Annotated in this window: 49 protein-coding genes (2 of these 49 running past the window's edge); 24 read left to right on the top strand and 25 right to left on the bottom strand. The window is 70.6% G+C overall.

Annotated elements, in window-relative coordinates; genetic code table 11:
• The 14 genes in view from pyrH to LOC65_RS12435 are tightly spaced (at most 29 nt apart) and all read left to right on the top strand, a layout consistent with a single transcriptional unit that may run on beyond the window.
• On the top strand, positions 1–662 hold the 3' portion of the coding sequence (gene pyrH, locus LOC65_RS12500) for a UMP kinase (protein ID WP_009858807.1). 49 nt of this gene lie to the left of the window's left edge; only the last 662 of its 711 coding nucleotides appear in the window; the start codon falls outside the window, past its left edge; the stop codon is at positions 660–662.
• A 15-nt stretch (positions 663–677) separates the two neighbouring features.
• The gene (gene frr / locus LOC65_RS12495) at positions 678–1,238 is read left to right on the top strand and encodes a ribosome recycling factor (RefSeq protein WP_009858808.1); all 561 of its coding nucleotides are present in this window, start codon (positions 678–680) and stop codon (positions 1,236–1,238) included.
• A gap of 16 nt (positions 1,239–1,254) precedes the next feature.
• Positions 1,255–2,025: a polyprenyl diphosphate synthase gene (gene uppS / locus LOC65_RS12490; RefSeq protein ID WP_009858809.1), complete on the top strand. Its 771-nt coding sequence runs from the start codon at positions 1,255–1,257 to the stop codon at positions 2,023–2,025.
• A gap of 6 nt (positions 2,026–2,031) precedes the next feature.
• Positions 2,032–2,868 (top strand): phosphatidate cytidylyltransferase, encoded by an 837-nt coding sequence (locus tag LOC65_RS12485; RefSeq protein ID WP_009858810.1) that lies wholly within the window; start codon positions 2,032–2,034, stop codon positions 2,866–2,868.
• A gap of 29 nt (positions 2,869–2,897) precedes the next feature.
• Positions 2,898–4,082: a 1-deoxy-D-xylulose-5-phosphate reductoisomerase gene (gene ispC / locus LOC65_RS12480; protein WP_230247705.1), complete on the top strand. Its 1,185-nt coding sequence runs from the start codon at positions 2,898–2,900 to the stop codon at positions 4,080–4,082.
• Positions 4,079–5,449, top strand: a complete 1,371-nt coding sequence (gene rseP, locus LOC65_RS12475; RefSeq protein ID WP_230247694.1) for an RIP metalloprotease RseP — start codon at positions 4,079–4,081, stop codon at positions 5,447–5,449. The genes ispC and rseP overlap by 4 nt, the downstream gene beginning before the upstream one ends.
• A gap of 5 nt (positions 5,450–5,454) precedes the next feature.
• Positions 5,455–7,758: an outer membrane protein assembly factor BamA gene (bamA, locus tag LOC65_RS12470; protein WP_230247691.1), complete on the top strand. Its 2,304-nt coding sequence runs from the start codon at positions 5,455–5,457 to the stop codon at positions 7,756–7,758.
• A gap of 14 nt (positions 7,759–7,772) precedes the next feature.
• Positions 7,773–8,279, top strand: coding sequence for an OmpH family outer membrane protein (locus tag LOC65_RS12465; RefSeq protein WP_085977013.1), 507 nt, complete (start codon positions 7,773–7,775; stop codon positions 8,277–8,279).
• A gap of 16 nt (positions 8,280–8,295) precedes the next feature.
• Positions 8,296–9,321 (top strand): UDP-3-O-(3-hydroxymyristoyl)glucosamine N-acyltransferase, encoded by a 1,026-nt coding sequence (gene lpxD, locus LOC65_RS12460; RefSeq protein ID WP_230247688.1) that lies wholly within the window; start codon positions 8,296–8,298, stop codon positions 9,319–9,321.
• An 8-nt stretch (positions 9,322–9,329) separates the two neighbouring features.
• The gene (gene fabZ, locus LOC65_RS12455; protein ID WP_029718335.1) at positions 9,330–9,770 is read left to right on the top strand and encodes a 3-hydroxyacyl-ACP dehydratase FabZ; all 441 of its coding nucleotides are present in this window, start codon (positions 9,330–9,332) and stop codon (positions 9,768–9,770) included.
• Positions 9,771–9,777: 7 nt separating this feature from the next.
• Positions 9,778–10,566, top strand: a complete 789-nt coding sequence (gene lpxA / locus LOC65_RS12450; RefSeq protein ID WP_230247685.1) for an acyl-ACP--UDP-N-acetylglucosamine O-acyltransferase — start codon at positions 9,778–9,780, stop codon at positions 10,564–10,566.
• Between the two features lie 5 nt (positions 10,567–10,571).
• The gene (gene lpxB, locus LOC65_RS12445) at positions 10,572–11,708 is read left to right on the top strand and encodes a lipid-A-disaccharide synthase (protein ID WP_230247683.1); all 1,137 of its coding nucleotides are present in this window, start codon (positions 10,572–10,574) and stop codon (positions 11,706–11,708) included.
• On the top strand, positions 11,674–12,318 hold the full coding sequence (rnhB, locus tag LOC65_RS12440; protein ID WP_009858819.1) for a ribonuclease HII: 645 nt from the start codon (positions 11,674–11,676) through the stop codon (positions 12,316–12,318). The genes lpxB and rnhB overlap by 35 nt, the downstream gene beginning before the upstream one ends.
• Entirely contained in the window at positions 12,315–13,094 is a 780-nt protein-coding gene (locus LOC65_RS12435) for an RNA methyltransferase (protein ID WP_029718337.1), read from the top strand. Before rnhB ends, LOC65_RS12435 begins: the two co-directional genes overlap by 4 nt.
• Position 13,095: 1 nt before the next feature.
• Here LOC65_RS12435 and LOC65_RS12430 read toward each other — a convergent pair whose 3' ends face one another.
• Entirely contained in the window at positions 13,096–13,920 is an 825-nt protein-coding gene (locus LOC65_RS12430) for a pyruvate, water dikinase regulatory protein (RefSeq protein WP_230247681.1), read from the bottom strand.
• Between the two features lie 196 nt (positions 13,921–14,116).
• Between LOC65_RS12430 and ppsA the strand changes: the two genes are divergently transcribed.
• From ppsA to LOC65_RS12390, 8 genes are all read left to right on the top strand, one after another.
• Complete coding sequence (gene ppsA, locus LOC65_RS12425) at positions 14,117–16,513, top strand: phosphoenolpyruvate synthase (protein WP_230247677.1); 2,397 nt, start codon at positions 14,117–14,119, stop codon at positions 16,511–16,513.
• A 16-nt stretch (positions 16,514–16,529) separates the two neighbouring features.
• Positions 16,530–18,644, top strand: a complete 2,115-nt coding sequence (locus tag LOC65_RS12420; protein ID WP_230247676.1) for a sodium:solute symporter family protein — start codon at positions 16,530–16,532, stop codon at positions 18,642–18,644.
• Positions 18,645–18,761: 117 nt separating this feature from the next.
• Positions 18,762–19,127: a 30S ribosomal protein S6 gene (gene rpsF, locus LOC65_RS12415; protein WP_009858824.1), complete on the top strand. Its 366-nt coding sequence runs from the start codon at positions 18,762–18,764 to the stop codon at positions 19,125–19,127.
• Between the two features lie 34 nt (positions 19,128–19,161).
• Positions 19,162–19,455 carry a primosomal replication protein N gene (gene priB / locus LOC65_RS12410; protein ID WP_029718340.1) on the top strand — a complete coding sequence of 98 codons (294 nt, stop codon included), beginning with the start codon at positions 19,162–19,164 and terminating at the stop codon, positions 19,453–19,455.
• A gap of 45 nt (positions 19,456–19,500) precedes the next feature.
• Positions 19,501–19,791 carry a 30S ribosomal protein S18 gene (gene rpsR / locus LOC65_RS12405; RefSeq protein ID WP_029718341.1) on the top strand — a complete coding sequence of 97 codons (291 nt, stop codon included), beginning with the start codon at positions 19,501–19,503 and terminating at the stop codon, positions 19,789–19,791.
• Between the two features lie 11 nt (positions 19,792–19,802).
• The gene (gene rplI / locus LOC65_RS12400) at positions 19,803–20,255 is read left to right on the top strand and encodes a 50S ribosomal protein L9 (protein ID WP_009858826.1); all 453 of its coding nucleotides are present in this window, start codon (positions 19,803–19,805) and stop codon (positions 20,253–20,255) included.
• 133 nt (positions 20,256–20,388) lie between these two features.
• Positions 20,389–21,795, top strand: a complete 1,407-nt coding sequence (gene dnaB, locus LOC65_RS12395; protein WP_009858827.1) for a replicative DNA helicase — start codon at positions 20,389–20,391, stop codon at positions 21,793–21,795.
• Positions 21,796–21,833: 38 nt separating this feature from the next.
• The gene (locus LOC65_RS12390; protein WP_230247675.1) at positions 21,834–22,955 is read left to right on the top strand and encodes a PA0069 family radical SAM protein; all 1,122 of its coding nucleotides are present in this window, start codon (positions 21,834–21,836) and stop codon (positions 22,953–22,955) included.
• Positions 22,956–22,965: 10 nt separating this feature from the next.
• Here LOC65_RS12390 and LOC65_RS12385 read toward each other — a convergent pair whose 3' ends face one another.
• From LOC65_RS12385 to argA, 15 genes are all read right to left on the bottom strand, one after another.
• Positions 22,966–24,645, bottom strand: a complete 1,680-nt coding sequence (locus LOC65_RS12385) for a response regulator (RefSeq protein WP_230247674.1) — start codon at positions 24,643–24,645, stop codon at positions 22,966–22,968.
• Positions 24,646–24,804: 159 nt separating this feature from the next.
• Positions 24,805–25,947 carry a molecular chaperone DnaJ gene (gene dnaJ, locus LOC65_RS12380; protein WP_230247673.1) on the bottom strand — a complete coding sequence of 381 codons (1,143 nt, stop codon included), beginning with the start codon at positions 25,945–25,947 and terminating at the stop codon, positions 24,805–24,807.
• A gap of 121 nt (positions 25,948–26,068) precedes the next feature.
• Positions 26,069–28,009: a molecular chaperone DnaK gene (dnaK, locus tag LOC65_RS12375; protein ID WP_230247672.1), complete on the bottom strand. Its 1,941-nt coding sequence runs from the start codon at positions 28,007–28,009 to the stop codon at positions 26,069–26,071.
• A gap of 85 nt (positions 28,010–28,094) precedes the next feature.
• Positions 28,095–28,625: a nucleotide exchange factor GrpE gene (gene grpE / locus LOC65_RS12370; protein WP_230247671.1), complete on the bottom strand. Its 531-nt coding sequence runs from the start codon at positions 28,623–28,625 to the stop codon at positions 28,095–28,097.
• Positions 28,626–28,675: 50 nt separating this feature from the next.
• Entirely contained in the window at positions 28,676–29,089 is a 414-nt protein-coding gene (locus tag LOC65_RS12365) for an RNA-binding S4 domain-containing protein (protein WP_009858833.1), read from the bottom strand.
• A 68-nt stretch (positions 29,090–29,157) separates the two neighbouring features.
• Positions 29,158–30,249 (bottom strand): ferrochelatase, encoded by a 1,092-nt coding sequence (gene hemH / locus LOC65_RS12360; protein WP_009858834.1) that lies wholly within the window; start codon positions 30,247–30,249, stop codon positions 29,158–29,160.
• On the bottom strand, positions 30,246–30,620 hold the full coding sequence (locus tag LOC65_RS12355) for a response regulator (RefSeq protein ID WP_009858835.1): 375 nt from the start codon (positions 30,618–30,620) through the stop codon (positions 30,246–30,248). Before LOC65_RS12355 ends, hemH begins: the two co-directional genes overlap by 4 nt.
• Before the next feature lie 14 nt (positions 30,621–30,634).
• Complete coding sequence (locus tag LOC65_RS12350) at positions 30,635–31,591, bottom strand: adenylate/guanylate cyclase domain-containing protein (RefSeq protein ID WP_009858836.1); 957 nt, start codon at positions 31,589–31,591, stop codon at positions 30,635–30,637.
• 312 nt (positions 31,592–31,903) lie between these two features.
• Positions 31,904–34,108 (bottom strand): RNA polymerase sigma factor RpoD, encoded by a 2,205-nt coding sequence (gene rpoD / locus LOC65_RS12345; RefSeq protein WP_230247670.1) that lies wholly within the window; start codon positions 34,106–34,108, stop codon positions 31,904–31,906.
• A gap of 344 nt (positions 34,109–34,452) precedes the next feature.
• Entirely contained in the window at positions 34,453–36,216 is a 1,764-nt protein-coding gene (gene dnaG, locus LOC65_RS12340) for a DNA primase (protein ID WP_164962345.1), read from the bottom strand.
• On the bottom strand, positions 36,213–39,251 hold the full coding sequence (locus LOC65_RS12335; RefSeq protein WP_230247669.1) for a GGDEF domain-containing phosphodiesterase: 3,039 nt from the start codon (positions 39,249–39,251) through the stop codon (positions 36,213–36,215). Before LOC65_RS12335 ends, dnaG begins: the two co-directional genes overlap by 4 nt.
• A 94-nt stretch (positions 39,252–39,345) precedes the next feature.
• Positions 39,346–39,654 carry an H-NS family nucleoid-associated regulatory protein gene (locus LOC65_RS12330; RefSeq protein ID WP_009855520.1) on the bottom strand — a complete coding sequence of 103 codons (309 nt, stop codon included), beginning with the start codon at positions 39,652–39,654 and terminating at the stop codon, positions 39,346–39,348.
• Positions 39,655–39,740: 86 nt separating this feature from the next.
• Positions 39,741–40,784: an extracellular solute-binding protein gene (locus tag LOC65_RS12325; RefSeq protein WP_164962346.1), complete on the bottom strand. Its 1,044-nt coding sequence runs from the start codon at positions 40,782–40,784 to the stop codon at positions 39,741–39,743.
• Positions 40,785–41,138: 354 nt separating this feature from the next.
• Positions 41,139–41,411 carry an oxidative damage protection protein gene (locus LOC65_RS12320; protein WP_009855522.1) on the bottom strand — a complete coding sequence of 91 codons (273 nt, stop codon included), beginning with the start codon at positions 41,409–41,411 and terminating at the stop codon, positions 41,139–41,141.
• A gap of 16 nt (positions 41,412–41,427) precedes the next feature.
• Positions 41,428–42,768, bottom strand: coding sequence for an amino-acid N-acetyltransferase (gene argA, locus LOC65_RS12315; RefSeq protein WP_009855523.1), 1,341 nt, complete (start codon positions 42,766–42,768; stop codon positions 41,428–41,430).
• Positions 42,769–42,823: 55 nt separating this feature from the next.
• Here argA and LOC65_RS12310 point away from each other — a divergent pair, with 55 nt between their 5' ends.
• On the top strand, positions 42,824–43,213 hold the full coding sequence (locus LOC65_RS12310; protein ID WP_164964133.1) for a VOC family protein: 390 nt from the start codon (positions 42,824–42,826) through the stop codon (positions 43,211–43,213).
• A 30-nt stretch (positions 43,214–43,243) separates the two neighbouring features.
• Positions 43,244–47,230 carry an ATP-dependent RNA helicase HrpA gene (gene hrpA, locus LOC65_RS12305; RefSeq protein WP_230247668.1) on the top strand — a complete coding sequence of 1,329 codons (3,987 nt, stop codon included), beginning with the start codon at positions 43,244–43,246 and terminating at the stop codon, positions 47,228–47,230.
• A 186-nt stretch (positions 47,231–47,416) separates the two neighbouring features.
• On the opposite strand, the gene LOC65_RS12300 is transcribed toward hrpA, so the two are convergent.
• From LOC65_RS12300 to LOC65_RS12260, 9 genes are all read right to left on the bottom strand, one after another.
• Positions 47,417–48,775, bottom strand: coding sequence for a TrpB-like pyridoxal phosphate-dependent enzyme (locus LOC65_RS12300; RefSeq protein WP_230247667.1), 1,359 nt, complete (start codon positions 48,773–48,775; stop codon positions 47,417–47,419).
• Between the two features lie 130 nt (positions 48,776–48,905).
• The gene (locus LOC65_RS12295) at positions 48,906–49,325 is read right to left on the bottom strand and encodes a response regulator (protein ID WP_164964136.1); all 420 of its coding nucleotides are present in this window, start codon (positions 49,323–49,325) and stop codon (positions 48,906–48,908) included.
• Complete coding sequence (locus tag LOC65_RS12290) at positions 49,300–50,526, bottom strand: methyl-accepting chemotaxis protein (RefSeq protein WP_230247666.1); 1,227 nt, start codon at positions 50,524–50,526, stop codon at positions 49,300–49,302. Before LOC65_RS12290 ends, LOC65_RS12295 begins: the two co-directional genes overlap by 26 nt.
• Before the next feature lie 43 nt (positions 50,527–50,569).
• On the bottom strand, positions 50,570–50,935 hold the full coding sequence (locus LOC65_RS12285; protein ID WP_009857440.1) for a response regulator: 366 nt from the start codon (positions 50,933–50,935) through the stop codon (positions 50,570–50,572).
• A gap of 113 nt (positions 50,936–51,048) precedes the next feature.
• Complete coding sequence (locus LOC65_RS12280; protein ID WP_164964138.1) at positions 51,049–52,131, bottom strand: methyl-accepting chemotaxis protein; 1,083 nt, start codon at positions 52,129–52,131, stop codon at positions 51,049–51,051.
• Complete coding sequence (locus LOC65_RS12275) at positions 52,128–52,520, bottom strand: response regulator transcription factor (RefSeq protein ID WP_164964139.1); 393 nt, start codon at positions 52,518–52,520, stop codon at positions 52,128–52,130. The genes LOC65_RS12280 and LOC65_RS12275 overlap by 4 nt, the downstream gene beginning before the upstream one ends.
• Positions 52,521–52,532: 12 nt before the next feature.
• Positions 52,533–54,572, bottom strand: a complete 2,040-nt coding sequence (locus LOC65_RS12270) for an ATP-binding protein (protein ID WP_230247664.1) — start codon at positions 54,570–54,572, stop codon at positions 52,533–52,535.
• Between the two features lie 20 nt (positions 54,573–54,592).
• Positions 54,593–54,817 (bottom strand): hypothetical protein, encoded by a 225-nt coding sequence (locus LOC65_RS12265; RefSeq protein ID WP_009857444.1) that lies wholly within the window; start codon positions 54,815–54,817, stop codon positions 54,593–54,595.
• Positions 54,817–56,752: the 3' portion of a chemotaxis protein CheA gene (locus LOC65_RS12260; protein ID WP_230247663.1), read on the bottom strand. Its footprint extends 377 nt past the window's final position; 1,936 of the gene's 2,313 nt are visible here — the last part of the coding sequence; the start codon falls outside the window, past its right edge — the gene reads right to left on this strand; its stop codon occupies positions 54,817–54,819. Before LOC65_RS12260 ends, LOC65_RS12265 begins: the two co-directional genes overlap by 1 nt.

Below are 56,752 nucleotides of genomic sequence, written 5' to 3'. Positions count from 1 at the left end.
TGGGAGAGGACTCGTACGGCATCAACCGCGGCACCATCGTGCGCATGGTGCGCGAAGTCCAGGAGATCACCAGCCTGGGCTGCCAGGTCGCCGTCGTCATCGGCGGCGGCAACATCTTCCGCGGTGTCGCGGGCGGCTCGGTCGGCATGGACCGCGCCACCGCCGACTACATGGGCATGCTGGCCACCGTGATGAACTCGCTGGCGCTGGCCGACACGATGCGCCAGGAAGGCATGACCGCGCGTGTCATGTCGGCGATCTCGATCGAGCAGGTCGTCGAGCCGTACGTGCGTCCCAAGGCGCTGCAGTACCTCGAGGAAGACAAGATCGTCGTCTTCGCCGCCGGTACCGGCAACCCGTTCTTCACCACCGACACCGCCGCCGCGCTGCGCGGCGCCGAGATCGGCGCCGAGGTCGTGCTCAAGGCGACCAAGGTCGACGGTGTCTATTCCGCCGACCCCAACAAGGACCCGACCGCGACGCGCTACTCGACGATCGGCTTCGACGAAGCCATCGCGCGGAACCTGCAGGTGATGGACGCCACGGCGTTCGCGCTGTGCCGCGACCAGAAGCTGCCGATCCGGGTCTTCAGCATCAACAAGCCCGGCGCCCTCAAGCGCGTCGTGCTGGGCGAAGACGAAGGCACGCTCGTGCACGTTTGACGAGGCCTCACCTCCATGACCATCGCTGACATCCAGAAGACGGCCGCCGAGAAGATGGCGAAGTCCGTCGACGCGTTCAAGAACGAACTGCACAAGATCCGCACCGGCCGCGCCCACCCCGGCATCCTCGACCAGGTGCATGTCGAGTACTACGGCTCGATGCTGCCGATCAGCCAGGTCGCCAACGTCTCGCTGCTCGACGCCCGCACGATCAGCGTCCAGCCCTGGGAAAAGGGCATGGGCCCGAAGATCGAGAAGGCGATCCGCGAGTCCGACCTCGGCCTGAACCCCTCCGCCCAGGGCGACCTGCTGCGCGTGCCGATGCCCGCGCTGACCGAGGAGCGCCGCAAGGAGCTGACCAAGGTCGTGCGCCACACCGGCGAGGAAGCCAAGATCCACGTGCGCGCCGTCCGCCGCGACGCCAACGACCAGCTGAAGAAGCTGGTCAAGGACAAGCTCGTCTCCGAGGACGACGAGCGCCGCGGCCAGGACGAGGTCCAGCGCCTGACCGACCGCACCATCGCCGAGATCGACAAGCTCGTCCAGGCGAAGGAAGCGGAGGTCATGGCCGTCTGAGCCACCTGCGTCGCCGATGACCCATCTCCCGCTGACCGAGAACCTCGCGCCCGACGGCACGGCGCTCGATCGCGCGATTCCGCGTCATGTCGCCGTCGTGATGGACGGCAACGGCCGCTGGGCGCGCCAGCGCTACATGCCGCGTTTCTTCGGCCACAAGCAGGGGGTCGACGCGCTGGTGCGGGCGGTCAACGTCTTTGCCGAGCGCGGCGTCGAGTACCTCACGGTGTTCGCGTTCTCGTCCGAGAACTGGAAGCGGCCGTCCGACGAGGTCTCGGGCCTGATGGGGCTGGTGCTGGTCGCCGTGTCCAAGTACCTGGCCAAGATGGCCGGCGACGGGGTGCGCATCCGCATCATCGGTGACCGCTCCGCGGTCTCCGACAAGCTGCGCGAGGCCTGGGACCGCGCCGAGGCGCTGACCGCCGACAACCACCGCATCACGCTGTCGGTGGCCTTCAACTACGGCGGCCGCTGGGACGTCGTCCAGGCCTGCCGCCAGGCGATGGCCGACGGCATCCGGCCCGAGGACTTCGACGAGTCCTATCTGTCGCGGCACATGGCGCTGTCCTTCGCGCCCGACCCGGACCTCTTCATCCGCACCGGCGGCGAGATGCGCATGAGCAACTTCCTGCTTTGGCAGGCGGCGTACTCGGAGCTGTTCTTCACCGAGTGCCTGTGGCCCGATTTCGGCGAAGCCGAGATCGACGCCGCGCTGGCCGCCTTCGCGCAGCGTGACCGCCGGTTCGGCGGCATCCGTGCGCCGCAGGTGATGTCCGAAAGCTCCTGAGGTTCCATGCTGCGACAGCGGGTCATCACGGCCGTCGCCCTGCTTCTCGTTCTCATCGCGTCGCTGGCGGCCCCCGGGCCGGTCTGGTTCGCGCTGCTGACGCTCGTGCTGCTGGCCGCGGCCGGCTGGGAGTGGGCGCGGCTGAACCAGGCCGGGCAGGGCCTCGCGGTGGCGATGGGGGCGCTGCTCGCGGCGGCCTGCGCCGGCTCGCTGGCCGCTGGCTGGGTCGAGCAGCCGCCGTCCGGCGTCTGGTGGCTGGCCGTGGCGCTGTGGGTGCCCGGCAGCGTCGTCGCGCTGCACGGTGGCCCGGCGGCCTGGCCGCGCCTGCCGCGGCTCGCCCGCTGGGGCCTGGGCCTGGTGATGCTCTGGGTCGCCTGGCTGGCGATCGCGCATGCGCGTGCCGTCGGCCTGAACTTCATGTTCTCGGTGTTCTGCCTGGTGTGGGCGGCCGACATCTGCGCCTATTTCGGCGGCCGCGCCTTCGGCCGGCGCAAGCTCGCGCCGTCGATCAGCCCGGGCAAGAGCTGGGCCGGTGTCTGGAGCGGCCTGGCCGGCGTGCTGCTGCTGGCCGTCGCCTGGATGGCCGTCGACGGCCGCTGGAGTCTCGACGGCCCGGGTCTTTACACCCGCATGGCGGACTCCCTGGGTCCGGCGGTCGGCGTCGCGGCGCTGCTGGTGCTGGTCGCGATGAGCGTCGTCGGCGATCTCGTCGAGTCGCTCGTCAAGCGCGCCGCCGGCGCCAAGGACAGCAGCCGGCTGCTGCCCGGCCATGGCGGCGTGCTCGACCGGGTCGATGCGCTGCTGCCGGTCTTCCCGATCGCCCTGGCCTTCGCCGGGGTCTAAGCTATTTCTCGTTTCCTGGGTCAGGCATCGTGAGCACACCCCAACGTCTGGTCATCCTCGGCTCCACCGGCTCCATCGGCACCAGCACGCTGGACGTCGTGGCCCGCCATCCCGAGCGTTTTCAGGTCCACGGCCTGAGCGCCTTCCAGCGCGTGGAAGAACTCGCGGCCCAGTGCCGCCAGTTCCATCCGCGCGTGGCCGTCGTGCCGACCGAGGAACGGGCGGCGGCGCTGCGCGCGCTGCTCGGCGGCGTGCGCACCGAGGTCCGCGTCGGCGCCCAGGCGCTGTGCGAGCTGGTGGCCGAGCCCGAGGTCGACAGCGTGATGGCGGCCATCGTCGGCGCTGCCGGCCTGCCGTCGTGCATGGCCGCGGCGCGTGCCGGCAAGCGGCTGCTGCTGGCCAACAAGGAGGCGCTCGTCGTCGGCGGCGCGCTGTTCATGAAGGCGGTCGAGGACGGTGGCGCGACGCTGCTGCCGATCGACAGCGAACACTCGGCGATCTTCCAGTGCCTGCCCGAGGACCGCGGCGTCTGGGGCCAGCGCATCGACCACATCGTGCTGACGGCCAGCGGCGGCCCGTTCCGCCACCGCGACCCGGCGACGCTCGCCGACGTCACGCCCGAACAGGCCGTGGCCCACCCGAACTGGGTCATGGGCCGCAAGATCTCGGTCGACTCGGCGACGATGATGAACAAGGCGCTCGAGGTGATCGAGGCGCGCTGGCTGTTCGGCCTGGAGCCCGAGCAGGTGCGCGTCGTCATCCACCCGCAGAGCATCATCCACTCGATGGTCGTGTGCCGCGACGACTCGGTGCTGGCGCAGCTCGGCACGCCCGACATGCGCGTGCCGATCGCCTACGGCCTGGCGTTCCCCGAGCGCATCGAGTCCGGCGCCTCGCGCCTGGACTTCCTGCAGCTGCAGGCGCTGACCTTCGAGGAGCCCGACCTGCGCCGCTTCCCCGGCCTGGCGCTGGCCTGGGAGACGCTGCGCGGCCCGGTGGGCGCCACCGCGGTGATGAACGCCGCCAACGAGGAGGCCGTCGCGGCCTTCCTGGATCGCCGCATCGGCTTCACCGACATCCACGCCGTCAACGCCGGCACCGTCGAGCGTCTGGTGCCGGCGCTGGGCACGATCGCCTCGATCGACGAGCTGATCGCGCTCGACGAGCAGGCCCGCGCCGCCGCGCGCACGCTGATCGGGGCGCTGGCCGCGTGATCGCGACCGTCCTCGGCTTCGTGCTGACGCTCGGCGTGCTGATCGTCGTGCACGAGTACGGGCACTACCGTGTCGCCGTGGCCTGCGGCGTCAAGGTGCAGCGTTTTTCGGTCGGCTTCGGCCGCGTGCTGTTCAGCCGCGTGCGCGGTGCCGACCGCACCGAGTTCGTCGTCTGCGCGCTGCCGCTGGGCGGCTACGTGAAGATGCTCGACGAGCGCGAGGCGCCGGTGGCGCGTCACGAGCTCCACCGCGCCTTCAACCGCCAGCCGCTGTCGCGGCGCGCGGCCATCGTCGTCGCCGGGCCTGCCGCCAACCTGCTGCTGGCGGTGCTGCTGTATGCCGCGGCGCACTGGATCGGCATCGAGGAGCCCAAGGCCGTGCTCGGCACGCCGCCGGCGGGCAGCGCCGTCGAGGCCGCCGGCCTGCGTGCCGGCGACTGGGTGCGCGCCGTGTCGCGCGACGGCCAGTCCTGGGACGAGGTCGACTCGATGACCGACCTGCGCTGGCAGGTGACGCAGGCCGCGATGCAGGGCCGCTCGCTCGAGCTCGAGGTCAGCGACCGTGCCGGCCACGGCATGCGCAGCCTGCGGCTGGACCTGTCGGCCTATTCGGCGCGCGACGTCGACTCGCGGTTCGTCGGCCGGATGGGCTTCGGCGCGCCGTTCAGCGAGGCGCTGATCGGCGAGGTGCGCGCCGGCAGCCCGGGCGAGGCCGCCGGGCTGCGCGCGGGCGACCGCGTGCTGCTCGTCGACGGTCAGCCGGTGGCCGACGCCACCTCGCTCGTGCGCCGCGTGCGCTCGGCGGTGCGCGACGGCGAGGGCGTGCCGATGCGCTGGCGCGTCGAGCGCGGAGGCGCCGAGCGCGAGCTCGATGTCGTGCCGCGCGTCGTGCAGACCGCCGACGGCCCCGCCGGGCGCATCGACACCGTCGTCGGGTCCGCGCCCGAGACGGTCCTCGTGCGCCGCGGCCTGCTCGACGGCCTGCAGGAGGGTGCCGCGCGGACCTGGGAGGTGTCGACGCTGACGCTCGGCATGATCGGCAACATGCTGGTCGGCGACGCCTCGCTGAAGAACCTCAGCGGCCCGCTGACGATCGCCGACTACGCCGGCCAGTCGGTGCAGCGCGGCGCCGCGGTCTACCTCGGCTTCCTGGCGCTGGTCAGCGTCAGCCTCGGGGTGCTGAACCTGCTGCCGCTGCCGATGCTCGATGGCGGCCACCTCATGTATTACATTTTCGAGGCCGTCACCGGACGGCCTGTCTCCGAACTGTGGCTGGCGAGGCTGCAGCGCGGCGGGATCGCGGTGCTGCTGATGATGATGTCGCTCGCCCTCTTCAACGACGTGGCCCGGCTGCTGGGCCTGCACTGAACCCCATGCTCCCAGTCATTCCGACCACTCCGCAGCGCGTGGCCTGCGCCCTGTTTGCCAGCGCGGCCGTGCTGGCCACGCCGGCCGCCCATGCCGTCACGCCCTTCGTCCTGCAGGACATCCGCATCGAGGGCCTGCAGCGCACCGACCCCGGCACCGTGTTCGGCGCGCTGCCGTTCCGCATCGGCGACACCTACAACGACGAGAAGGGCGCCGCCGCGCTGCGTGCGCTCTTCGGCACCGGCCTGTTCAACGACGTGCGCCTGGAGGTCGACGGCAAGGACCTGGTGATCGTCGTCGACGAACGGGCCATCGTCGCCTCGGTCAACTTCGTCGGCTTGAGGGAGTTCGACTCCGAGCCGCTGATCAAGTCGCTGCGCGATTCCGGCATCGGCGAAGGCCTGCCCTTCGACAAGGCCCTGATCGACCGCGCCGAGCAGGAGATCAAGCGCCAGTACCTGACGCGCAGCCTGTACGGTGCCGAGGTCGTCACCACGGTGACGCCGCTGGAGCGCAACCGCGTCAACGTGACCTTCACGATGAACGAGGGCGATGCGGCCAAGATCACCGACATCCGCATCGTCGGTGCCCGGGCGTTCAAGGAGTCCACGCTGCTGGACCTGTTCGACCTGACCCCCGGCGGCTGGCTGACCTGGTACACGAAGAACGACCGTTATTCGCGCAGCAAGCTCAACGCCGACCTCGAGAAGCTGCGGGCCTGGTACGTCAACCGCGGCTACCTCGAGTTCAACGTCGACGCCACCCAGGTCACGATCTCGCCGGACAAGCAGTCGATCGCGATCACGATCTCGATCCGCGAAGGCCAGCCCTACACCGTCACCGCGGTGCGGCTGGAGGGCGACTACCTCGGCAAGGACGACGAGTTCCGCGCCCTGGTCGGCATCCGGCCCGGCACGCCCTACAACGGCGACGCGGTGGCCGAGACCACGCGCCGCATCACCGAGCGTTTCGGCCTCTACGGCTACGCCTTCGCGCGCGTCGAGCCTCGGCCGGAGATCGACCGCGAGAAGGGCCAGGTCGTGCTCGTGCTCGGCGCCGAGCCGCAGCGCCGCGTCTACGTGCGCCGCGTCGACGTCGCCGGCAACGCGCGCACCCGCGACGAGATCATCCGCCGCGAGTTCCGCCAGCTGGAGTCGTCGTGGTACGACGGCGACCGCATCAAGCTGTCGCGCGACCGTGTCGACCGTCTGGGCTACTTCAGCGACGTCGCCGTCGACACCACCGAGGTGCCCGGTGCGCCCGACCAGGTGGACCTGACGGTCAAGGTCGAGGAGAAGGCCACCGGCAACCTGATGCTGGGTGCCGGCTACTCCAACGCCGAGCGGCTGTCGCTGACGGCGTCGATCCAGCAGGACAACGTCTTCGGCTCGGGCAACTACCTCGGCTTCCAGATCAACACCAGCAAGTCGCAGCGCACGCTGGTGCTGAGCACGACCGACCCGTACTTCACCCAGGACGGGATCTCGCGCGCGCTGGACATCTACTACCGCACGACCCGCCCCTACAACAGCCTGGGCGACAGCTACGACCTGGCGACGCAGGGCGCCTCGGTGCGTTTCGGCGTGCCGTTCTCCGAGTACGACACGGTCTTCTTCGGCATCGGCGCGGAGACGACCAAGATCGGCACCTCGGCCGGCATTCCGCTGACCTACCTGAACTACCGCGTCGCCTATGGCGAGAGCAGCTATTCGGTGCCGCTGACGCTGGGCTGGCAGCGTGACCGCCGCGACAGCGCGCTGGTGCCCTCGCGCGGGCGCTACACGCGTGTCAACGCCGAGATGAGCCTGGTCGGCGACGTGCGCTACGTGCGCACCAACCTGCAGTACCAGGAGTTCTGGCCGATGCCCTGGCGCACGACGCTGGGCGCCAACGCCGAGCTCGGCTGGGGCGAGGGCATCGGCGGGCGTCCGTACCCGATCTTCAAGAACTTCTACGGCGGCGGCCTGGGCACGGTGCGCGGCTTCGAGCAGAACTCGCTGGGCGTCGTCGACCCGACCGGTGCCTACATCGGCGGCTCCAAGCGCCTGAACCTCAACACTTCGCTGTACTTCCCGGTGCCGGGGACGGGCAACGACAAGACGCTGCGCATCTTCGCCTTCGGTGACGCGGGCAACGTCTGGCGCGACGGCGAGACCGTCGACCTCGGCACGCTGCGCGCGTCCGCGGGTCTGGGCCTGAGCTGGATCTCCCCGGTCGGCCCGCTGCAGTTGAGCTATGCGGTGCCGCTGCGTGTCGAGCGCACCGATAAAATCCAACGTTTCCAATTCCAGATCGGGACCTCGTTCTGATGAAGGTGCAGCCCATGAAATCCCTCCTTGCTGCCGTCGCCCTCGTGGCGCTGGTGCCGCTGGCCGGCGCGCAGGAGCTGAAGATCGGCTACGTCAACAGCGAGCGTGTGCTGCGCGAGGCGGCGCCCGCCAAGGCGGCGCAGGCCAAGCTCGAGACCGAGTTCAGCAAGCGCGAGCGCGAGCTGTCCGACCAGGCCGCCCGGCTCAAGGCCGCGGCCGACAAGCTCGAGAAGGACGGCCCGACGCTCGGCGAGAGCGAGCGCAGCCGCCGCCAGCGCGAGCTCGTCGACCAGGACCGCGAGTTCCAGCGCAAGCGCCGCGAGTTCCAGGAAGACCTGAACCAGCGCCGCAACGAGGAACTGGCCAGCGTCGTCGAACGCGCCAACCGCGTCATCAAGCAGATCTTCGACCAGGAGAAGTACGACCTGATCCTGCAGGAGGTCGTCTTCGCGGGTCCGCGCGTGGACATCACCGACAAGGTGCTGAAGGTCCTGAACGCGCCGGCCGGCGCGGGCAAGTGAAGACGGTCTGCCGCTCGTGCAAGCGCGCATCGGCGACCTGGCCGCGCTGCTCGGCGGCGAACTGATCGGAGACCCGGAACACACGGTCGTCCGCCTCGGCACGCTCGAGCGTGCCGAGGCCGACACCGTCAGCTTCCTGTCCAACCCCCGCTACCAGGCCCAGCTGGCGACGACACGTGCCGGCTGCGTGATCGTGTCGGCGGCGATGCGCGAGGCGGCTGCCGCGCGCGGCGCCGCGATCGTCGTCGCCGACCCCTACCTGGCCTACGCGCGCCTGTCCCAGTGGTGGGCCGCCCGGCTGCGCGAGCGGCCGGCCGCCGGCATCCACCCGAGCGCCGTCGTCGAGGAGGGCGCGATCGTCGCGCCAGGTGCCTCGATCGGGGCGCTGGCCTTCGTCGGTGCCGGCGCGGTCGTCGAGGCCGGCGCCATCGTCTCGGCCCAGGCCCACGTCGGCGAGGGCGCCTTCGTCGGCGAGGGCACGGTGCTCAAGCCGCGGGCGATGCTCGCCTTCGGCTGCCGCATCGGCGCCCGCGGCATCGTGCACGGCGGCGCGGTGATCGGCGCCGACGGCTTCGGCTTCGCGCCGGAGGCCGGGCGCTGGACCAAGATCGAGCAGCTCGGCGCGGTGCGCCTGGGTGACGACGTCGAGATCGGCGCCAACACCTGCATCGACCGCGGCGCGCTCGACGACACCGTCGTCGATGACGGCGTGAAGATCGACAACCTGGTGCAGATCGCGCACAACGTGCGCATCGGCGCCCACACCGCGTTCGCGGGCTGCTCGGCCGTGGCGGGCAGCACGCGCATCGGCCGCCACTGCACGATCGGCGGCGCGGCCAACATCGTCGGCCACCTGGAGATCTGCGACGGCGTGCACATCAGCGCGGCGACGCTGGTCACGGCCTCGATCCGCAAGCCCGGCCACTACACCGGCGTCTTCCCCTGCGACGACCACGCGTCCTGGGAGAAGAACGCCGCGACCCTGAAGAACCTGCATTCCCTGCGTGAGCGCCTGCGGGCGCTGGAGAAGAAGACATCATGAGCGAGCCGGTGCTGGACATCCACAAGATCCTGAAGAAGCTGCCGCACCGCTATCCGATCCTGCTCGTCGACCGCGTCGTCGAGTTCGAGAAGAACGTGCGCATCAAGGCGATCAAGAACGTCACGATCAACGAGCCGTTCTTCATGGGCCACTTCCCGGCGCGCCCGGTGATGCCGGGCGTGATGATGCTCGAGGCCCTGGCGCAGAGCGCCGCGCTGCTGTCCTTCGAGTCGATGGGCACCGAGCCCGGCGACGACACCGTCGTCTACTTCGTCGGCATCGACGGCGCGCGTTTCAAGCGGGTCGTCGAGCCGGGCGACCAACTCGTGCTGGAGGCCTGGATCGACCGCGCCAAGGGCGGCATCTACAAGTACAAGACGCGCGCCAGCGTCGACGGCGAGACCGCCGTCGAGGCCGAGCTGATGTGCACGATGCGCAAAGTCGCCTGAGGCCGAGATGACCCGGATCCACCCGACGGCCATCGTCGACCCGAAGGCCGAGCTCGACGCGTCGGTCAGCGTCGGCCCGTACACGATCATCGGCGCCGGCGTGCGCATCGCCGCCGGCAGCTCGATCGGCCCGCACTGCATCATCGAGGGCCCGACGACGATCGGCCGCGACAACACGTTCTACGGCCACGCCGCGATCGGCACCGCGCCGCAGGACATGAAGTACCGCGGCGAGCCGACCGAGCTCGTCATCGGCGATCGCAACACGATCCGCGAGTTCTGCCACTTCAACCGCGGCACGACCCAGGACGGCGGCGTCACGCGCATCGGCGACGACAACTGGATCATGGCCTACGTGCACATCGCGCACGACGTGCAGCTGGGCAGCCGCTGCATCCTGGCCAACAACGCCACGCTGGCCGGCCACGTGCACGTCGGCGACTGGGTCATCGTCGGCGGCCTGACCGGCATCCACCAGTTCTGCCACGTCGGCTCGCACGCGATGACCGGCTTCCAGAGCCATGTCTCGCAGGACGTGCCGCCGTTCATGATGGTCAGCGGCAACCCGCTGGGCGTGCACGGCTTCAACGTCGAGGGCCTGCGCCGGCGCGGCTTCTCGCGCGAGCGCATCGGCCAGGTCAAGCAGATGCACCGTCTGCTCTACCGCGACGGGCTGACGCTGGAGAAGGCGCGCGAGGCGATCGCCGCGCTCGCCGGCCAGGTTGACGGCGGCGATGCCGACGTCGCGCTGGTGCTGGACTTCCTCGCCGCGTCGACGCGGGGCATCGCGCGCTGACACCCATGCGACTGGCGATGGTCGCGGGCGAAGCCTCCGGCGACCTGCTCGCCGGATTGCTGCTGGGCGGGCTGCGCGAGCGCTGGCCGGCGCTGGCTGCCGCCGGCATCGGCGGCCCGAAGATGGCGGCGCGTGGCTTCGAGGCCTGGTGGCCCAGCGACAAGCTGGCCGTGCACGGCTATGCCGACGCGCTGCGCCACTACCGCGAGATCAAGGGCATCCGCGACCGCCTCGGCGACCGCCTGCTGGCCGAGCCGCCGGCGATCTTCGTTGGCGTCGACGCGCCCGACTTCAACCTCGGGCTGGAAAAGCGGCTGAAGGCCGCCGGCATCCCGTCGGTGCACTTCGTCTGCCCGTCGATCTGGGCCTGGCGCGGCGGCCGCGCGAAGAAGATGGCCGCCAGCTGCGACCACGTGCTGTGCCTGTTCCCGTTCGAGCCCGAGCTGCTGCAGCGCCACGGCGTCGCCGCGACCTACGTCGGCCACCCGCTGGCCGACGCGATCCCGGTCGAGCCGCCGCGCGCCACCGCGCGTGCGGCGCTGGGGCTGGGCGAGGCCGAGCCGGTGGTCGCGGTGCTGCCGGGCAGCCGGCGCGGCGAGATCGAGCACATCGCGCCGGCCTTTCTGCAGGCTGCGGCGCGTCTGCACCGCCAGCGGCCGGAACTTCGGTTCCTGCTGCCGGTGGCGCCGGGGCTGCGGGCGATGGTCGAGCCGCTGGTCGCCGCGCACGCCGGCGACGCGCCGATCCAGCTGCTCGACGGCCGCTCGCACGAGGTGCTGGCCGCCTGCGACGTGACGCTGATCGCCAGCGGCACGGCGACGCTGGAGGCGGCGCTGTTCAAGCGCCCGATGGTCATCGGCTACCGCATGGCCTGGCTGTCGTGGCAGCTGATGCGCCGCATGGGTTATCTGCCCTGGGTCGGCCTGCCCAACATCCTGGCGCGCGATTTCGTCGTGCCCGAACTGCTGCAGGACCGCTGCGAGCCCGAGGCCCTGGCCCGCGAGACGCTGGCCTGGCTCGACGACGCGCCGCGTGCGCGCGCCTTGCAGGCGCGTTTCGTCGAACTGCACCATCTGCTCAAGCGCGACACCGCGCGCCGTGCCACCGATGCCCTCGCGCAAGTTCTCGAAAGCCGCTCCTGAACAGCTCGACCTGGGCTGGCATCCGCCCGGTCTGGTGGCCGGCGTGGACGAAGCCGGCTGCGGGCCGCTGGCCGGGCCGGTGGTCGCTGCCGCGGTGATCCTCGACGACCAGGCGCCGATCGCCGGCCTGGCCGACTCCAAGGCGCTGAGCGCGCGCCAGCGTGAACGCCTGTTCGACGAGATCCACGCGCGTGCGCTGTGCGTCTCGATCGCGCTGGCCAGCGTCGAGGAGATCGACACGCTGAACATCCTGCACGCCCGGCTGCTGGCGATGAAGCGCGCCGTCGAGACGCTGCGCCTGCTGCCCAAGCGTGTGATGGTCGACGGCAACCGGCTGCCGGTGCTGCGTTTCCCCGCCGAGGCCGTGGTCGGTGGCGACGCCAAGGTGCCGGCGATCTCGGCCGCGTCCATCGTCGCCAAGGTGCACCGCGACCGGCTCTGCGCCGAGCTGCACGCGCGCTGGCCCGACTACGGCTTCGACGGCCACAAGGGCTATCCGACGCGGGTGCACCTGGACGCCCTGCGCCGCCTGGGCGCCTGCCCCGAGCACCGGCGCAGCTTCGCCCCGGTGCGTGCCGCGCTGGCGGCGGCCGAGAAGAGCACGGCATGACGAGCGTGCGCAGCATCACCTCGCGCGACAACCCGCTGCTGGCGCGCGTGCGCCGGCTGGCGCAGGACGGCAACGCCTACCGCCGTGTCGGCCAGGTCTGGCTCGAAGGCGACCACCTCTGCGCCGCGCTGCGCGCGCGCGGGCGGCCGGCGGCGCAGGCGCTCGTCGCCGTCAGCGCCTGGGAGCAGGGTGGGGCGCTGCGCGATCTCGCCGGCTGGGCGCAGGCGGTGGCCGTCGTCGACGACGCGCTGTTCGCCGCGGCCAGCGGCCTGGAGTCGCCGGCGAAGATCGGCTTCCTGATCGACGCGCCGGCCGGCGGCGCGGTGCTGCCCGACGCGCACGGCGTCGTGCTCGACCGCGTGCAGGACGCCGGCAACGTCGGCAGCATCCTGCGCAGCGCCGCGGCGCTGGGCGCCACGCAGGTGCTGGCGCTGAAGGGCACGGCCTCGCTGTGGTCGCCCAAGGTGCTGCGCGCCGGCATGGGCGCGCACTTCGCGCTGAACCTCGTCGAAGGGCTGGACGACGCGGCGCTCGATGCGCTGGCGGTGCCTCTGGTGGCGACGCTGCCGCATGCCGGCGCGACGCTGCGCGAGGCGGCGCTGCCGCCACGCTGCGCCTGGGTGCTGGGACACGAAGGGCAGGGCGTCTCGGCGGCGCTGCAGTCGCGCTGCACGCTGGCGGTGCGCATCCCGCAGCCGGGCGGCGAGGAGTCGCTGAACGTCGCCGCCGCGGCGGCGATCTGCCTGTACGAATCGGCGGCGCGCGGGCCTCGGTAGGTCAGTAGATCAGGCGGTCCGGGCGGATGTCGCGCAGGATCGTCGTCGCGATCTCCTCGATCGACTTGTGCGTCGACGACAGCCACTGGATGCCCTCGCGGCGCATCATCGTCTCGGCCTCGTTGACCTCGTAGCGGCAGTTCTCCAGCGCCGCGTAGCGGCTGCCCGGGCGTCGCTCGTTGCGGATCTGCGCCAGCCGCGTCGGCTCGATCGTCAGGCCGAAGCACTTCTTGCGGTGCGGCGCCAGCATCGACGGCAGCTTGCCGCGTTCGAAGTCTTCCGGGATCAGCGGGTAGTTGGCGGCCTTCACGCCGTGCTGCATCGCCAGGTACAGCGAGGTCGGCGTCTTGCCGCAGCGGCTGACGCCGACGAGGATCACGTCGGCCAGATCGAGGTTGCGCGAGCTCTGGCCGTCGTCGTGCGCGAGGCTGAAGTTGATCGCCTCGATGCGGTCGTTGTACTCCTGGCTCTGGCTGGCGTCGTTGAAGCGGCCGACGCGGTGGTTGGACTTGACGCCCAGCTCGTCCTCCAGCGGCTCGACGAAGGTGCGGAACATGTCCAGCACCAGTCCGTTGCAGCCCGGGCCCGTGACCTGCTGACGGATCTGCGGCTCGACCAGCGTGATGAACACGATGGGCTTGCGGCCTTCGCGCACCGCGACCTCGTTGATCTCGGAGACGACGGCGTCGGCCTTCTCGAGCGAGTCGATGAATGGCCGGCGCACGTGGCGCATCTTCACCGGGAACTGGTTGAGGATGGAGTTGCCGAAGGTCTCGGCGGTGATGCCGGTGCCGTCGGAGACGAAGAAGACGCTGCGTTCGGTCATGAGTTCACTTGGGGCGCCCGTGCCCCGTTTCTGGTCATCATAGGGAAAGACTTCCGTAGAATGCCTGCGAAGCATCCTGCCTTCACCTCGACGTGACCACCCCCGGCCGACAAACAGAATCCACAAGCGCTGGAGCGAGGGGTCAGAGCGTGCCTGCGGCAGCACCGGTTTTCTCACATCACGGAGCTTTCCCACCATGTCCCAGGCCAACTTGGCGACCGCCCTGGTCGTCCCGTTCGAACAACTTCGCATGACCGACGTCGAGGTCGTAGGCGGCAAGAACGCCTCCCTCGGCGAAATGATCAGTCAGCTGGCCGCCACCGGCGTGCGCGTTCCCGGCGGGTTCGCGACGACGGCACACGCCTTCCGCCTCTTCCTGCGCCACGGCGGCCTCGCCGAGCGCATCGAGGCGCGCCTGGCCGCGCTCGACACCGACGACGTGCGCGCGCTGGCCGAGGCCGGCGCCGAGATCCGCCGCTGGATCATCGAGACCCCGTTCCCGGCCGAGCTCGAGGCGGCCATCCGCTCGCAGTTCAAGCTGCTGGAAGGTGACAACCCCGGCGCGACCTACGCGGTTCGCTCGTCGGCCACCGCCGAAGACCTGCCCGACGCCTCGTTCGCCGGCCAGCAGGAGACCTTCCTGAACGTCAGCGGCATCGAGTCGGTGCTGCACCACATGAAGGAAGTCTTCGCGTCGCTCTACAACGACCGCGCGATCAGCTACCGCGTGCACAAGGGCTTCGCCCACGCCGACGTCGCGCTGTCGGCCGGCGTGCAGCGCATGGTGCGCTCGGACGTCGGTTCGGCCGGCGTGATGTTCACGATCGACACCGAGTCGGGCTTCGCCGACGTGGTCTTCATCACCGCGAGCTACGGCCTGGGCGAGACCGTCGTGCAGGGCTCGGTCAACCCCGACGAGTTCTACGTCTTCAAGCCGGCGCTGGCCGCGGGCAAGTTCCCGATCATCCGCCGCGTGCTCGGCAGCAAGCTGCAGCGCATGGAGTTCGCGACCGAGGCCGACCGCGCCGCCGGCAGCCGCCTGGTCAAGGTCGTCGACAACCCGCCCGAGATGCGCAACCGCTACTCGCTGGCCGATGCCGACGCCGTCGAGCTGGCCAAGTACGCGAAGATCATCGAAGCGCACTACGGCCGCCCGATGGACATCGAGTGGGGCAAGGACGGTGTCGACGGCCGCATCTACATCCTGCAGGCCCGTCCGGAGACCGTGAAGAGCCAGGCCGCCGGCAAGGTCGAGCACCGCTACAAGCTCAAGGGCCAGGGCACCGTGCTCGCCGAGGGCCGCGCGATCGGCCAGAAGATCGGCACCGGCCCGGTGCGTCTGGTGCACTCGATCGCCGAGATGGACCGCGTGCAGCCCGGCGACGTGCTCGTCACCGACATGACCGACCCGAACTGGGAGCCGGTGATGAAGCGTGCGTCGGCGATCGTCACCAACCGCGGCGGCCGCACCTGCCACGCGGCGATCATCGCGCGTGAACTCGGCATCCCGGCCGTCGTCGGCTGCGGCGACGCCACCGAGCGTGTGCAGGACGGCGCCCTGGTCACCGTCGCCTGCTCCGAGGGCGACACCGGCCGCGTCTACGACGGCCTGCTCGAGACCGAGGTCAGCGAGGTGCAGCGCGGCGAGATGCCTTACTGCCCGGTGAAGATCATGATGAACGTCGGCAACCCGCAGCTGGCCTTCGACTTCGCCCAGATGCCGAACTCCGGCGTCGGCCTGGCGCGCCTCGAGTTCATCATCAACAACAACATCGGCGTGCACCCGAAGGCGATCCTCGACTACCCGAACGTCGACGCCGACCTGAAGAAGGCCGTCGAGTCGGTGGCCCGCGGCCACGCCTCGCCGCGTGCGTTCTACGTCGACAAGCTGGTCGAGGGCATCGCGACGATTGCCGCCGCGTTCTTCCCGAAGCCGGTCATCGTGCGCCCTTCGGACTTCAAGTCCAACGAGTACCGCAAGCTGATCGGCGGCACGCGCTACGAGCCGGAGGAAGAGAACCCGATGCTGGGCTTCCGCGGTGCCAGCCGCTACATCAGCAGCGACTTCGCCGAAGCCTTCGCGATGGAGTGCGAGGCCCTGAAGCGCGTGCGCGGCGAGATGGGCCTGACCAACGTCGAGATCATGGTGCCGTTCGTGCGCACCGTGCGCCAGGCCGAGCGCGTGGCGCAGATGCTCGCCGACCACGGCCTGAAGCGCGGTGTCGACGGCCTGCGCCTGATCATGATGTGCGAGGTGCCGAGCAACGCCATCCTGGCCGACCAGTTCCTCGAGCACTTCGACGGCATGTCGATCGGCTCGAACGACCTGACGCAGCTGACGCTGGGCCTGGACCGCGACTCCGGCCTGGAGCTGCTGGCCAGCGACTTCGACGAGCGCGACCCGGCGGTCAAGGCGATGATCTCGCGCGCCATCGCCGCCTGCCGCGCCACCGGCAAGTACATCGGCATCTGCGGCCAGGGCCCCAGCGACCACCCGGACTTCGCCGAGTGGCTGGCCGCCGAAGGCATCGTGTCCATCTCGCTGAACCCGGACACGGTCGTCGACACCTGGCAGCGCCTGGCCCAGCGCTGAACCCGCGCCGGGCCGCATGTCCTCGGTCGGCAGCGGGGCGACGGCCAGCGGCGCGCGGGGTTTCCGCCGCCGCCTTCACGGCGCCTACCTGCTGTACACGCTGGCGCTGGCCGGCTTCATCGGGCTGATGGCGGCGGCCGAGCGCTTCGGGCTCGGCCGCAACCTCATCGGGCTGACGATGCTGCTGGGCACCGTCGTGCTCTACGCGGCCATCGGCCTGCGCTGCCGCACCTCGGACTCGGCCGAGTACTACGTCGCCGGCCGCCGCGTGCCGGCGTTCTACAACGGCATGGCCACCTCGGCCGACTGGATGAGCGCCGCCTCGTTCATCGGCCTGGCCGGCACGCTGTACCTGGGCGGCTACAACGGTCTGGCCTTCGTCATCGGCTGGACCGGCGGCTTCTGCCTCGTCGCGCTGCTGATCGCGCCGTACCTGCGCAAGTTCGCCGAGTACACGATCCCCGACTTCCTCGGTGCGCGCTACGGCGGCACGATGCCGCGGCTGGTGGGCATCGCCGCGGCGGTGGTCGTGTCCTTCGTCTACGTCGTCGCCCAGATCTACGGCGTCGGCCTGATCGTCGCGCGCTTCACCGGCTTCGGCTTCGAGATCGGCATCTTCGTCGGCCTCGGCGGCGTGCTCGTCTGCTCCTTCCTGGGCGGCATGCGGGCGGTGACCTGGACCCAGGTCGCGCAGTGCATCATCCTCGTCGTCGCCTACCTGGCCCCGGTGGCCTGGCTGTCGCTGAAGGTCACCGGCAACCCGGTGCCGCAGGTGGCGATGGGGCAGGTGCTGCAGTCGGTCACCGAGCGCGAGGCGCAGCTCGTCGCCGACATCGGCGAGCGCGACGTCATGGCCGCCTACGCCCAGCGTGCGGCGGTCGCCGGTGCCAAGCTGCTGGACGTGCCGGCGGCGATGGCCGACGACCGCGCCGCGGCGCAGCGCCGCGTCGAGCAGCTGATGGAAGCGGCGGCGCCGCTGGCCGAGGTGCAGGCCGCCCGGCGTGAACTCGCCGCGCTGCCGCGCACCGAGGACGAGGCCCGCCGGCGCTATGCCGACGAGCTGGCCGCGGCCGAAGCCTGGTCGCAGCCGCTGGGCGGCATGCCGCCGCACGCCCAGGCCTTCGCGGCCAACCCGCGCGGCGACGACCCGGCGGCGCGCATCAGCGACGAACACTCGCGGCGCAACTTCCTGGCGCTGGTCTTCTGCCTGATGCTGGGCACGGCCGGGCTGCCGCACATCCTGACGCGCTTCTACACGACGCCGTCGGTGCGCGAGTCGCGCCGGGCGGTCGGCTGGACGCTGCTGTTCATCTGCGCGCTCTACCTGACGGCACCGGCGCTGGCGCTGCTGGTCAAGCACGAGGTCTTCAACAGTCTGGTGGGCACGCCGTTCGACCGGCTGCCGGCATGGATCGCCAGCTGGGCCAAGGTCGATCCGTCGCTGGTGCAGGTCAGCGACGTCAACGGCGACGGCATCCTGCAGCTCGGCGAGCTGCACATCGGCGCCGACCTGGTGACGCTGGCCGCGCCCGAGATCGCCGGGCTGCCCTACGTGATCTCGGCGATGGTCGCCGTCGGCGGCCTGGCCGCGGCGCTGTCCACCGCCGACGGGCTGCTGCTGACGATCTCCAACGCGCTGTCGCACGACCTGTACTACCGCGTCATCGACCCCAACCGGCCGAGCTCGCGCCGGGTCGCGGTGTCCAAGGTGCTGCTGCTGGTCGTCGCACTGGCCGCGGCCTACGTCGCGTCGATGCGTGTCGCCGACATCCTGTTCCTCGTCGCCGCGGCGTTCTCGCTGGCGGCCTCGTCGATCTTCCCGGCGCTGGTGCTGGGCGTCTTCTGGAAGCGCGCCAACCGCTGGGGCTGCGTCAGCGGCATGCTCGCGGGGCTGGCCGTCACCAGCTACTACATGGCGACGACGCAGCCCTGGCTGCGCGGGTTGTTCGGCGTCTGGCGGCCGGTCGAGGACTGCATGTGGTTCGGCATCGCGCCGATCGCCGCCGGCGTCTTCGGCGAGCCGGTGGCGCTGGCGGCGATGGTCGTCGTCAGCCTGCTGACGCCGCGACCCGGCGCGGCCAGCGACGCGCTGGTCGACCGCATCCGCGACCCCCGCCCCGAGCGCGTGTGAGGCGGCCTCGGTGGGGCGCCGTTTCCGGGCTATAATCATCGGCTTTTCGCCTTGCCGCACCCGGGAATAGACGCTACGGGGCGGCTTTCCGCAACAGGAAACCCTCGAGGAGAATCAATGCGTCACTACGAGATCGTTCTGCTGATCCATCCGGATCAAAGCGAACAGGTTCCGGCGATGCTGGAACGCTACAAGACCCTGGTCACCGCCGGTGGCGGCAAGGTCCATCGGGTCGAGGACTGGGGCCGCCGTCAGCTGGCCTACATGATCCAGAAGCTCGCCAAGGCCCACTACCTGTGCCTGAACATCGAGTGCGACAAGCCCGTGCTCGAGGAGCTGGAGACCGGCTTCCGCTTCAACGACGCCGTCCTGCGCCACCTCACGGTGCGCAAGGAAAAGGCCGAGACGACGCCGTCGGTCATGATGAAGGCGGTCGAGCGCGAAGAGTCGCGCAAGGCCAGCCAGCAGGAGGCCTCGGCCTGACGCGCACGACTGCGCCTGCCACCGCGGGGTGCCGATGAACCGGCTGGTTCTTTCGGCGCAACTGGTGGAGCGGGGCGCGCTGCGGTACACCCCCGCCGGCCTTCCGGCCCTGGACCTGAGCTTGAAGCACGAGTCCGAGGTCGTCGAGAACGGCGCTCCGCGCAAGGTCTCCCTGGAGATCCGGGCGCTGGCGATCGGGGCGGACATCACCGCGGTGCTCACCACGCTGGCGCTGGGCAGCAACGCCGAATTCGGCGGCTTCCTGGCAGCCCTGCGCAACGGACGCGGCATGCGGTTCCACATCACGTCGGTCGCCCCGTTGGGCTGACCGGTCCACTGTTCCGGATAGTTTTCAGCATTCCCAGGAGGTCTTATGGCTCCCCCCCGTGGCAAGGGTCGCTTCTCGAAGGACAAGCGTCCGAAGCGCAACACCCAGTCTCTCCTGTTCCGCCGCAAGCGCTTCTGCCGCTTCACCGTCGCCGGCGTCGAACAGATCGACTACAAGGAAATCGACACGCTGCGTGACTTCATCAGCGAGAACGGCAAGATCACGCCGGCCCGTCTGACCGGCACGCGCGCCTACTACCAGCGCCAGCTGACCACGGCGATCAAGCGCGCCCGCTATCTGGCGCTGCTGCCGTACTCCGATCAGCACAAGGTCTGAGGAGCGACGACATGCAAGTGATCCTGCTGGAGAAGGTCGCCAAGCTCGGCAACCTCGGTGACATCGTCAAGGTCAAGGACGGCTACGCCCGCAACTTCCTGATCCCGACCAAGCTCGCGCGCCGCGCGACCGACGCCGCGATCAAGGAGTTTGCCGAGCGCCGTGCCGAACTCGAGAAGGCCGCCGCCGCCAAGCTCGCCGCCGCCCAGGCCCTGGGCGAGCAGCTCGCCGGCACCACCGTGCGCATCGTGCAGAAGGCCGGCGTCGACGGCCGCCTGTTCGGCTCGGTGACCAACGCCGACATCGCCGACGCGCTGACGCAAGCCGGCAAGGCGGTGCAGAAGTCGCAGGTGCGCATGCCCAACGGTCCGCTGAAGACCGTCGGCGAGCACCCGGTGTCGGTGGCCCCGCACGGCGACGTCGTCGTCGAGCTCACCGTCCAGGTGGTTGCGCAAGCCGACTGAAGCGCCTACGCTTCGTCCACCCTTCTGAAGAAGGCCGGCTCTTGCCGGCCTTCTTCGTTTTGGGTGTCAAGAGTTGTCCCCCGGCCGTCCCCCGACGACTCCCAGGCTGTCCACAGACTTGCCCACAGATCCGATGTCCGCGCTGTTCGAATCCCGAGGTTCCTCCGCTCCCGACGACGAAGTCGCCCGCCTGCGGGTGCCGCCGCACTCGAACGAGGCCGAGCAGAGCGTGCTCGGCGGCCTGCTGATCGACAACCTGTCCTGGGACCGCGCTGCGGACCTGCTGACCGACAGCGACTTCTACCGCTTCGAGCACAAGCTGATCTTCAGCGCGATCTCGACGCTGGTGAACCAGAGCAAGCCGGCCGACGTCATCACCGTCTTCGAGCAGCTGCAGAGCCTGGGCAAGGCCGAGGACTGCGGCGGCCTGGCCTACCTGAACGCGCTGGCGCAGAGCGTGCCGAGCGCGGCCAACATGCGCCGCTACGCGGAGATCGTGCGCGAGCGCGCGATCCTGCGAAAGCTCATCGCCGCCAGCGACGAGATCGCCACCAACGCCTTCAACCCGCAAGGACGCCCGGTGAGCAGCATCCTCGACGAGGCCGAAGGCAAGATCTTCAAGATCGGCGAGGAAGGCTCGCGCCAGAAGCAGGGTTTCCTGGGCATCGACAAGCTGGTCGTCGACCTGATCGACCGCGTGCAGGAACTGCACGACAACGGCGCCGAGGAAGTGACCGGCGTGCGCACCGGCTTCTACGACATGGACCGCATGACCGCGGGCCTGCAGAAGGGCGACCTGATCATCCTCGCGGCGCGGCCGTCGATGGGCAAGACCGCGTTCGCGCTGAACATCGCCGAGAACGTCGCCGTCGCCGAAGGGCTGCCGGTGCTCGTGTACTCGATGGAAATGGGCGCCTCGCAGCTGGCGCTGCGTCTGGTCGGCTCGCTCGGCCGCATCGACCAGCAGAACCTGCGCACCGGGCGCCTGCGCACCGAGGAATGGGAGCGCCTGACCGAGGCCGTCGACAAGCTCGGCCAGGTGCAGCTCTTCATCGACGAGACGCCGGCGCTGACCGCGCCCGAACTGCGCGCCCGCGCACGGCGCATGGCGCGCCAGTACGGCCAGCTCGGCCTGATCGTCATCGACTACCTGCAGCTGATGAGCGGCTCGTCGGCCAGCACCGGCGAGAACCGCGCCACCGAGATCGGCGAGATCTCGCGCGGCCTGAAGGCGCTGGCCAAGGAGCTGCAGTGCCCGGTGATCGCGCTGTCTCAGCTGAACCGGTCGGTCGAGACGCGCACCGACAAGCGGCCAATGATGAGCGACCTGCGCGAGTCGGGCGCCATCGAGCAGGACGCGGACATCATCATGTTCATCTACCGCGACGAGTACTACAACAAGGACAGCAAGGACCCGGGCGTCGCCGAAGTCATCATCGGCAAGCAGCGTAACGGCCCGGTCGGCACCGTGCGCCTGGCCTTCCTGAAGCCGCTGACCAAGTTCGAGAACCTCGCCCCCGACGCGATGTCGGACTACTAAGACGGGAGCTGCCGCGGCATGCTGTATAAAACAACAGCATGTCGCCGCCCCGCAGTTTCCGTCCACCCGCCCCGCCGCCGGCCACGCCGGCAAACGCCCCGCTGAAGGGCCGAGGCACGACCTGGGCGATCGCCCACCGCTTCGAGCGCGACGCGCGCGAAGCCTTCGACGACGGCTGGGGCGCCGTGGACGCCGCCGCCGGCGAGAGGCCGCAGTCCTTGCCGACGCAGGTCGTCGAGGAACACGCCGGCCGCATCCTGGCCGAGAACGACTCGCCGGACATCGGTTTCGAGGTTTCGCTGAACCCCTACCGCGGCTGCGAGCACGGCTGCATCTACTGCTACGCGCGGCCCTCGCACGCCTACCTCGGCTGGTCGCCGGGGCTGGACTTCGAGTCCCGGCTGGTGGCCAAGGTCAACGCCGCCGAGCGCCTGCGCGCCGCGCTCGGCGCACGCGGCTACCGGCCGCGGCCGATCGCCGTCGGCACCGTCACCGACGCCTACCAGCCGATCGAACGCCGCCTCGGGATCACGCGCGCGGTGCTCGAAGTCCTGCACGAGACGCGGCACCCGTTCTCGCTGATCACGAAGTCGGCGCTGGTCGAGCGCGACCTGGACCTGATCGTGCCGATGGCCGCCGCCGGCCGGGCCTGCGTCGACATCACGCTGACGACGCTGGACCCGGCCTTGGCGCGCCGGCTGGAGCCGCGTGCCGCCTCGCCCGAGCGCCGGCTGCGCACGATCCGCACGCTGGCCGAAGCCGGCGTGCCGGTCGGCGTCAGCGTGTCGCCGCTGATCCCCTTCGTCAACGAGCCCGAACTCGAGCGGGTGCTGCACGCGTCGCGGGAGGCCGGCGCGGTGCGCGCCTTCGCCATCGTGCTGCGCCTGCCGTCGGAGCTGTCGCCACTGTTCCGGCACTGGCTGGAGCTGCATGTCCCGGACCGGGCGGCGCGTGTGATGGCACGGGTACAGGAGATGCGTGGCGGCCGCGACAACGATCCGCGTTTCGGCAGCCGCATGCGCGGCGAGGGCGTCTGGGCCGAACTGCTGCGCCAGCGCCTGCACAAGGCCTGCGATCGTCTGGGCCTGCAGCGCCGGCACGAGGCGCTGGACGTGGCGGCATTCCGGCCGCCGGAGGGGGCCCAGCAGCGCCTGTTCTGATGCTCCGGCTTCAGGCCGCCGCTGCGACCGGCGGCTCGGGTTCGGCGCCCAGCGCGCTGGCGACGGCGCCGCGCAGGGCCAGGCCGCCGGCCTTGCGCCCCGGACTGTCGCCGATCGGCAGCCGGGTCGGCAGCGTGAAGTAGCGCTGGCGCAGGTCGTCGATCGTCGCCTGCAGTTCGGCCGCGCCCTCGATCCTGCCGTGGTGGCGCTGCAGCACCAGGCGCGCGGTGTCGATCAGCTTGCCATTGAGCGAGGCCCGGCCGTTGTCGAGCAGCGTGCGCACCGACGAGCCCGGGTCGCCGGCCAGGCTGAAGGCCATCGCCGCCTCGGACACCTCGAGCACCCGGTGCTGGCAGGCGCGGATGCGTTCGACGAACGGCGCGTGCGGGTGTGCCGCGCGGGCCAGCAGTTCCGTCATCGACTTCGCGGTGCAGTGGCGCAGGCCGATCGCGTCCACCCATTCGTCGGCCTGTTCCAGCGTGTAGCCGACGTCGGCCAGCCGCGCCAGCAGCGACAGCAGGTTGCAGGCGGCCTCGATGTCGAAGGAGGCTTCGCGCACCTCGAGCGCAAGGTCGGCCACGGCCTGCTGCACGTCGGCGTGCTGCAGCCGAAGCATCAGCTCGAGCACGCGCACCACGGCGGCGAAGCGCCGCAGGCGCTGGCTGTCGGGGCTGCGCGAGAGCAGGTGCTCCAGGTTCTCGGTGCAGCGCTGCACGCCCTTGGAGTCCGATTGCCGCCAGCGCACGAAGGCCAGCAGCACCAGCGTCTGCGGGTCGAACATCTTCGACGAGATGCCGATGCCCACGCTGCGCTCCAGCGCCTTCAGCGCGTCGTCGTGACGCTCGAGGTAGAAGGACAGCATGCCGACCTTCTGCAGCCGTGTCACCGAGTCCGGCGTCAGCGAGGCGGCGCGCATGAACACCGCCGCGGCCTCGTCGAGATTGCCCTGGTCGACATGGATGCGGCCCATCACGTCGTAGGCGTCGACGAAGTTCGGCTGGTCGGCGGTCAGGCTCTCCAGCGTCGACAAGGCCTTGCCCGGCTCGTTGGCCTCGACCTGCGCACGCGCGACGCCCAGGCGCGCCCAGGGCAGGGTCTGCGCCTTCAGCACCGCCTCGTACAGGCCCCAGGCTTCGCGGTGGCGGTCGTGGGTCAGCAGCAGCTCGGCACCGACGCGCGCGGCGAACAGCCAGAACTCGCCGCGTTCCTCGAAGCGCTTGAGGCACAGCCGGATCGCGTCGTCGAAACGCGACTCGTCGACGGCCTCGAAGATGTCACGCAGCACCTTCTTGCGCCGGCGGGCGTGCAGGATTCGGTCGCCCAGGCCGGCGGCGGTGTGGGGCTTGATCAGGAAGCTGTCCAGCGCCGACTCGGCCGCCTCGGCGACCTTGTTGTAGGTCGCCTCGCTGCTGATCATGATGAACACCGTCGACAGCGGCAGCAGCTGGTGGCGCCGCAGGTCGTCGAGCAACTGCTGCCCGGCGGCATCGTTGCCGGCGAAGTTGTTCTCGCACAGCACGATGTCGAAGCCCCGCGCCTCGAGCTGGTTGCGCGCGTCGGCGACACGGCCGCACTGGACGACGGTGCCGATGCCGAAGTCGCGCAGCTGGGCGACGAGGATGCTGCGCGAGGTCGGGTTCGGGTCGATGACCAGCGCCTTGCTGAGGTGGATGTCGCGGTCCAGTCTCATCGTGCGTCTCGCCCGGGCAGAGCGCCAGCCGCCGCACGCAGGCGGCGGGTGGAGGAGAGGGCGGGGCGGCTTGTCGTCATGCGCGGCATTTCGTGACCGTGTTGTCGGCCAGGCCGCCGCGCACTTGAGCGGTGCATGTCCCGTCAGGCGGGAAAACCTCTACTTGAAGAGGTCTTTGACCCGGTCGGTCCAGCTCTTGGCGTTCGGCGAGTGCCGGTCGCCACCCTTGCGGAAGGACTCGTCGAGCTCGCGCAGCAGCTTGCGCTGGTGCTCGGTCAGCTTGACCGGGGTCTCGACCGTGATGTGCGCGTAGAGGTCGCCCGGGTAGCTGGAGCGGATGCCCTTGATGCCCTTGCCGCGCAGGCGGAAGGTCTTGCCGTGCTGGGTGCCCTCGGGCAGCTCGATCTCGGCCTTGGAGCCCAGCGTCGGCACCTCGATCGTGCCGCCGAGCGCCGCCGTCGTCATGCCGACCGGCACCGTGCAGTGCAGGTCGTCGCCGTCGCGCTCGAAGATCTCGTGCGGCTTGATGCGGATCTCGATGTACAGATCGCCCGGCGGGCCGCCGTTGGTGCCCGGCTCGCCGTTGCCGGCCGAGCGGATGCGCATGCCTTCGTTGATGCCGGCGGGGATCTTCACCTCCAGCGTCTTCTGGCGCTTGATCTTGCCGCCGCCGCCGCAGGTCGGGCAGGGCTCGGGGATGATCTTGCCGCTGCCGTGGCAGTGCGGGCAGGTCTGCTGGATGCTGAAGAAGCCCTGGCGCAGGTGCACCGTGCCCGAGCCCGAGCAGGTCGGGCAGGTCTTGGGGCTGGTGCCGGGCTTGGCGCCGCTGCCGTGGCAGGTGTCGCAGCCGTCCCAGCTCGGGATGCGGATCTGCGACTCCTTGCCGGCGGCCGCTTCCTCCAGCGTGATCTCCATCGCGTAGCTGAGGTCGCTGCCGCGGTAGACCTGCTGGCCGCCGCCACCGCGGCGGCCGGCGCCGCCGCCGCCGAAGATGTCGCCGAAGATGTCGCCGAAGGCCTCGGCGAAACCGCCGAAGCCTTCCGGGCCCGCGCCACGGCCGCCCATGTTCGGGTCGACGCCGGCGTGGCCGTACTGGTCGTAGGCGGCGCGCTTTTGCGCGTCGGAGAGCATCTCGTAGGCCTCCTTGACCTCCTTGAACTTCTCTTCCGCCTTCTTCGCCTCGTCACCCTGGTTGCGGTCAGGGTGGTACTTCATGGCCAGTTTGCGATAGGCCTTCTTGATGTCGTCGTCCGAGGCGTTTTTCGCCACGCCGAGGATTTCGTAGTAGTCGCGCTTTGCCATGGGGGTGCCGTGAACAGCCAGTCGTCAAGCGTAAACGCCGCGCAGGGGTGCCGGAGTGGGCCGGCACGCCTGGACGCGGCGGGAAATCACGGCCGGGCGTGCTGCGCCGGCCGCGGGAAGATCACTTCTTGACTTCCTTGAACTCGGCGTCGACGACGTTGTCGTCGGCCGGCTTGGAGGACGAGGGCTGCGGCGCCTCGTCGGCCCCGGCGGCGGCACCGGCCGCGGCCTGCGCGGCCTGGGCGTCGGCGTAGACCTTCTCGCCGAGCTTCTGGCTGGCGCTCATCAGGGCTTCGGTCTTGGCCTCGATGGCTGCCTTGTCCTCGCCCTTCAGCGCTTCTTCCAGGTCCTTCAGCGCGGCCTCGATCTTCTCCTTCTCGCCGGCGTCGAGCTTGTCGCCGTGCTCGCCCAGCGTCTTGCGCACCGAGTGCAGCATCGCGTCGCCCTGGTTGCGGGCCTGGACGATCTCGAGCTTCTTCTTGTCCTCGGCGGCGTTGGCCTCGGCATCCTTCACCATCTTCTCGATCTCGGCCTCGGACAGGCCCGAGTTCGCCTTGATGGTGATCTTGTTCTCCTTGCCGGTGCCCTTGTCCTTGGCGCTGACGTGCAGGATGCCGTTGGCGTCGATGTCGAAGGTGACCTCGATCTGCGGCAGGCCGCGCGGCGCCGGCGGGATGCCCTCGAGGTTGAACTCGCCCAGGCTCTTGTTGCCCGAGGCCAGTTCACGCTCGCCCTGGAAGACCTTGATCGTCACCGCCGGCTGGTTGTCGTCGGCGGTCGAGAACACCTGCGAGGACTTGGTCGGGATCGTGGTGTTCTTCTTGATCATCTTGGTCATCACGCCGCCCAGGGTCTCGATGCCCAGCGACAGCGGGGTGACGTCCAGCAGCAGCACGTCCTTGCGCTCGCCACCCAGGACCTGACCCTGGATCGCGGCGCCGACCGCGACGGCTTCGTCGGGGTTGACGTCGCGGCGCGGTTCCTTGCCGAAGAACTCCTTGACCTTCTCCTGCACCTTGGGCATGCGGCTCATGCCGCCGACCAGGATGACGTCGTCGATCTCGCCGACCTTCACGCCGGCGTCCTTCATCGCGGTGCGGCAGGGCTCGATCGTGCGTTCGATCAGCTCGTCGACCAGGGCCTCGAGCTTGGCGCGCGTGAGCTTGATGTTCAGGTGCTTCGGGCCCGACGCGTCGGCCGTGATGTACGGCAGGTTGATGTCGGTCTGCGAGCTGTTGGACAGCTCGATCTTGGCCTTCTCGGCGGCTTCCTTCAGGCGCTGCAGCGCGAGCACGTCCTTGGTCAGGTCGACGCCCTGTTCCTTTTTGAACTCGCCGATGATGTAGTCGATGATGCGCTGGTCGAAGTCCTCGCCGCCGAGGAAGGTGTCGCCGTTGGTCGACAGCACCTCGAACTGCTTCTCGCCGTCGACGTCGGCGATCTCGATGATCGAGATGTCGAAGGTGCCGCCGCCCAGGTCGTAGACGGCGATCTTGCGGTCACCCTTGCCGGCCTTGTCCAGGCCGAAGGCCAGCGCCGCGGCCGTCGGCTCGTTGATGATGCGCTTGACCTCGAGGCCGGCGATGCGGCCGGCGTCCTTGGTCGCCTGGCGCTGGCTGTCGTTGAAATAGGCCGGCACCGTGATCACGGCCTCGGTCACTTCCTCGCCGAGGTAGTCCTCGGCGGTCTTCTTCATCTTGCGCAGCACTTCGGCGCTGACCTGCGGCGGCGCGAGCTTCTTGCCGCGCACCTCGACCCAGGCGTCGCCGTTGTCGGCCGCCGTGATCGTGTAGGGCATCAGGTCGATGTCCTTCTGCACTTCCTTCTCGGTGAACTTGCGGCCGATCAGGCGCTTCACCGCGTACAGCGTGTTGCGCGGGTTCGTGACCGCCTGGCGCTTGGCCGACGCGCCGACGAGGATCTCGCCATCGTCCTGGTAGGCGATGATCGACGGCGTGGTGCGCGCGCCTTCACTGTTCTCGATGACCTTGGTCGTGTTGCCTTCCATCACGGCCACGCACGAGTTCGTGGTGCCCAGGTCGATGCCGATGATCTTTCCCATGGTGTTCTCCTGAAATCTGGATTCCGGTTGTCTTGGAGTTGTGGCTGCCGGGCGGTGTTTCAAGCCCGGCGCGCGCAGGCGGTGGTCAGGACTTCGGTGCGGCGACCGTGACGAGCGCCGGGCGCAGCACGCGGTCGGCGATCAGGTAGCCCTTCTGCAGCACGACGACGACGGTGTTCGCTTCCTGGTCGGCGGGCACCACGCTGATCGCCTGGTGCTGGTGCGGGTCGAACTTCGTGCCCGGCGGCGGCGCGATCTGCACGACCTTGTTGCGCTCCAGCGCCTGGGTCAGCTGGCGCAGCGTCGCGTGCGTGCCCTCGAGCAGCTGCTCGGGCGTCGCGTTCTGGATCGCGATCGCGGCCTCGAGGCTGTCCTTCACCGGCAGCATGCTCTCGGCGAAGGCCTCGACGGCGAACTTGCGCGCCTTGGACACTTCTTCCTCGGCGCGGCGGCGGATGTTCTCGGTCTCGGCCTTGGCGCGCAGGTAGGCGTCGGCGACCTCGGCATGCTTGGCCTCGAGTTCGGCCAGGCGCGCCTCGGCGCTCGGCGCGGCCTCGGCCGCCGGTGCGGTGGCATCAGGAGACGGGGTGTCGGGGGAGTTCGGATTCGCGTTCATGGGCGGTTCGGGGCAAAACTCGGAGGGAGTTGGGGGCATCGGCCGGGCTTTCAAGAGCCTGTGTCGTCGAGGCTCGCGCTCCAGCGGTTCCAGTCGGCCAGCTTGCGGCGGTCGCGTTTGGTCGGGCGGCCTTGTTCGATGGCGGCGGCGGGTTCGGGCTGCAGGCGGCGGGCCTCGGCGGCGCGTTCGCGCGCGGCGATGCTCTCGGCGGTCTCGCGGTACAGCGTCTGCGCCACCGGCGCCGGGCCGCGCACGGTGCCCAGCACGAGCACGTCGACGACACGCTCGACGCCGCCCTGGCGCAGCGCGACGCGGTCACCGAGGTGCAGTTCGCGCGCCGGCTTGGCCGCCAGCCCGTTGACGCTGACGCGGCCGCGGTCGGCCTCCTCGGCGGCGATCGCGCGGGTCTTGTAGAAGCGTGCGGCCCACAACCACTTGTCCAGCCGCACCCGGGGGTCGTTCATCGGGTCTCCTGGCCGCCGCGCGGCCGCTCATCGGGCCGCGGCCCGCGCCTTGTGCTCCGCGTTCCGGTCTAGATCGTCGCGCCGAGCGCCGTGGCACGCTCGCGCGTCGCGCTGGCCTGCGCCAGGTCCGTTTGCGCGCGTGTGTTCCAGCCGGCCATGTGGCGCTCGGCGACGGCCGCCAGCGCGTCGATCCAGGCCGGCTGGTCGTTGAGGCACTCGATGTACTCGAAGCGTTCGCCGCCGCAGGAGAGGAAGGCTTCGCGCGCCTCCTCGTTGATCTCCTCGAGCGTCTCCAGGCAGTCGGAGACGAAGCCCGGGCACATGACGTCGACGCGGCGCAGGCCCTCGGCGGCCAGGCGGCGCAGCGTCGGCTCGGTGTAGGGCTCCAGCCACTTGGCGTTGCCGAAGCGGCTCTGGAAGGTCACGACGACGTGCTCGGGCTCGAGGCCGAGGCGCTCGCGCAGCAGCCGCGCGGTCTTGTGGCACTGGCAGTGATAGGGGTCGCCGAGCACCAGCGTGCGGTGCGGCACGCCGTGGAAGCTCAGCAGCAGGCGCTCGCCGCGGCCGTGGGCGTGCCAGTGCGCGCGCACGCGCTCGGCCAGCGCGCCGATGTAGCCGGGGTCGTCGTGGTACTCGTTGACGAAGCGGAACTCGGGCAGGCGGCGCGCGCCGGCGCTCCACTTCATCACCGCGTCGCTGACGCTGCCGGTCGTGGCGCTGGCGTACTGCGGGTACAGCGGCAGCACCAGCACGCGCGTGGCGCCCTCGGCACGCAGCGCGTCCAGGCCGCGCGCGACCGACGGCTCGCCGTATCGCATCGCGACACGCACCTGGACCTGGTGGCCGCGAGCGCGCAGCGCCTGCGACAGCCCGACGGCCTGGCGGTCGCTCCAGACGGCCAGCGGCGAGCCCTCGGGGGTCCAGATCGTCGCGTACTTGGCCGCCGACTTGGCCGGCCGCGCGCTCAGCACGATGCCGTAGAGGATGGGCAGCCAGAGGATGCGCGGGATCTCGACGACACGCGGGTCGGACAGGAACTCGGCGAGATAGCGGCGCAGCGCCGACGGGGTCGGCTCCGACGGCGTGCCCAGGTTGACGAGCAGCACGCCGACGCGGTCGACGTCGCCATGGCGATGAGGCGGCTCGGGCCGGTACGTCATGCCGCCGAACCGCGTGCACCGCGGTCGAGTTCGGCCAGCATCTCCTCGACTGTCACCGGCTTGGTCCAGCAGCCGTCGAAGCCGGCCTCGGCCGCCTGGGCGGCGACCTGGGCCGGGTCGTCGGCGGTGCAGAGATAGGCCGGCAGCGGCCGCCCCCCCAGCACCCGGCGCAGCGCGGGCAGCAACTCGAAGCCGTTGGTGTCGGGCAGGTGCAGGTCGATGACCAGCGCCTCGGCGGGGAACTCGGCCGCGATCTCCAGCGCCTCGGCGCCGGTGGACGCGCAGGCCACCTCGAATCGACCGGCGCAGCGGCAGGTCTCCTCGAAGAGCAGGGTGTTGATCCGGTCGTCGTCGACGTACAGCACGCGCATGGCGGGGCGGAAGGCTAGAGCAGGTCAGCCGCGAGCAGCGGCTGGGTGTCGTCGAAACGGAGGACGTCGAAGAGCACGCAGGTGGCCGCCGGGTCTCCGGGCGAGCCGCCCAGGCCGATCTCGCCGCTGCCGTGCAGGGTGCAGCTGCCGCGGCGCAGGCTGACGATCTCGCCGTCGGCAAAACGCACGTAGGTGCCGTTGTAGCTGAGGTCGGTGAGCTGGAAGGCGCCGCCGTGCCAGTCGACGCGGGCATGCGAGCGCGACACGCGCGAGTCGTCGACGCGGAACTCGGCCTGCGGGCCGCGGCCGAGCACCACCGGCAGCTGCCGGCTGGCGAAGATCTGGTTGTTGTCGATCCACTCGAGCCGCAGGCCGTCGGGCTCGGACACCGGGGCCGAGTCGCCGGCGAACTGCGTCGGCGGCAGGTCGGTGCCCGGGCGGCCGCCGAGCACGAAGACCTGCACCGGCTCGACGCGGCCGCGCAGCACCATGCGGTCGAGGCAGCGAAAGCGCGAGCGCGTCTGCTCGGGCAGGCCCTGCAGCACCTCGGCGGTGACCAGCGTCTCGTTGTCGCCGGCGTGGTCGAGCAGGCGGGCGGCGACGTTGACGGCGTCGCCGTAGCAGTCTCCGGCCATCTCGACGACCTCGCCGCGGGCCATCGCGATCTGCAGTTTCAGGTCGCGCAGGCCGGTGGACGCGCCGTGCTGGTGGCCGCGGCTGGTGATGCCGTCGAGAACCTCGTGGATCAGCGCGGCGGCCTGCAGCGCACTCGTCGGCCGCGGGAAGACGGCCATCAGCCCGTCGCCCAGCGTCTTGACGACATGGCCGCCGAAGTCGGCCACCGGGCGCGTCAGCGAGCCGACGCAATGCGTGACCACCGACGTCGCCTCGGCATTGCCGAGCGTCTCGTACAGCGCGGTGCTGCCGCGCAAGTCGGCGAACAGCACGGTGAGGTCGGAGATCTGCGTCATTCAGCGCCAAATTTTACCGTCACCCCCCTCCGACGAGAGGGCCTGCGGGTTAGGGCACAGCGTGCGGGTCGGGCACGGGGGCTCCGGACGGTCGAAACGGACGCGCCCTCGGTGGCGAGGGCGCGCGGGGGCTTCACGGCCGAAGCTGGGTCGCCGCCTGCGGCGGCGCCGTATCCGTCCAATCAGAGATTGTCCAGATACGTCCGCAGCTTGTGGCTTCGCCGCCCGCTGCGCGCTCGCTGTCGCGAGCGGCCGCCCGCTGCGCGCTCGCTGTCGCGAGCGGCCGCCTGCGGCGGCTTCGTATCTGTCCAATCAAAGATTGTCCAGATACGTCCGCAGCTTGTCCGAGCGGCTGGGGTGCTTGAGCTTGCGGATCGCCTTGGCTTCGATCTGGCGGATGCGCTCGCGCGTGACGTCGAACTGCTTGCCGACTTCTTCCAGCGTGTGGTCGGTGCTCATCTCGATGCCGAAGCGCATGCGCAGCACCTTGGCTTCGCGCGGCGTCAGGCTGTCGAGGATGTCCTTGACGACCTCGCGCAGGCCGGCCTGCATCGCGGCGTCGACCGGGGCCACGTTGTTCGTGTCCTCGATGAAGTCGCCCAGGTGGCTGTCGTCGTCGTCGCCGATCGGCGTCTCCATGGAGATCGGCTCCTTGGCGATCTTCATGATCTTGCGGATCTTGTCCTCGGGGATCTCCATCTTCTCGGCCAGCGTCGGCGCGTCGGGTTCGAAGCCGAACTCCTGCAGGTGCTGGCGCGAGATGCGGTTCATCTTGTTGATCGTCTCGATCATGTGAACCGGGATGCGGATCGTGCGCGCCTGGTCGGCGATCGAGCGCGTGATCGCCTGGCGGATCCACCAGGTGGCGTAGGTCGAGAACTTGTAGCCGCGGCGGTATTCGAACTTGTCGACCGCCTTCATCAGGCCGATGTTGCCTTCCTGGATCAGGTCCAGGAACTGCAGGCCGCGGTTGGTGTACTTCTTCGCGATCGAGATCACCAGGCGCAGGTTGGCCTCGATCATCTCCTTCTTCGCGTCGCGGCTGGCCTTCTCGCCGGCGTTCATGTGCCGGTTGATCTCCTTCAGATCGTCCAGCGGCACGACGGCGCGGCCCTGCAGGTCGATGAGCTTCTGCTGCAGCTCCTGCACGGCCGGCAGGTTGCGGCCGAGCACCGCCGAGTACGGCTTGCCGGCGGCGGCTTCCTTCTCGGCCCACTTGAGGTTCAGGACGTTGGGCGGGAAGGTCTTGATGAACTGTTCCTGCGGCATGCCGCACTTGTCGACGACGATCTTGCGGATCTCGCGCTCGTAGCGGCGCACGTCGTCGACCTGGGCGCGCAGGATCTGGCACAGCTTCTCGATCGTCTTGACCGTGAAGCGGATCGTCATCAGGTCCTGGCTGATCGCTTCCTGGGCCTTGTTGTAGGCCGGCGACTTGTAGCCGTCCTTCTCGTAGGCCTTGCGCATGCGGTCGAAGTGCGAGCGCAGCAGGTCGAACTTCTCCAGCGCCTGCTTCTTCAGCTCCTCGAGCTTCTTCGTCAGCGCCTTGCTGCCACCGGCGCCGTCGTCGTCGTCGTCCTCGTCGAACTCGTCGAAGTCTTCTTCGGCGACGTAGTCGTCGGCCTCGTCGTCGCTGACGAAGCCGTCGACGACCTCGGAGATCTGCATCTCGCCGGCGGCGATCTTGTCGGCCATCGCCAGGATCTCGGCGATCGTCGTCGGGCTGGCGCTGATGGCCAGCATCATCGCCTGCAGGCCGCCTTCGATGCGCTTGGCGATCTCGATCTCGCCTTCACGCGTGAGCAGCTCGACCGAGCCCATCTCGCGCATGTACATGCGCACCGGGTCGGTGGTGCGGCCGAACTCGCTGTCGACGGTCGACAGCGCGGCTTCGGCGGCTTCCTCGGCTTCCTCGTCGGTCGCGGTGGCGGTGTTGCTGCCGTTGATCAGCAGCGTGGCGGCGTCGGGCGCCTGCTCGTAGACCGCGATGCCCATGTCGTTGAGCATCGAGACGATGGCCTCGAGGATCTCGTTGTCGACGAGCTTCTCGGGCAGGTGGTCGTTGATCTCCTGATGGGTCAGGAAACCACGCGTCTTGCCCATCTTGATGAGGGTCTTGAGCTCCTGGCGGCGCTTGGCGACTTCCTCTTCGGTGAGCATGGTCTCGTCGAGACCGAACTCGCGCATCAGCGCGCGCTCCTTGGCGCGGCTGACCTTCATGCGCAGCGGCTTGGCCTTGGCTTCCTTGCCCTCGCTCGCGTCGACCTCGACCTCGGCTTCGACCTCGGTTTCCGGCTCGACCTCGAGTTCGGCCTCGAGTTCGACATCCAGGTCCTCGTCGTCGGCGGCCTTCTTCGACTCCTTCTTGCCGGCCTTGGCCTTGGTGTCGGTCTTGGCCGGCGCTTTGGCCGCCTTCTTCGCCGGCTTGGCGGTTTCGGCGGCGGCGGCCTTGGTCTTGGGAGTCTTGGCCTCGGCGGCGTCGGCGGGGGCAGCGGATGCGGGCTTCTTGGCGGTCATGCGGTTCCTCGGGAAGGTTTCCACGGCCACGCCCCGCCTTGCGTTCGCCGCAAGGCGTGCGGGATCACGCCGCGACGAGCGGCGTCCTGGGGTGGCGCGTCCAGACGGGCAAGCTCGCGTGAACTCATCGGAATGCGCAGTCCTTGCGGGTGAAGTTGGCCTTTTGAACCCGTGTCGCGGGTGGCCGGGGCCCGGAGGTGCTGCTGCTCACTCTTGCCGCTGCAACAAACCCACCATTATCGGCGGCCGGCGCCGGTTCGTCAAAGAAATCAGCGCGGACGTCGCGTCGGGACCGCGATCGCAAAAAGCCGCGCTGGGGGAGGGCAAGCCGCGCCCGCGTGGGCTCAGCGCCGGCCGAGCACCGCCATCGCCTGGCGCATCGCCTGCGCCCGCACGGTCTGCGCGGCGGCCGTGCGCAGGTCCTCGAGCACGGGCTCGATCGGGATCTCGGCACCGTCGACGAGCTCGATCGCCTGTTCGCCCCAGGGCTCGGCGGCGATCTGCTCGCGCAGCGTCGGCCACGGCGTGTCGCCGTGTTCGGCGAGCCAGCGCTCGATCCAGCGAAAACCGTCGGCGTGCCAGTCGGGCACCGCCGTCAGGGCCTCGTGGTCGGCGTCGGTGAGCTCCAGCCACCAGCCCGCGCGCAGCAGCAGCAGGCGCATCGCCTGGTCCTGCGGCTGGCGCACCGACACCCGCACCCCGCCGCGGCGCGGCGCCGGCGGCCCGCGCCGGCCGCCGTGGGCCGGGCGTTCCTGCGGCGCCTCCGGTGCCGGCCGCGTGGCCTCGCCGGCCCGCAGGCCCCAGCGCCGCGCCAGGTCTTCGCGCGGCAGCCGGGCGCGTTCGGCGATCTCGCCGAGCAGCTGGTCCTTCAGGCTGCCTTCGGGCAGCGCCGACCACAGCGGCCGGGCCTGCGCGGCCAGGCGCGCTCGGCCTTCGGCGCTGGACAGGTCGGCGTCCTCGGCGGCCAGCTCGACGAGCTGGCGCGACAGCGGCACGGCCGCGGCCAGCGCCTGCTCGAAGGCCTCGACGCCGAGCTCGCGAACGTAGCTGTCGGGGTCGTGCTCGGGCGGCAGGAAGAGGAACTTCACGCTGCGCAGGTCGGTGGCGTGCGGCAGCGCGGCCTCGAGCGCACGCGCCGCCGCGCGCCGGCCGGCGGCGTCGCCGTCGAACGAGAAGACGATCGCGTCGGTGAAGCGGAACAGCTTCTGCACGTGTTCGGCGGTGCAGGCCGTGCCCAGCGTCGCGACGGCGTTGTTCACGCCGTGCTGGGCCAGCGCGACGACGTCCATGTAGCCCTCGACGACGATCGCGCAGCCGCGTTCGCGCAGCGCCTGGCGGGCCTCGAACAGGCCGTAGAGCTCGCGCCCCTTGCTGAACAGCGGCGTCTCGGGCGAGTTGATGTACTTGGGCTTGCTGTCGTCGAGCACGCGGCCGCCGAAGCCGATGACCTCGCCGGCGACGTTGCGGATCGGGAACATCACCCGGTCGCGGAACCAGTCGTAGCGCCCGCGGTCGCTGTCCTCGGACTCGCCGTCGGCGGCCTCGCGGTGGCGCACCAGGCCGGCCTCCTCGAGCAGCGGGTCGTCGTAGCGCGGGAAGACGCCGGCCAGCGTGCGCCAGCCCGGCGGCGCGTAGCCGAGGCCGAAACGCGCGGCGACGACGCCGGTCAGGCCGCGCGCCTTCAGGTAGCCGACCGCCCGCGGGCTGGTCTTCAACTGGCCGCGGTAGAAGTCGTTGGCGCGCACCAGCACCTCGCCCAGCGACAGCCGGCGTTCGCGCAGCTTGTCGCGGCGCACCAGCTCCTCGGCGCTCAATTGCTCCTCGGGCACCTGCATGCCGACACGCTGCGCCAGGTCGCGCACCGCCTCGACGAAGCTCAGGCCCAGGTGTTCGGTGAGAAAGCGGATCGCGTCACCCGAGGCGCCGCAGCCGAAGCAGTAATAGAACTGCTTGCTCGGGCTGACCGAGAAACTGGGCGACTTCTCGGCGTGGAACGGGCACAGGCCCATCAGGTTGGCGCCGCCGCGCTTGAGCTCGACGTGCTGGCCGACCACGTCGACGATGTCGACGCGGGACAGCAGATCCTGGAGAAAACCGGCGGGAATCACCCGCCGAGTCTAGCCAAGCCGTCGGCGGCCCCCGCCGGCGCGATGACGAACATGCCGCGGAAGTCGCGCACCCACTGGGCCACTTGCTGGGCGCGCAGCGGCGAGGCGATGCCGGTGCCCTGGCCGATGTCGCAGCCCAGCTCCAGCAGCATGCGCGCCTGAGCCGGCGTCTCGACCCCCTCGGCGACGACACTGCAGCCGAAGGTGCGCGCCAGGCTGATGATGCCCTCGACGATGCCGCGGTCCTGGGCGTCGTCGAGCATGTTGTGCACAAAGCTGCGGTCGATCTTCAGCGTGTCGGCCGGCAGGTCCTTCAGGTAGCGCAGCGGCGAGTAGCCGGTGCCGAAGTCGTCGAGCGCGAAGCGCACGCCGAGCTCCCGGCACAGCTTCATCTGCTCGGTGGTGGTGGGGCTGTCCTCGGCGGCGATCGCCGCCGTCTCGACGACCTCAAGCTCGAGATAGGGCGCGAGGTCGTGGCCGTGGCGTGCGATCAGCGCCGCCAGTTGGGCGGCGAAGTCCGGGCGGCGAAGGTGGCGGGCCGAGACGTTGACGCCGACCGCGAAGTCCAGGCCGTCGCGGCGCCACTGCGCCAGGTGTTCGAGGGCCTGCGACAGCACCCAGTCGCCGACGCGCACCAGCAGCCGGTCGTCCTCGATGCAGGGCAGGAAGCTGTGCGGCGGCAGCTCGCCCTTGAACGGGTGTTCCCAGCGCAGCAGGGCCTCGAAGCCGACGACGCGGCCGCTGCGCATGTCGACCTTGGGCTGGTAGCGCAGCATCAGCTCGCCGCGGTCCAGCGCCTGTTCGATCTCCTCCTGGGCCATCGCCAGCGCCTCGCGCTCGCGGCGGCTGGCGGGATCGAACAGCACGTAGCCGTTGCGGCCCGACTGCTTGGCTTCGTACATCGCGTGATCGGCGTGGCGCAGCAGCGTCTCGGGGTCGCTGCGGTCCAGCGGATACAGCGTCGCGCCGAGGCTGGTCGTGATCGGCACCGGGGCCGCCGAGCTGTCGACCAGGTAGGGCTGCGACAGCACGCGCAGCACGCGCACGATCGCGCGCCGGACCTCGTCGATCGAGCCGGCGCGCAGCAGCAGCACGAACTCGTCGCCGTGAAGCCGCGCCGCGACGTCGGCCCACTGATCGCGGCGGCGCAGCGTGTTGCGCAGCCGGCTCGCCAGCTCCACTAGCAGCCGGTCGCCGGCAGCGTGGCCGAAGCGGTCGTTGACGGGCTTGAAGCGGTCCAGGTCCAGGTAGCAGACGGCGACGAGGAAACCGTCGCGGTCGGCGACGGCCATCGCCTCGGCCAGCAGCGTCGACAGATGGGCTCGGTTGGGCAGCCGGGTCAGCTCGTCGTACAGCGCCTGGCGCTCGAGCCGTTCGCGCTGCTGGCGCTGCTCGGTGATGTCGGAGATCACCAGCACGTGGTGGCTGATGCGGCGGTCGGCCCCGGGCACGGCCGAGATCGTCGCCTGCAGCGTGCGCAGGCTGCCGTCGGCGGCGCGTTCGTCGAGCTCGCCGCGCCAGCTGCCTTGCTCGCGCAGCGCGGCCCACATCTCGGCGCGCTGCTGGCGCGCACGCGCGTCGTCGGGCGCCGGGCTCAGCAGCGAGGGCACGGTGCCGACCAACTGCTCGCGCGCCACGCCCAGGATCTCGCCGTAGGCCGGGTTGGCCTCGAGCACACGCAGCTCGGCGTCGGTGACGAGCAGGCCTTCGTGCAGGTGCTGGAACAGGCTGGCCGACAGGCGCTGGCGGTCCTGCGCCTCGTGGCGCTCCTCGATGTCGGCCAGCGTCGCCAGGATGCGCGCCGGGCGGCCGTCGGGGCCGCGTTCGATGACCAGCAGCGTGGCCTGGCGCCAGCGCCAGCCGCCGTCGTGGCGCATGCGCAGTTCCAGCGGCAGGCGGCCGGCCTGGCCGGAGTCGATCAGCGCGATCGCCGCCTCCAGGTGGCTGCGGTCGTCCGGGTGCACCTGTGCCAGCCAGGTGGCCGGGGACCAGGCGGCGGCCTGCGCCGGGGCCAGCGTGCGCCAGGCCGTCGACGCGAACCCCTCGCCGCGATGCACGTGCCAGTCGGCCACGCCGAGCCGCGAACCGTCCAGTGCCCATTCCCAGCGCTGCTCGCGCCAGCGGGCCTCGACGGCGCCGGCGTGCAGGATCAGCAGCATCGCGGCCTGCGTCGCGAGCCACGTGCCGGTGGCCAGCGCCCCCGGCTGCAGCGAGCCGGCCCACCACGGCGAACCCGAGGCGGTGGCCAGGGCGCCGGCGCTGGTGCAGGCCAGCAGCGCCGCGCCGGCCAGCGGCGCACCGTGCAGCGCGGCCAGCGTGACGAGCAGCAGCGGCGGCAGAAAAGGGAGCAGGGGGGCCAGTGCGCCGGCATGGTTGGACGGCATGCACAGCAGCACGGTGGCGGCCGTCGCGCCGCCGATCAGTGCCAGGGCACTCGCGGCGCGTGCCGGCTTCGCCAGCGCCGCCATCGCACGCTGGTCCAGGGCCAGCAGCGGGAAGGCGGTCAGCAGTGCACCGACGGCCAGTGTCGCCCAGGCGGCCAGGACCGGCCCGGGCTGATCCACCGTCGGTGACAGCGCGGTCCAGCGCAGCGCGCCGGCAGCGACGATCGCCGCCACCGGGCCGAAGGCTAGCGTCGCCGCGGCAGCGAGCCAGCCGACGTCGCGGGCGCGTTCGAGCCGGCGTTCGAAGCCGACCTCGCCGAGCAGGCGCCAGGCCAGGGCCAGGCCGCAGCCCAGAGCCACCAGCGCGATCGCGATCTCCAGCGGCGGCAGCGGCAGCGCCAGCAACGCCAGCGCGGCGCCAAGGGCGGCGCCGGCGCCGGCCGCGGCGCCCCAGCGCAGCACGCAGGCGAGCACGACGCCGGCCGTGGGGCCCATCGTGCTCCACGGCATGTCGGCGAGGGAGAAACCGCCCAGCAGGCCGGCGAGCAGGCAACCGAGCGCGGCGGCGAAAGCGCCGACGGCTCGTGCGGGGCCAGTCTGCCAGTCCGCCCGCAGTCGGGGCAGAAGTCGGCGGCTTTCGGAAGGGGTCACGCGGGGGTGGGGTGGCGGCGGCAGGCGAACCGCCGGATGCTACCGCCGCACCCGGGCATCGACCCGGGCCCGCCCCGCATTGGGGTGGCCGTCTTCAGACGGCGAAGTCGGACAGCGACCGGCCGTTGGCCAGCGCCGCCTTCAGCCACTTGGGCTGCAGGCCGCGGCCCGACCAGGTGTCGCCGGTGTCCGGATCACGGAACTTGGCCGGCACCTTGCCGGTGCTGCCGCGGCGCGGGGCCGCGGCACTCGTCTTGCCGCTCAGGTCGGCCAGCGTCAGCCCGTACTGCGACATCAGCGATTTCACCTGGGCGATCGCTGCTGCGCGTTCTTCGCGCTGCGTCTCGATGATCTGCTTTTCGAGTGCAGCCTTCTGCGCGAGCAGTTCGGACAACGTGGCCATCGAGGTATCTCCTGTCGAATCCGTCGGTGCCGGGGAATATACCACCGGCACCCCGATCGACCCGCGAGAAATCTCGCAGCGCGAAATCAGCGGTAACCGACGCGGTCCAGCATCTGCTGCACCGGAACCTGGTTGCGGCCGATCGCCGAAACCGGCACGGATTCCATCTTGAAGCTGCCGAAGGACTCGAGTGCGGGATTGCGCGGCTTGACCTCGGTGACCGCCGGCCATTCATTGTTGCCGTTGGCGAAATACAACTGGGCGTCGGCGCTGGCGAGGTATTCGAGGAATCGCACGGCGGCGTCCCGGTTCTTCGCGTGGCGCGCCACGGCGCCGCCTGCGATATTGACGTGGGTGCCCGTCGTGGCCTGGTTCGGGAAGACCACGGCGATGCGCTCGACGACCTGCTGGTCGGCCGGGTTGGCCGAGCGCATCAGCCGCGCGAGGTAGTAGCTGTTGGTCACCGCGACAGCGCACTCGCCGCTGGCCACGGCCTTGATCTGGTCGGTGTCGCCGCCCTTGGGCGGGCGGGCCATGTTGTCGACCACGCCGCGCAGCCAGGCCTCGGTCTTCTGCGGGCCGAGGTGCTCGAGCATGGCGCCGAAGAGCGACAGGTTGTAGGGATGCGAGCCCGAGCGCGTGCAGACGCGACCCTTGTTCACCGGATCGGCGAGTTTTTCGTAGGTGTCGACTTCGGTGGCCTTGACGCGGGCCTTGTCGTAGACGATGACGCGCGCCCGCGTCGAAAAGCCGAACCACTGCGATCCCTGGCCGGCGTCGTCACTGCGCAGCGTCGCGGGAATCCGTTGCTCGAGCACCCGGCTCTTCACCGGCTGGAAAAGCCCCTGGTTTTCAGCGCGCCACAGCCGGGCGGCATCGACGAGCAGCACGACGTCGGCCGGGCTGTTTTGTCCTTCGCTCTGCAGGCGTGCCAGCACGCCGGCGTCGTCGGCATCGACGCGGTTGATGCGGATGCCGGTCGCCTTCGTGAAATTGTCGTAGAGCGCCTCGTCGGTCTGGTAGTGGCGCGCCGAATAGAGATTCAGCACCGGCGACTGCGCCTGGGCGGCGGAGACGGCGGCGAGAAGCACGGCGGCCGCGGCCGCACGGACGAAGGACGAACCCGACATGAAGGACTCCCGGACGATTGACGAGGCCGGGAGTCTAGCTTGTAACGAGAACGATTCTCGTTTTTCTGTATTCCTGTCGGGTCATCGGCGTCGCTCAGGCCGCCGGCGGGACATAGCCCGCCGGCGCGTCGGCTCCGCCGCCGAAGAAGGAACCGTTGGTGTGCACGTCACCTGCGCTGCGCGCAGATGAGTGCACCCCGCAGTTCTTCATGCCCGAGCTTCGCTCAGGCTGCCGGCGGGACATAGCCCGCCGGCGCGTCGGCTCCGCCGCCGAAGAAGGAACCGTTGGTGTGCACGTCACCTGCGCTACGCGCAGATGAGTGCACCCCGCAGTTCTTCATGCCCGAGCTTCGCTCAGGCTGCCGGCGGGACATAGCCCGCCGGCGCGTCGGCTCCGCCGCCGAAGAAGAACTGCTCCATCTGGCGGGCGAGGTACTGGCGGGCGCGGGCGTCGGCCAGGTTCAGGCGGTTCTCGTTGACGAGCATCGTCTGGTGGCGCTTCCACTGCTCGAAGGCCTCCTTCGAGACGTTGTCGTAGATGCGCTTGCCGAGCTCGCCGGGGTAGGGCGCGAAGGACAGGCCTTCGGCTTCCTTCTTCAGGTAGACGCAGTTCACCATGCGGGCCATCGGGGTCTCCAGTCGTTCAGAACAGTCGTTTGACCAGCACCTGCGAGCGCCGGTCCCAGTTGTACTTGCGCTTGCGCGCCTCGGGCAGCCAGTCGGGGTCGACCTGGGCGAAGCCGCGCTTGATGAACCAGTGCATCGTGCGCGTGGTCAGCACGAACACGCTGTCCAGGCCCATCGCCTTGGCGCGGTGCTCGATGTGCTTGAGGATGCGCTCGCCGTCGCCCTGGCCCTGCGCCAGCGGCGAGACGGTCAGCGCCGCCATCTCGGCGGTGCGCGCCTCGGGGTAGGGGTAGAGCGCGGCGCAGCCGAAGATGATGCCGTCGTGCTCGATGACGGTGTACGCCGAGACGTCGCGTTCGATCTCGGTGCGCTCGCGTCGCACCAGCGTGCCGTCGCGCTCGAAGGGTTCGATCAGCTGCAGGATGCCGCCGACGTCGTCGGGCGTCGCTTCGCGCAGGCTTTCCAGCTTCTCGTCGACGACCATCGTGCCGATGCCGTCGTGGGTGAAGACTTCCAGCAGCAGCGAGCCGTCGGCGGCGAAGGGCAGGATGTGCGAACGTTCGACGCCGTGTTCGCAGGCCTTGACGCAGTACTGCAGGTAGAAGGCCGGGTCGGTGGGCTTGGTCGGTGCCGGCCACGAGGCCAGCAGCCGGCGCGCATCGGCCAGCGTCAGCTCGGTGTCGATCGGGCTTTCCGGGTCCGCGGGGTTCTCGCGGATGCCCGGCACCTCGGTCATGAAGACCAGCTTGTCGGCCTGCAGCGCCATCGCGGTGGACGTGGCCACGTCCTCCATCGTCAGGTTGAAGGCCTCGCCGGTCGGCGAGAAGCCGAACGGCGACAGCAGCACCAGCGCGCCGATGTCGATCGCGCGGCGGATCGCGGCGTGGTCGACACGCCGCACCAGGCCGCTGGACTGGAAGTCGACGCCGTCGACGATGCCGACCGGGCGCGCGGTGAGGAAGTTGCCCGAGACCACGCGCACCGTGGCGTTGGCCATCGGCGTGTTCGGCAGGCCTTGCGAGAACGCGGCCTCGATCTCGAAGCGCAGCTGGCCGGCAGCTTCCTGGGCGGCGTCCAGCGCCACCGGGTCGGTGATGCGGCGGCCGTGGCTGAAGCGCGAGACGTGGCCCTTGGCGGCGAGCTGCTCGTCGACCTGCGGCCTGAAGCCGTGCACCAGCACGATCTTCAGCCCCATCGCGTGCAGGATCGACAGGTCCTGCACGAAGGCGTTGAGCTTGCCGGCGGCGATCATCTCCCCGGTCACCGCGACGACGAAGGTCTTGCCCCGGTAGGCGTGGATGTACGGCGCGACGGCGCGGAACCAGGGGACGAAGGTGTGCGGGAAGACGACACTCATGGCGCGGGCGATTGTGCCGCAGCATCGTCGCCGCACCCCTCAGACAGGAGATCGCATGGACGTCTTCAAGACCCACGGCGCTTTCAGCTGGAACGAACTGCTAACGGCCGACCCTGAGCGCGCCGCCGCGTTCTATACCGGGCTCTTCGGCTGGGCCGTCGAGACCCACGAGATGTCGGTCGGCCCGTACCGTGTCGTCAAGACCGCCGACGGCACCGCGGTCGGCGGCATCATGGCCTTCCCGCCCGACACGCCGAAGGAAGTGCCGCCGCACTGGGCGGGCTACGTCACGGTCGATTCGGTCGACGACACGATCGCCAAGGCGCTCGAACTCGGCGGCAGCGTGCTGGTGCCGGCGATGGACGTGCCCGGCGTCGGCCGCATGGCGGTGCTTCGCGACCCGACCGGCGCGGCGATCAACGTCATCCGCTACGAAGCGATGTGATCCCGCGGGCGCGGCCATAATCCGCGCCCCGTGTCCGACACTCGCCCCGGGCGGCCGGCCAACCCGGTTCCGCCGATCACCTATCCCGAATCGCTGCCCGTCTCGGCGCGCCGAGACGAGATCGCGCGTGCGCTTTCCGAGCACCAGGTGGTCATCGTCTGCGGCGAGACCGGCTCGGGCAAGACGACGCAGTTGCCGAAGATCGCGCTGGAGCTGGGGCGTGGCCTGGCGAACTGGGACAAGGGCGGCCGCGGCCTGATCGGCCACACGCAGCCGCGGCGCATCGCCGCCTCCAGCGTCGCCAAGCGCATCGCCGAGGAGCTGAACTCGCCGCTGGGCGAAGTCGTCGGCTACAAGGTGCGCTTCCAGGACCGGCTGCAGCCGGGCGCCTCGGTCAAGCTGATGACCGACGGCATCCTGCTGGCCGAGACGCAGACCGACCCGCTGCTCAAGGCCTACGACACGCTGATCATCGACGAGGCCCACGAGCGCAGCCTCAACATCGACTTCCTGCTCGGCTACCTGCGCCAGCTGCTGCCGCGCCGGCCCGATCTGAAGATCGTCGTCACCTCGGCGACCATCGACGCCGACCGCTTCGCCAAGCACTTCGAGTCCGCTGCCGGCCCGGCGCCGGTGATCATGGTCTCGGGCCGGCTGTACCCGGTCGAGCAGCGCTGGCGGCCGTTCGAGGAGAAGAAGGACTGGGACCTGGCCGACGCGATCGCCGACGCGGTCGACGAGCTGTGGCGCGGTGGCAGCGGCGACATCCTGGTCTTCCTGCCCGGCGAACGCGAGATCCGCGAGACCGCCGACCATCTGCGCAAGCACCTGGCCAGCACCGCCCGTGGCGGGCCGCAGCCGGAGATCCTGCCGCTGTTCGCGCGCCTGTCGCAGGCCGAGCAGGACCGCGTCTTCGAGGCCGGCAACGGCCGGCGCATCGTGCTCGCGACCAACGTCGCCGAGACCTCGCTGACGGTGCCCGGCATCCGCTACGTCGTCGACTCGGGGCTGGCGCGCGTCAAGCGCTACAGCTACCGCAACAAGGTCGAGCAGCTGCAGGTCGAGCCGGTCAGCCAGGCCGCGGCCAACCAGCGCGCCGGCCGCTGCGGGCGTGTCGCCAACGGCGTCTGCATCCGCCTCTACGACGAGGCCGACTTCAACCAGCGCCCGCGCTTCACCGATCCCGAGATCCTGCGGTCCTCGCTGGCCGGCGTCATCCTGCGCATGAAGGCGCTGCGCCTGGGCACGGTCGAGGACTTCCCGTTCCTGGAGCCGCCGCCGAAGAAGGCGATCGCCGACGGCTACGCGCTGCTCGACGAGCTCAACGCGATCGACGACGGCGGCGAGCTGACGAAGACCGGCCGCGAACTCGCCAAGCTGCCGCTGGACCCCCGTGTCGGCCGCATGATCCTCGAGGCGCGCGACCGCCACGCGCTGTCGGAGGTGCTGGTCATCGCCTCGGCGCTGTCGGTGCAGGACGTGCGCGACCGGCCGCTGGAGCAGCAGCAGGCCGCCGACGAGAAGCACCGCAAGTTCGACGACGAGAAGAGCGAGTTCGTCGGCTATCTGAAGCTGTGGCACTGGATCGAGGAAGGCCGCGGCCATGGGCACGCCGGAGGACTGCCTCTCCCCGCGAGCGGGGAGAGGGTGGGGGTGAGGGGCCGTGCCGCGCCACCACCCTCACCCCAGCCCTCTCCCGCAGGCGGGAGAGGGAGCGAAGCGACCCACAAGCTCAGCAACCGCCAGCAGGAGCAGCGCCTGCGCGAGAGCTTCGTCAACCCGCGCCGCGTGCGCGAGTGGCGGGACATCTACTCGCAGCTGCACACCGTCGTCGCCGAACACGGCTGGCGGCTGAACACGGCGCCGGCGACCTACGAGCAACTGCACCTGTCGATGCTTGCCGGCCTGCTGGGCAACATCGGCTGCAAGTCCGACGACGAGGACTGGTACCTGGGCGCGCGCGGCATCAAGTTCTGGCGCCACCCGGGTGCGCACCTGAGCAAGAAGCCGGGGCGCTGGATCGTCGCCGCCGAACTGGTGGAGACGACACGCCTCTTCGGCCGCGGCATCGCCGCCATCGAGCCGGGCTGGATCCCGGCGGTGGCCGGCCATTTGCTGAAGACCCAGCTGCTCGAGCCGCACTGGGAGAAGAAGGCCGCCGAGGTCATCGCGCTGGAGCGCGCGACGCTGTACGGCCTGGTCGTCTACAACAACCGCCGCGTCAACTATGGCCGCGTCGACGCCAAGGCGGCGCGCGAGATCTTCATCCGCGAGGCGCTGGTCAACGGCGACTGGGAGTCGCGGCTGCCGTTCCTGGCGCACAACCGCAAGCTCGTCGCCCAGGTCGAGGAGCTGGAGCACAAGTCGCGGCGCCAGGACGTGCTCGTCGACGACGAGCTGATCTTCGCCTTCTACGACCAGCAGCTGCCGCCCGAGGTCTGCTCGGGCGCGACGCTGGAGAAGTGGTTCCGCGAAGAGGTCAAGAAGAGCCCCAAGCTGCTGCAGCTGACGCGCGACGAGCTGATGCGTCACGAGGCCGCCGGCATCACGACCGACGCTTTCCCGAAGACCGTTCGCCTGGGCGGCATCGACTGCGCGGCCAGCTATCTGCACGAGCCCGGCGACGCCAAGGACGGGCTGACGGTGACGCTGCCGATCTACGCGCTGAACCAGGCGAGCGAGGAACGCTGCCAGTGGCTGGTGCCCGGCATGCTGCGCGACAAGGTGCTGGCGCTGTGCAAGAGCCTGCACCAGCGCCCGCGCTCGCGCCTCGTGCCGCTGCCCGAGTTCGCCGCCGAGTTCTGCGCCACCGCGCCGTTCGCCCAGGGCGAACTCGTCGACGCGCTGCTGAAGGCGGTGCGCGAGCGCACCCAGCTCGCGGTGCAGCGCAACGACTTCAAGCTGGAGCAGCTGCCGCCGCACCTGTTCATGAACTTCCGCGTCGTCGACGAGCACGGCCGCCAGCTGGCGATGGGGCGCGACCTCGCCGGGCTGAAGGCCGAACTCGGCGGCCAGGCGCGCAGCGCGTTCCAGGCGCTGGCGGCGCTGAAGGTCAAGGCGGCGCCCGCGCCGCAACCCTCACCCCAGCCCTCTCCCGCGGGGCGGGAGAGGGAGCCGGGCCGCGGGGTGGCCGCCGAGGTCGTCGCGCCTCCCGCACCGGCCGCGGCGCAGCGGCACACCGCCTGGACCTTCGGCGAGCTGCCCGAGCTGATGGAGATCCGCAAGGGCGCGCAGACGCTGATCGGCTTCCCGGCGCTGGTCGACGGCGGCACGCACGTCGAGATCGAGGTCTTCGACGAGCCCGAGGTCGCCGCCGCCCGGCACCGTGTCGGCCTGCGCCGGCTCGTGATGCTGCAGATCCGCGAGCCGCTGAAGTACCTCGAGAAGAACATCCCCGATCTGCAGAAGATGGGCGTGGCCTTCATGGCGATGGGCGGCACCGTCGAGGAACTGCGCCAGCAGATCGTCGACGTCGCGGTCGACCGCGCCTTCCTGGCCGAGCCGCTGCCGAGCGACGAACGCAGCTTCAAGGCCCGCGTCGACGAAGGCCGCACGCGGCTGAACCTGATCGCCCAGGAAGTGGCGCGCCTGGCCGGCGTCGTGCTGGCCGAGTACGCGGTGGCGGCGCGCAAGCTGAAGGACAGCCGCCCGCCCAAGGACGTGGCCGACGACGTCGCGCAGCAGTTGCAGCGCCTGGTGCCCAAACGTTTCCTGGCGAACACCGACTGGGCGGCGCTGGCGCACTTCCCGCGTTATCTGAAGGCCGTGACGCTGCGCCTGGACAAGCTGCGCGCCGACCCGGCGCGCGACGCCACGCGCCTGGCCGAGCTGCGCCCGCTGGAGCAGCGCTACTGGCGCCGCGTCGCCGAGCTGAAGGGCGCGCAGCATGCGCGCCTGGACGAGTACCGCTGGCTGCTGGAGGAGCTGCGCGTCAGCCTGTTCGCCCAGGAGTTGCGCACGCCGCAGCCGGTCAGCGTCAAGCGGCTGGACAAAGCCTGGGCTCAGCTGTCGGGCTGAGCGTGGACGTGGTCGGTCCGGTGGACCGGCCACGCCTCGCGAAAGCTGCGCAAGCTGGGGTCAGGTCTCATGAGACCTGACCCCGATTCTTCCCCGCCGACACGCACGTTGGGGTCAGGTCTCACGAGACCTGACCCCAGTCTTCCGCGAGACCTGACCCCAGTCTTTCGGTGGTCAGGCAGAACGTCAGGCCGGGATGCTCGGCAGCCCCGACAGCGCCATCGCGAGCTCGGCCTCGTCGTAGCTGGCGTCGACCAGCTTGCCGCTGAGGTAGTTCGTGTAGGCGGCCATGTCGAAGTGGCCATGGCCGCTGAGGCCGAAGAGGATGGTCTCGGCCTTGCCTTCGGCCTTGCAGCGCAGCGCCTCGGCGACCGCACCCTGGATCGCGTGGCTGGCCTCCGGCGCCGGCACGATGCCTTCGCAGCGCGCGAACAGCACCGCCGCGGCGAAGCAGTCGTTCTGGGTGTGCGCCTGGGCCTCGATCAGGCCGAGCTCCTTCAGGTGGCTGACCAGCGGCGCCATGCCGTGGTAGCGCAGGCCTCCGGCGTGGAAGCCCGGCGGCGTGAAGGTGCTGCCCAGCGTGTGCATCTTGGTCAGCGGCGTCAGGTGCGCGGTGTCGCCGAAGTTGTAGGCGAACTTGCCGCGCGTCAGGCTCGGGCAGGCCGCCGGCTCGACGGCGACGATGCGGCGCTTGCGGCCGCCGCGCAGCGTCTGGCCGACGTAGGGGAAGGCGAGACCGGCGAAGTTGCTGCCGCCGCCGGTGCAGGCGATGACGATGTCCGGGTCGGCATCGGCCATCTCCATCTGCAGCATCGCTTCCTGGCCGATGATGGTCTGGTGCAGCAGCACGTGGTTGAGCACCGAGCCGAGCGCGTACTTGGTGTCGTCGTTCGTCGCCGCGACCTCGACCGCTTCGCTGATCGCCAGGCCCAGCGAGCCGGGGTGCTGCGGGTGCTCGGCCAGCACGGCGCGGCCGGCGGCGGTCTCGGGCGACGGCGAGGGGATGCAGGTGGCGCCGTAGGTCTCCATCAGCGCGCGGCGGTACGGCTTCTGGTCGTAGGACACGCGCACCTGGAAGATCTTGACCTCCAGCCCGAACAGCGAGCCGGCGAAGGCCAGCGACGAGCCCCACTGGCCGGCGCCGGTCTCGGTGCTCAGCTTGCGGATGCCGGCCTGGGCGTTGTACCAGGCCTGCGGCACGGCGCTGTTGGGCTTGTGGCTGCCCGCCGGCGACACGCCTTCGTACTTGAAGAAGATCTTGGCCGGCGTCTGCAGCGCCTGTTCGAGGCGGCGGGCGCGGATCAGCGGCGCCGGGCGCCACAGGCGGAAGACTTCGCGGATCGGCTCGGGGATCTCGATCTCGCGCTCGGTCGCCATCTCCTGCTCGATCAGCGAGCGCGTGAACAGCGGCTCCAGGTCGGCCGGCGCGACCGGCTGTTTCGTGCCCGGGTGCAGCGGCGGCGCCGGCGGCACCGGCAGGTCGGCCACGATGTTGTACCAGTGCCGCGGCATGCGGCTTTCTTCGAGCAGGAACTTCGTCGTCATCGCATCTCCTGGGGGACGCGAGGATTCTGGCATCGGCGTGCGCGGCCTCCGCCGTGCCGGCGCGCGTCGTGGCGGGCGGCGTGGACGTCGCTTGATTGAAATCAGGCCCGTTGCGGGCGCTGCGCCACGTTCAGACCGCCGGCGCCTGCGGTGCCCGCTGCACGAAACGCGCGACCAGTTCGAGCAGCCCGCGCCCGCCGGTGGGCTTGAGCAGCCAGGCGGTGGCGCCGTCGGCGCGTCCCTGCTGGCGCATCTCGGGTGCCCCCTGGGTCGTCAGCGCGACGATGGGCGTGAAGCGCAGCAGCTTGCGCGCCTCGCGGATCAGCGTCAGGCCGTCGGTGCCCGGCATGACGATGTCGGTCAGCAGCAGGTCCGGGCGCAGCCCCTCGCGCAGCAGCGCCAGCGCCACGGTGCCGTCGGACGCGGTGACGACCTCGTAGCCACCGGTCTGCAGCGTCAGTTCGATGCTGCGGCGCATCGTCACCGAGTCGTCGACGAACAGCACGCAGGGCCGGTCGGCGGCTTCAGAAGAGTTCGATGCGGGGGCCATGGGTGCTCGCCAGGTGGAGGGGAGGATCGGGCGGGGCCGCCGCGGCCGCCCTGGCCGCGGTGCCGAGTCCGTGGGCCACGCGTTGCGCGTGCATCACGTAGTTGTCGGTCCAGCGCGTCAGCAGCTCCTCCAGCATCACCGGAGGCGGCGGCGCGGTGCCGTCGATCAGCTCGTAGACCTGGGCGAAATGCTCCGACAGGCTGCCCAGCGCGGTGTTGATCTGCTCGAGCAGCTGGCGGTTGATGTCCTGGAACTGCATGTCGCCGAGCGTGTCGACGATGTCGCCGGTGACGACCGCCATGCCGTCGTCCATGCGGCCCGACAGCTCGCCGAGATAGGGCACGACATCGGCCAGCGTGTCGCTCATCACCTGGATGTGGCGGGCGATCTCGCCGAGTTGCTGTGCGGCGCTCTCGCCCTGGCTGGCGTCGACGCGGTTCATCTCGGCGTCGATCGCGGTGGCGGCGTGGTGGATGCCGTCGCTGATCTGGCGCGCCGCCTCGCTGGTCTGCGTCGACAGCCGGCGCACCTCGGTGGCCACGACCTTGAAGCCGGCACCCTCGGTGCCGGCACGCGCGGCCTCGATCGAGGCGTTGATCGCCAGCAGATTGGTCTGGCGCGCGATGTCGCCGATCAGCGCGGCCAGCGGCGTGAGCTGGCGCACGCGCTCGGCCACTTCGCGCACGCGCCCGAGGTTCTCGGCCTGCCGGGCCTCGAAGTCCTCCTGGTGCCGGGCCAGCGAGGCGACGGCGCGGCCGTGCTCGCCGGCGCGGCTCAGCGAGTCCGAGGACAGGGCCTGCGAGCGCGAGACCGCCTCGAGGATGCGCTCGCGCAGGTCCATCGTGTTGGCGTGCACGCGGTTCATGCGCTCCATCATCGACATCACGGCCTCCTCGGAGGTCTTGATCGTCGCGCCGACCTGGGCCTTCAGGACGTCGAAGGCCTGTTGCAGCGTCTGGATGTCCTGGCGCACGCGTTGCCCGGCTTCGGAATGCCGGCTCATCGTGTGGCCGTAGCGCTCGCCCAGCCGCAGCCCCAGCAGGGCGCCGCCGAGCGCGGCCAGCGGCGTGCTCCAGGGCACCGACCCGGGCCAGATCAGGTGAAGCGCCAGGCCCGCCAGCGCCAGCGCCGTCAGGATCAGCACACGCTGCCCGGGCAGCCTGCGCCAGGGTCTGGGTGAGGGCTCGGCTCGCTCGTTCATCGTGGGCTCGCTCTTCGATGGCGCGGCGCGTCGTGGCGGGACTTCAGGCGCCCGGCAGCACCTGCTTGATGACCTTGACCAACTCGCCGCCGCCCAGCGGCTTGACCAGCCAGCCGGTGGCGCCGTTCTTCTTGGCTTCCTCGCGCTTGGCGAGCTGGCTCTCGGTGGTCAGCGCCAGGATCGGCGTGAAACGCAGCAGCTTGCGCGCCTCGCGGATCAGGCCGATGCCGTCCAGCCGGGGCATGTTGATGTCGGTGATGATCAGATCCGGCCGCAGGCCCGCGCGCAGCTTGCCGAGCGCGGCTTCACCGTCCGCGGCGGTCTCGACCCGGAAGCCGCTGATCTCCAGGGTGCCTTTGAGACTCATCAGCATCGTGGCCGAATCGTCGACGAGGAAAACGCATTTCATTGTTGGTGCCTTGTCGTGGCGGGCTTCTGGACCGTGCCCACTTTAAATGATAAAAACGATTTCTTCTGTGAAATCTGATCCGCAATCGGCCTCGGCGACCGTTCGTTCGCGCGCTAGAACAGTTCGATCCTGGGCTGCGATCCGGCCTCGACGCGGCCGGCTCCTGTGGCCTCGGCGTGCACCTCGTGCTGGCTGTGCATGACGTAGTCCTGGGCGTGCTGCTGCAGCCGCTCGCTGGCGCCGGGGCGGCCGTCGGCCATGCCGTCGCCGCGCTCGAGCTGCACGGCCATCAGCTGAAGGTGCTCCTGCAGGCTGGCCAGCGCGTTCTGCACGTGTTCGATGCGCTGGCGTGTCACGTCCTGCACCTGCAGCTGTCCCAGCGCGTCGGCCAGACGGCCGGCGATGTCCACGTGGCCGTCGCGCACGGCGGCGACGACGGCGCCGATCTGCAGCCGCTGCATCGAGTCGGCGAAACGCTGGCGCATCGCGGCGATGTCGTCGAGCACGCGGCGCATGTTGCCGGTGGTGCTCTTGCGCTCGCTGGCGTCCATCGCGGTGGCGAGCTCGGCGTCGATGCCGTCGGTGGCGACGCTGATCTTGCGCGCGATGTCGTCGGCCACGCCGGCCGTGCGGGTCGACAGCAGGCGGATCTCCGCCGCCACCACGGCAAAGCCGCGGCCCGCCTCGCCGGCGCGCGCCGCCTCGATCGCGGCGTTGATGGCGAGGAAGTTGGTCTGCTGCGCCACCGCGGCGATGTCGTCGACCAGCGGCCCCAGGTCCTTCACGCCCTGCAGCCGGCGGATGCGCTCGAGGTTGGCGTCGACGTCCTTCTCCTGCTGCTCGACGAACATCTCCAGGATCGCGCCGAGCTGCGCGTCGGCCAGCAGCTTGTCCTTGACGACCTGGGCGAGCTCGTGGCCGTGGGCGTCGGTCTCGTCGATGCGCCGGGCCTGGCGATCGGACACCTCGTGCACCGCCGTCATGCGGCGGATCAGCTCGTGCGCGCCGGTCTCGGCGTCGTGCACGGCGCCGCCGAGCTGGCGCTGCATCACGTCGAGGAAGGCGGCCGACTCGCGCAGCTCGTGCGCCGTGTGCTCCCGGGTGGCGGGGCGCTGCCGGCCGCGCGGCAGCAGCCGCGACCACCAGCGCGCAGCCGACGGGCCGGCACCCGTGCCGGGCGGTGCCTCGTGACTCATGCCGGCTGCTCCTGCGTCGGGGCGCGCCGGACCAGCTGGGCGGTGATGTCCAGCAGCGCCCACGGACTGAAGGGTTTGACCAGGTAGTGCAGCGCGCCGCTGAGCAGCCCGGCCTCGATCTCGGAGGTCTGGCCCAGCGCCGAGATCATCACCACCGGCACCTCGTTCGTGCGCGGGTCGGCGTGCAGCTGGCGGGCGACCTCGTGGCCGTCCATGCCCGGCATCATCACGTCGAGCAGGATCAGGTCCGGCGGCGAGCGCCGCGCCAGCGCCAGGCCCTCCTCGCCGTCGCCGGCTTCGACGACCTCGTAGCCCTTGAACTCGAGTGTCATGCGGATCAGGCGGCGGATGTCGGGTTGGTCCTCGATGGACAGGATGGTGTAGGCCATGGTCTTGCGTGTTCAGGCGCTGGGTGTGGCGGCGCGCTCGCTGCGAAGCTGGCGCAGCGACTTGCGCGGCCGCGGTGAGTCGTCGCTCGGCACTTCGGTTGCCGGCGAGGAGGCCGAGGCCGGCAGGCTGGGGGCCGGCAGCTCGATCGTGAAGCGGGCGCCGCCGCCGTCGCGGTTGGCGGCGGTGATGCGTCCGCCGTGGGCGCCCATGATGCGGCGGCAGATCGCCAGCCCCAGGCCGGTGCCGCCGGCGCCGCTCTTCGTGCGCGAGCTCTGGACGAAGGGCTTGAAGATCGCCTCGATCTCGGCCTCGGGAATGCCGGGGCCGCGGTCGAGGATCTCCAGCCGCCGGCCGGCGGCGCCCAGGTCGGTGGCCGCGATCTCGATGCTGCTGCCTTCGGGCGCGAAGCGGATCGCGTTGGCCAGCACGTTGCGCAGCACCTGCTGCATGCGGAAGGCGTCGACCTCTGCGGTCAGCGCCGCCGCCGCTTCGGGCAGCACGATCTCGACCCGGCGCGCGCCGGCCTGCGGCCGCAGCTCGCGCACGACGGCCAGGGCCAGTTCGCCCAGGTCGGCCGGCCGCCGCACCAGCGAGCCCAGCGTGCCGTCGATCTTGGAGATGTCCAGCAGCCCGTTGACCAGCCGCAGCATGCGCGTGCCGCCGTCGTGGATGTCGCGGAACATCGGCTCGAACTGCGGGTGCCCGGCGGCGAAGTGGCGGCCGAGGTCGGAGAAACCGAGGATGGACTGCAGCGGCGTGCGCAGCTCGTGGCTGATGGTGCCGATGAACTCGCTCTTGCTGCGGTCGGCCTGCTCGGCGGCCTCGGTGGCGCGCACGAGGTCGGTGATGTCGACGCGGAACCCGACGACGTGGCCGTCGGGCATCACGCGGTCGACGACGCGCAGCACCCGGCCGTCGTCCAGTCGCTGCACGAAGGGCCCAGCGCCCGAGCGGTGCACCTGCAGCCGCTGCGCCACCCATTCCTCCTCGCGGCCCTGCGCCGCGGGGTACTGGCCGCCACGCACGCCGGCGCGCAGGATGTCCTCGTAACGCACGCCGGTCAGCAGCTCCATGCCGGGCCGGGCGAACAGCGCACGGTACTTGTCGTTGCAGATGACGAGGCGGTCGTCGGGGTCGTAGAGCACGAAGGCCTCGTCGATGGTCTCGATCGCGTTGCGCAGCAGCGCCGCGTTGTGCAGCGCCTCGGCCTTGACGGCCCGCCGGACGCTGACGTCCTGTACCGTGCCGATCAGGCGCAGCTCGCCGGTGGCGTCGAGCTCGCTCTCGGCGATGACACGCAGCCAGCGTTCCTGGCCGGCGCCGGTGATGACCTGCAGGTCCACGTCCCAGCGGTCGCGTGCGCTCAGTCCGTCGGCGATCAGCATCTCCACCTCGGCGCGGGACTGCGGGCCGACCCGGCGCAGGCAGTCGGCGATCGTCGGGTTCTCGCGCGGCGTCTCGCCGAGCAGCCGCCAGACCTGGCGCGTGAGGTTCAGCCTGCCGCTGGCGGGATCGAAGGACCAGCCGCCGACACCGCCGATGCGCCCGGTGTGCTCGAGGAAGTCCTGGCTCGCGCGCAGCGCGCCCTCGCTGTGGCGGCGTGCGGTGACGTCGGTCTGGATCGCCATGAAGCCCGACAGCCAGCCGTGGGCGTCGAGCAGCGGTTCGATGCGCAGGTCCACCCAGTACAGCCTGCCGTCGCGTGCACGGTTGAGGATCTCGCCGACGTAGCGCTGCCCGGCGCCGAGCGCTTCGCGCATCGCCAGGACGGTGCCCTGGTCGGAGCCGGGGCACTGCAGCATGCGCCCGGGGTTGTGGCCGACCATCTCCTCGAGCGGGTAGCCGGTCAGCTGCTCGAAGGCCGGGTTCACCCAGGTCACGCGTCGTTGCCGGTCGGTGATGACGACGGCGTTGGACGTCTGCCGCGCGACCAGGGCCAGGCGTTCGTTGTCGGCGACGAGGCGGCGCCAGCGCACGTGGGCGCGCCACTGCTGCACCGCCAGCGTCACCGCCAGCAGTGCCGCGAGGGCGATCGCCAGGGCCTGCACCATGGTCGTGTCCAGCCCGGCCTTCAGACGCCGAGCGCCGCGGCCAGCCAGCGTTCGCGCGGCGGCACCTTGACCGCCGGCCGCAGCGCCAGCAGCACCTGCAGCACGGCAGCGTGCAGGTGCTCGCAGTCGCCCAGGTGCACGGCCGGCGCCTTGCGCCGGCGGATCCAGGCCACCAGCGCCTCGGCGTCCTCGGCGCCGACGTGGCCTTCGAGCACCGCGTGGGTCTTCAGGTAGCGGATGGCCATCAGATCAGCTCCTTCGGGTTGAGGATCATCAGCACGCTGCCATCGCCCATCAGCGCCGTGCCGGCGAAGCCGGTGATGCCGGCGAGCACGCCTTCGAGCGGCTTGAGGATGATGTCGCTGGTGCCGTGGAAGTCGTCGACGACGAGGCCGATCGGCTCGCCGCCCAGGCGCACGACGAGCACCGCGTGCTCGTCCTCGGCGTTCAGCCGCGGCGCCTCGTCCAGCGCCAGCAGCTCGTGCAGCGGCCGCAGCGGCACGATGCGCCCGCGCAGCACCGCGGTCTGCGCGCGCTTGAAGTGGTGGATGTCGTCGGCCGGCACGCGCACGGTCTCGACGATCAGGTCCATCGGCACGCCGAAACGCCGGCCGCCGACCTCGATCATCATCACGTTGGTCACCGCCATCGACAGCGGCAGCGCCAGGCGGATCGTCGTGCCGCGGCCGCGTTCGCTGGTCAGCGTGACGCTGCCGTTGATGCGCTCGACGGCCGAGCGCACGACGTCCATGCCGACGCCGCGCCCGGACAGGTCGGAGATCGTGTCGGCGGTGCTGAAGCCGGGCAGGAACACGAGCTGCGCCGCTTCGTGCTCGCTCAGCGAGTCGGCGCGGTCGGCGGGGATCAGACCGCGTTCGACGGCCTTGGCGCGCACGCGCTCGGTGTCGATGCCGGCGCCGTCGTCGCTGATGTCCAGCAGCACGCGGTCGCCTTCCTGGCGCGCGGCCACGCGCAGCGTGCCCTGGGCCGGCTTGCCGGCGGCCAGGCGTGCGGCCGGGAGCTCGAGGCCGTGGTCCAGGCTGTTGCGCAGGATGTGGATCAGCGGGTCGGCCAGGCTCTCGATGACGTTCTTGTCGGCCTCGGTGTCCTCGCCCTCGACGACCAGCTGCACGTCCTTGCCGAGCTTCTTGCTGATGTCGCGCACCAGGCGGCCGAAGCGCTGGAAGATCGTGCCCACGGGCAGCATGCGCACCTGCAGGACGGCGTGCTGCATGTCCTCGGCGATGCGGTTGATGACCGAGTACTGGGTCTTGATCTCGCGTGCCAGCTCGCGCTGCTGGAACACCTCCTCGGCACGCTGCGCGAGGTAGGGCAGGGCGTTCTTGGCGACGACCATCTCGCCGATGAGGTCCATCAGCCGGTCGATCTTGTCCTGCGAGACCTTCAGCACCTTCTGGCCGGCGTCCTCGCCGGCGGCCGCGAGCGGACCGGCGGCACGGCGGCCCGCGGCCGCCGCGACCGTTTCGCCGGGCTCGGCCGCAGGCGTGCCGTCGAGACCGGCAGCCGGGGCGGGGCGGTGCTGCAGCGCCCAGGCCGCCAGCGGCGCGGCGCCGGCCGGCAGGGCCAGCAGCTGCTCGCGCGCGGCGGCCGTGCCGGCGCCGGGCGGCAGGCAGGCCAGCAGTCCGACGAAGGTGGTGCGCGCGGCGGTCACGGCGGCCGCGGCGACGCCCGGGCGTGCCAGCAGCTGGCGCTGCTGCTCCCAGACGTGGGCCGCGGTGTGCACGATCAGCTCGCCGGCCGCGTCGGACGCGTGCTCGGCGGCCGGGGCGGCGAGCCCGTGCAGCTGCACCTGCTCGGGCACGTAGCGGAAGTGCTCCTCCAGGTACGCGGGCGGCGCGTCGCTGACGAGCAGCAGCTCGAGGTTGCAGCGGTAGCAGTCGAAGGCTTCACCTTCGCCCCAGGGTCCCTGGGTGCCGACCTGCAGGTGGCGCAGGCCGGGCGTGGCCTGCGCCATGCGCCACGGGTCCTCGCCCTTGAAGAAGCACTCGGGCTCCGGCGCGTAGCGCAGCGCGGTGCCGCCGGCGGCGAGCACCGCCGGCGCCAGGCGCGCCAGCCAGGCCGGCGCCGGGGCGGCCGCGGCGGCCGGGCCGGGCGCCGCAGGCGCGGTCGGCGGTGCTGCGGCGGCAGCGGCGGCTGCAGCGGGGGCCAGGTGGCGGCGC

Origin of the sequence: Rubrivivax sp. JA1055 (assembly GCF_020966565.1) — a bacterium.
GTDB classification, from domain to species: domain Bacteria; phylum Pseudomonadota; class Gammaproteobacteria; order Burkholderiales; family Burkholderiaceae_C; genus Rubrivivax; species Rubrivivax benzoatilyticus.
The sequence above is the reverse complement of the archived record's forward strand: the minus strand, read 5'-3'. Positions and strand labels throughout refer to the sequence as shown.

What these genes read in the sequence shown, in the direction of transcription:
- frr (WP_009858808.1), top strand. Translation starts at nt 678, where the DNA reads ATGACCATCGCTGACATCCAGAAGACGGCCGCCGAGAAGATGGCGAAG.
- uppS (WP_009858809.1), top strand. Translation starts at nt 1,255, where the DNA reads ATGACCCATCTCCCGCTGACCGAGAACCTCGCGCCCGACGGCACGGCG.
- LOC65_RS12485 (WP_009858810.1), top strand. Translation starts at nt 2,032, where the DNA reads ATGCTGCGACAGCGGGTCATCACGGCCGTCGCCCTGCTTCTCGTTCTC.
- bamA (WP_230247691.1), top strand. Translation starts at nt 5,455, where the DNA reads ATGCTCCCAGTCATTCCGACCACTCCGCAGCGCGTGGCCTGCGCCCTG.
- LOC65_RS12465 (WP_085977013.1), top strand. Translation starts at nt 7,773, where the DNA reads ATGAAATCCCTCCTTGCTGCCGTCGCCCTCGTGGCGCTGGTGCCGCTG.
- lpxA (WP_230247685.1), top strand. Translation starts at nt 9,778, where the DNA reads ATGACCCGGATCCACCCGACGGCCATCGTCGACCCGAAGGCCGAGCTC.
- lpxB (WP_230247683.1), top strand. Translation starts at nt 10,572, where the DNA reads ATGCGACTGGCGATGGTCGCGGGCGAAGCCTCCGGCGACCTGCTCGCC.
- rnhB (WP_009858819.1), top strand. Translation starts at nt 11,674, where the DNA reads ATGCCCTCGCGCAAGTTCTCGAAAGCCGCTCCTGAACAGCTCGACCTG.
- LOC65_RS12435 (WP_029718337.1), top strand. Translation starts at nt 12,315, where the DNA reads ATGACGAGCGTGCGCAGCATCACCTCGCGCGACAACCCGCTGCTGGCG.
- LOC65_RS12430 (WP_230247681.1), bottom strand. Translation starts at nt 13,920, where the DNA reads ATGACCGAACGCAGCGTCTTCTTCGTCTCCGACGGCACCGGCATCACC.
- ppsA (WP_230247677.1), top strand. Translation starts at nt 14,117, where the DNA reads ATGTCCCAGGCCAACTTGGCGACCGCCCTGGTCGTCCCGTTCGAACAA.
- LOC65_RS12420 (WP_230247676.1), top strand. Translation starts at nt 16,530, where the DNA reads ATGTCCTCGGTCGGCAGCGGGGCGACGGCCAGCGGCGCGCGGGGTTTC.
- rpsF (WP_009858824.1), top strand. Translation starts at nt 18,762, where the DNA reads ATGCGTCACTACGAGATCGTTCTGCTGATCCATCCGGATCAAAGCGAA.
- priB (WP_029718340.1), top strand. Translation starts at nt 19,162, where the DNA reads ATGAACCGGCTGGTTCTTTCGGCGCAACTGGTGGAGCGGGGCGCGCTG.
- rpsR (WP_029718341.1), top strand. Translation starts at nt 19,501, where the DNA reads ATGGCTCCCCCCCGTGGCAAGGGTCGCTTCTCGAAGGACAAGCGTCCG.
- rplI (WP_009858826.1), top strand. Translation starts at nt 19,803, where the DNA reads ATGCAAGTGATCCTGCTGGAGAAGGTCGCCAAGCTCGGCAACCTCGGT.
- dnaB (WP_009858827.1), top strand. Translation starts at nt 20,389, where the DNA reads ATGTCCGCGCTGTTCGAATCCCGAGGTTCCTCCGCTCCCGACGACGAA.
- LOC65_RS12390 (WP_230247675.1), top strand. Translation starts at nt 21,834, where the DNA reads ATGTCGCCGCCCCGCAGTTTCCGTCCACCCGCCCCGCCGCCGGCCACG.
- LOC65_RS12385 (WP_230247674.1), bottom strand. Translation starts at nt 24,645, where the DNA reads ATGAGACTGGACCGCGACATCCACCTCAGCAAGGCGCTGGTCATCGAC.
- dnaJ (WP_230247673.1), bottom strand. Translation starts at nt 25,947, where the DNA reads ATGGCAAAGCGCGACTACTACGAAATCCTCGGCGTGGCGAAAAACGCC.
- dnaK (WP_230247672.1), bottom strand. Translation starts at nt 28,009, where the DNA reads ATGGGAAAGATCATCGGCATCGACCTGGGCACCACGAACTCGTGCGTG.
- grpE (WP_230247671.1), bottom strand. Translation starts at nt 28,625, where the DNA reads ATGAACGCGAATCCGAACTCCCCCGACACCCCGTCTCCTGATGCCACC.
- LOC65_RS12365 (WP_009858833.1), bottom strand. Translation starts at nt 29,089, where the DNA reads ATGAACGACCCCCGGGTGCGGCTGGACAAGTGGTTGTGGGCCGCACGC.
- hemH (WP_009858834.1), bottom strand. Translation starts at nt 30,249, where the DNA reads ATGACGTACCGGCCCGAGCCGCCTCATCGCCATGGCGACGTCGACCGC.
- LOC65_RS12355 (WP_009858835.1), bottom strand. Translation starts at nt 30,620, where the DNA reads ATGCGCGTGCTGTACGTCGACGACGACCGGATCAACACCCTGCTCTTC.
- LOC65_RS12350 (WP_009858836.1), bottom strand. Translation starts at nt 31,591, where the DNA reads ATGACGCAGATCTCCGACCTCACCGTGCTGTTCGCCGACTTGCGCGGC.
- rpoD (WP_230247670.1), bottom strand. Translation starts at nt 34,108, where the DNA reads ATGACCGCCAAGAAGCCCGCATCCGCTGCCCCCGCCGACGCCGCCGAG.
- LOC65_RS12330 (WP_009855520.1), bottom strand. Translation starts at nt 39,654, where the DNA reads ATGGCCACGTTGTCCGAACTGCTCGCGCAGAAGGCTGCACTCGAAAAG.
- LOC65_RS12325 (WP_164962346.1), bottom strand. Translation starts at nt 40,784, where the DNA reads ATGTCGGGTTCGTCCTTCGTCCGTGCGGCCGCGGCCGCCGTGCTTCTC.
- LOC65_RS12320 (WP_009855522.1), bottom strand. Translation starts at nt 41,411, where the DNA reads ATGGCCCGCATGGTGAACTGCGTCTACCTGAAGAAGGAAGCCGAAGGC.
- argA (WP_009855523.1), bottom strand. Translation starts at nt 42,768, where the DNA reads ATGAGTGTCGTCTTCCCGCACACCTTCGTCCCCTGGTTCCGCGCCGTC.
- LOC65_RS12310 (WP_164964133.1), top strand. Translation starts at nt 42,824, where the DNA reads ATGGACGTCTTCAAGACCCACGGCGCTTTCAGCTGGAACGAACTGCTA.
- LOC65_RS12300 (WP_230247667.1), bottom strand. Translation starts at nt 48,775, where the DNA reads ATGACGACGAAGTTCCTGCTCGAAGAAAGCCGCATGCCGCGGCACTGG.
- LOC65_RS12295 (WP_164964136.1), bottom strand. Translation starts at nt 49,325, where the DNA reads ATGGCCCCCGCATCGAACTCTTCTGAAGCCGCCGACCGGCCCTGCGTG.
- LOC65_RS12290 (WP_230247666.1), bottom strand. Translation starts at nt 50,526, where the DNA reads ATGAACGAGCGAGCCGAGCCCTCACCCAGACCCTGGCGCAGGCTGCCC.
- LOC65_RS12285 (WP_009857440.1), bottom strand. Translation starts at nt 50,935, where the DNA reads ATGAAATGCGTTTTCCTCGTCGACGATTCGGCCACGATGCTGATGAGT.
- LOC65_RS12280 (WP_164964138.1), bottom strand. Translation starts at nt 52,131, where the DNA reads ATGAGTCACGAGGCACCGCCCGGCACGGGTGCCGGCCCGTCGGCTGCG.
- LOC65_RS12275 (WP_164964139.1), bottom strand. Translation starts at nt 52,520, where the DNA reads ATGGCCTACACCATCCTGTCCATCGAGGACCAACCCGACATCCGCCGC.
- LOC65_RS12270 (WP_230247664.1), bottom strand. Translation starts at nt 54,572, where the DNA reads ATGGTGCAGGCCCTGGCGATCGCCCTCGCGGCACTGCTGGCGGTGACG.
- LOC65_RS12265 (WP_009857444.1), bottom strand. Translation starts at nt 54,817, where the DNA reads ATGGCCATCCGCTACCTGAAGACCCACGCGGTGCTCGAAGGCCACGTC.